General features: G+C 38.6%; 60 protein-coding genes and 2 tRNA genes (1 of these 62 running past the window's edge). 29 read left to right on the top strand and 33 right to left on the bottom strand.

Going from position 1 to position 56,747, the window contains the following annotated elements:
• On the bottom strand, positions 1-591 hold a 591-nt coding region (locus tag KK060_RS11610), incomplete at its 3' end, for an NAD(P)/FAD-dependent oxidoreductase (RefSeq protein WP_254153901.1).
• 341 nt (positions 592-932) lie between these two features.
• Between KK060_RS11610 and KK060_RS11615 the strand changes: the two genes are divergently transcribed.
• From KK060_RS11615 to KK060_RS11635, 5 genes are all read left to right on the top strand, one after another.
• On the top strand, positions 933-1,796 hold the full coding sequence (locus KK060_RS11615; RefSeq protein WP_254153902.1) for a sigma-70 family RNA polymerase sigma factor: 864 nt from the start codon (positions 933-935) through the stop codon (positions 1,794-1,796).
• Positions 1,797-1,995: 199 nt separating this feature from the next.
• Complete coding sequence (locus KK060_RS11620) at positions 1,996-4,395, top strand: PAS domain S-box protein (RefSeq protein ID WP_254153903.1); 2,400 nt, start codon at positions 1,996-1,998, stop codon at positions 4,393-4,395.
• Complete coding sequence (locus KK060_RS11625; RefSeq protein ID WP_254153904.1) at positions 4,388-4,762, top strand: response regulator; 375 nt, start codon at positions 4,388-4,390, stop codon at positions 4,760-4,762. Before KK060_RS11620 ends, KK060_RS11625 begins: the two co-directional genes overlap by 8 nt.
• Positions 4,763-4,770: 8 nt before the next feature.
• Positions 4,771-5,424, top strand: a complete 654-nt coding sequence (locus KK060_RS11630; RefSeq protein WP_254153905.1) for a response regulator — start codon at positions 4,771-4,773, stop codon at positions 5,422-5,424.
• 105 nt (positions 5,425-5,529) lie between these two features.
• The gene (locus tag KK060_RS11635) at positions 5,530-6,537 is read left to right on the top strand and encodes a bile acid:sodium symporter family protein (RefSeq protein ID WP_254153906.1); all 1,008 of its coding nucleotides are present in this window, start codon (positions 5,530-5,532) and stop codon (positions 6,535-6,537) included.
• A gap of 37 nt (positions 6,538-6,574) precedes the next feature.
• On the opposite strand, the gene KK060_RS11640 is transcribed toward KK060_RS11635, so the two are convergent.
• The 3 genes from KK060_RS11640 to KK060_RS11650 form a co-directional block, all read right to left on the bottom strand.
• A complete protein-coding gene (locus KK060_RS11640) occupies positions 6,575-7,843 on the bottom strand; it encodes an acetyl-CoA C-acetyltransferase (protein ID WP_254153907.1) in 1,269 nt (422 codons plus the stop codon).
• A gap of 69 nt (positions 7,844-7,912) precedes the next feature.
• Positions 7,913-8,623: a pirin family protein gene (locus KK060_RS11645; protein ID WP_254153908.1), complete on the bottom strand. Its 711-nt coding sequence runs from the start codon at positions 8,621-8,623 to the stop codon at positions 7,913-7,915.
• Between the two features lie 77 nt (positions 8,624-8,700).
• Positions 8,701-9,237, bottom strand: a complete 537-nt coding sequence (locus KK060_RS11650) for a YceI family protein (protein WP_254153973.1) — start codon at positions 9,235-9,237, stop codon at positions 8,701-8,703.
• A gap of 178 nt (positions 9,238-9,415) precedes the next feature.
• Here KK060_RS11650 and KK060_RS11655 point away from each other — a divergent pair, with 178 nt between their 5' ends.
• From KK060_RS11655 to KK060_RS11670, 4 genes are all read left to right on the top strand, one after another.
• A complete protein-coding gene (locus KK060_RS11655) occupies positions 9,416-10,003 on the top strand; it encodes a Crp/Fnr family transcriptional regulator (protein ID WP_254153909.1) in 588 nt (195 codons plus the stop codon).
• Between the two features lie 105 nt (positions 10,004-10,108).
• Positions 10,109-11,041: a ring-cleaving dioxygenase gene (locus KK060_RS11660; protein ID WP_254153910.1), complete on the top strand. Its 933-nt coding sequence runs from the start codon at positions 10,109-10,111 to the stop codon at positions 11,039-11,041.
• A 271-nt stretch (positions 11,042-11,312) separates the two neighbouring features.
• The gene (locus KK060_RS11665; RefSeq protein WP_254153911.1) at positions 11,313-12,263 is read left to right on the top strand and encodes a ring-cleaving dioxygenase; all 951 of its coding nucleotides are present in this window, start codon (positions 11,313-11,315) and stop codon (positions 12,261-12,263) included.
• A 2-nt stretch (positions 12,264-12,265) separates the two neighbouring features.
• Positions 12,266-12,883: an alpha/beta hydrolase gene (locus tag KK060_RS11670; protein ID WP_254153912.1), complete on the top strand. Its 618-nt coding sequence runs from the start codon at positions 12,266-12,268 to the stop codon at positions 12,881-12,883.
• A gap of 40 nt (positions 12,884-12,923) precedes the next feature.
• Here the strand turns inward: KK060_RS11670 and KK060_RS11675 are convergent, their stop codons facing one another.
• From KK060_RS11675 to KK060_RS11685, 3 genes are all read right to left on the bottom strand, one after another.
• Positions 12,924-14,339 (bottom strand): HTTM domain-containing protein, encoded by a 1,416-nt coding sequence (locus KK060_RS11675; RefSeq protein WP_254153913.1) that lies wholly within the window; start codon positions 14,337-14,339, stop codon positions 12,924-12,926.
• Positions 14,340-14,387: 48 nt separating this feature from the next.
• Positions 14,388-15,452: a UbiA family prenyltransferase gene (locus KK060_RS11680; RefSeq protein WP_254153914.1), complete on the bottom strand. Its 1,065-nt coding sequence runs from the start codon at positions 15,450-15,452 to the stop codon at positions 14,388-14,390.
• A gap of 139 nt (positions 15,453-15,591) precedes the next feature.
• Positions 15,592-17,100, bottom strand: coding sequence for a hypothetical protein (locus tag KK060_RS11685; RefSeq protein WP_254153915.1), 1,509 nt, complete (start codon positions 17,098-17,100; stop codon positions 15,592-15,594).
• Between the two features lie 277 nt (positions 17,101-17,377).
• Between KK060_RS11685 and KK060_RS11690 the strand changes: the two genes are divergently transcribed.
• From KK060_RS11690 to KK060_RS11705, 4 genes are read left to right on the top strand one after another with little or no spacing between them, the layout of a single operon-like run.
• The gene (locus tag KK060_RS11690; RefSeq protein WP_254153916.1) at positions 17,378-19,840 is read left to right on the top strand and encodes an aminotransferase class I/II-fold pyridoxal phosphate-dependent enzyme; all 2,463 of its coding nucleotides are present in this window, start codon (positions 17,378-17,380) and stop codon (positions 19,838-19,840) included.
• A complete protein-coding gene (locus KK060_RS11695; RefSeq protein ID WP_254153917.1) occupies positions 19,840-20,256 on the top strand; it encodes a DUF7793 family protein in 417 nt (138 codons plus the stop codon). The genes KK060_RS11690 and KK060_RS11695 overlap by 1 nt, the downstream gene beginning before the upstream one ends.
• Positions 20,257-20,260: 4 nt before the next feature.
• A complete protein-coding gene (locus tag KK060_RS11700; protein ID WP_254153918.1) occupies positions 20,261-20,665 on the top strand; it encodes a DUF7793 family protein in 405 nt (134 codons plus the stop codon).
• On the top strand, positions 20,646-22,220 hold the full coding sequence (locus tag KK060_RS11705; RefSeq protein WP_254153919.1) for a response regulator: 1,575 nt from the start codon (positions 20,646-20,648) through the stop codon (positions 22,218-22,220). Before KK060_RS11700 ends, KK060_RS11705 begins: the two co-directional genes overlap by 20 nt.
• A 36-nt stretch (positions 22,221-22,256) precedes the next feature.
• Here KK060_RS11705 and KK060_RS11710 read toward each other — a convergent pair whose 3' ends face one another.
• From KK060_RS11710 to KK060_RS11725, 4 genes are read right to left on the bottom strand one after another with little or no spacing between them, the layout of a single operon-like run.
• A complete protein-coding gene (locus KK060_RS11710) occupies positions 22,257-23,186 on the bottom strand; it encodes a DUF4340 domain-containing protein (RefSeq protein WP_254153920.1) in 930 nt (309 codons plus the stop codon).
• An 11-nt stretch (positions 23,187-23,197) separates the two neighbouring features.
• Positions 23,198-24,775 carry a GldG family protein gene (locus KK060_RS11715; protein WP_254153921.1) on the bottom strand — a complete coding sequence of 526 codons (1,578 nt, stop codon included), beginning with the start codon at positions 24,773-24,775 and terminating at the stop codon, positions 23,198-23,200.
• An 11-nt stretch (positions 24,776-24,786) separates the two neighbouring features.
• Positions 24,787-25,509 carry an ABC transporter permease subunit gene (locus KK060_RS11720; protein ID WP_254153922.1) on the bottom strand — a complete coding sequence of 241 codons (723 nt, stop codon included), beginning with the start codon at positions 25,507-25,509 and terminating at the stop codon, positions 24,787-24,789.
• Between the two features lie 2 nt (positions 25,510-25,511).
• Positions 25,512-26,441: an ATP-binding cassette domain-containing protein gene (locus tag KK060_RS11725; RefSeq protein ID WP_254153923.1), complete on the bottom strand. Its 930-nt coding sequence runs from the start codon at positions 26,439-26,441 to the stop codon at positions 25,512-25,514.
• Positions 26,442-26,921: 480 nt separating this feature from the next.
• Between KK060_RS11725 and KK060_RS11730 the strand changes: the two genes are divergently transcribed.
• Complete coding sequence (locus KK060_RS11730; RefSeq protein ID WP_254153924.1) at positions 26,922-27,392, top strand: RrF2 family transcriptional regulator; 471 nt, start codon at positions 26,922-26,924, stop codon at positions 27,390-27,392.
• Positions 27,393-27,469: 77 nt separating this feature from the next.
• On the opposite strand, the gene msrB is transcribed toward KK060_RS11730, so the two are convergent.
• Both msrB and KK060_RS11740 read right to left on the bottom strand, forming a co-directional pair.
• Positions 27,470-28,006: a peptide-methionine (R)-S-oxide reductase MsrB gene (gene msrB, locus KK060_RS11735; RefSeq protein ID WP_254153925.1), complete on the bottom strand. Its 537-nt coding sequence runs from the start codon at positions 28,004-28,006 to the stop codon at positions 27,470-27,472.
• 92 nt (positions 28,007-28,098) lie between these two features.
• Positions 28,099-29,019 (bottom strand): S1C family serine protease, encoded by a 921-nt coding sequence (locus KK060_RS11740; RefSeq protein ID WP_254153926.1) that lies wholly within the window; start codon positions 29,017-29,019, stop codon positions 28,099-28,101.
• Between the two features lie 392 nt (positions 29,020-29,411).
• Here KK060_RS11740 and KK060_RS11745 point away from each other — a divergent pair, with 392 nt between their 5' ends.
• Positions 29,412-30,704, top strand: coding sequence for a L,D-transpeptidase family protein (locus tag KK060_RS11745; RefSeq protein WP_254153927.1), 1,293 nt, complete (start codon positions 29,412-29,414; stop codon positions 30,702-30,704).
• Positions 30,705-30,718: 14 nt separating this feature from the next.
• Here KK060_RS11745 and KK060_RS11750 read toward each other — a convergent pair whose 3' ends face one another.
• The gene (locus KK060_RS11750; RefSeq protein ID WP_254153928.1) at positions 30,719-31,084 is read right to left on the bottom strand and encodes a response regulator transcription factor; all 366 of its coding nucleotides are present in this window, start codon (positions 31,082-31,084) and stop codon (positions 30,719-30,721) included.
• 194 nt (positions 31,085-31,278) lie between these two features.
• On the opposite strand from KK060_RS11750, the gene KK060_RS11755 reads away from it, so the two are divergent.
• Positions 31,279-31,518, top strand: coding sequence for a helix-turn-helix domain-containing protein (locus tag KK060_RS11755; protein ID WP_254153929.1), 240 nt, complete (start codon positions 31,279-31,281; stop codon positions 31,516-31,518).
• Between the two features lie 204 nt (positions 31,519-31,722).
• Here KK060_RS11755 and KK060_RS11760 read toward each other — a convergent pair whose 3' ends face one another.
• A complete protein-coding gene (locus KK060_RS11760) occupies positions 31,723-32,025 on the bottom strand; it encodes a winged helix-turn-helix transcriptional regulator (RefSeq protein WP_254153930.1) in 303 nt (100 codons plus the stop codon).
• A 162-nt stretch (positions 32,026-32,187) separates the two neighbouring features.
• On the opposite strand from KK060_RS11760, the gene KK060_RS11765 reads away from it, so the two are divergent.
• Positions 32,188-33,195: a zinc-dependent alcohol dehydrogenase family protein gene (locus tag KK060_RS11765; protein WP_254153931.1), complete on the top strand. Its 1,008-nt coding sequence runs from the start codon at positions 32,188-32,190 to the stop codon at positions 33,193-33,195.
• A 97-nt stretch (positions 33,196-33,292) separates the two neighbouring features.
• Here the strand turns inward: KK060_RS11765 and KK060_RS11770 are convergent.
• Positions 33,293-33,367, bottom strand: a tRNA-Pro gene (locus KK060_RS11770).
• 250 nt (positions 33,368-33,617) lie between these two features.
• Here KK060_RS11770 and KK060_RS11775 point away from each other — a divergent pair.
• Complete coding sequence (locus tag KK060_RS11775) at positions 33,618-34,043, top strand: response regulator (protein WP_254153932.1); 426 nt, start codon at positions 33,618-33,620, stop codon at positions 34,041-34,043.
• An 8-nt stretch (positions 34,044-34,051) separates the two neighbouring features.
• Here the strand turns inward: KK060_RS11775 and KK060_RS11780 are convergent, their stop codons facing one another.
• The 3 genes from KK060_RS11780 to KK060_RS11790 form a co-directional block, all read right to left on the bottom strand.
• On the bottom strand, positions 34,052-34,501 hold the full coding sequence (locus tag KK060_RS11780) for a response regulator (protein WP_254153933.1): 450 nt from the start codon (positions 34,499-34,501) through the stop codon (positions 34,052-34,054).
• Positions 34,502-34,713: 212 nt separating this feature from the next.
• On the bottom strand, positions 34,714-35,028 hold the full coding sequence (locus KK060_RS11785; RefSeq protein WP_254153934.1) for a hypothetical protein: 315 nt from the start codon (positions 35,026-35,028) through the stop codon (positions 34,714-34,716).
• Positions 35,029-35,161: 133 nt separating this feature from the next.
• On the bottom strand, positions 35,162-35,797 hold the full coding sequence (locus KK060_RS11790; protein WP_254153935.1) for a carboxypeptidase-like regulatory domain-containing protein: 636 nt from the start codon (positions 35,795-35,797) through the stop codon (positions 35,162-35,164).
• Between the two features lie 93 nt (positions 35,798-35,890).
• On the opposite strand from KK060_RS11790, the gene KK060_RS11795 reads away from it, so the two are divergent.
• From KK060_RS11795 to pruA, 3 genes are read left to right on the top strand one after another with little or no spacing between them, the layout of a single operon-like run.
• Positions 35,891-36,316, top strand: a complete 426-nt coding sequence (locus KK060_RS11795; protein WP_254153936.1) for an ArsR/SmtB family transcription factor — start codon at positions 35,891-35,893, stop codon at positions 36,314-36,316.
• Positions 36,282-36,998, top strand: coding sequence for a YjjG family noncanonical pyrimidine nucleotidase (locus tag KK060_RS11800; RefSeq protein ID WP_254153937.1), 717 nt, complete (start codon positions 36,282-36,284; stop codon positions 36,996-36,998). Before KK060_RS11795 ends, KK060_RS11800 begins: the two co-directional genes overlap by 35 nt.
• Positions 36,999-37,058: 60 nt before the next feature.
• Complete coding sequence (gene pruA, locus KK060_RS11805) at positions 37,059-38,690, top strand: L-glutamate gamma-semialdehyde dehydrogenase (RefSeq protein ID WP_254153938.1); 1,632 nt, start codon at positions 37,059-37,061, stop codon at positions 38,688-38,690.
• A 423-nt stretch (positions 38,691-39,113) separates the two neighbouring features.
• Here the strand turns inward: pruA and creD are convergent, their stop codons facing one another.
• The 8 genes from creD to KK060_RS11845 all read right to left on the bottom strand — a co-directional run bounded on the left by creD (position 39,114) and on the right by KK060_RS11845 (position 44,364).
• Positions 39,114-40,544 (bottom strand): cell envelope integrity protein CreD, encoded by a 1,431-nt coding sequence (gene creD / locus KK060_RS11810; RefSeq protein ID WP_254153939.1) that lies wholly within the window; start codon positions 40,542-40,544, stop codon positions 39,114-39,116.
• A 20-nt stretch (positions 40,545-40,564) separates the two neighbouring features.
• A complete protein-coding gene (locus KK060_RS11815) occupies positions 40,565-40,993 on the bottom strand; it encodes a hypothetical protein (RefSeq protein ID WP_254153940.1) in 429 nt (142 codons plus the stop codon).
• Positions 40,994-41,039: 46 nt separating this feature from the next.
• Complete coding sequence (locus KK060_RS11820; RefSeq protein WP_254153941.1) at positions 41,040-41,342, bottom strand: winged helix-turn-helix domain-containing protein; 303 nt, start codon at positions 41,340-41,342, stop codon at positions 41,040-41,042.
• Entirely contained in the window at positions 41,339-41,962 is a 624-nt protein-coding gene (locus tag KK060_RS11825) for a hypothetical protein (protein WP_254153942.1), read from the bottom strand. Before KK060_RS11825 ends, KK060_RS11820 begins: the two co-directional genes overlap by 4 nt.
• 137 nt (positions 41,963-42,099) lie before the next feature.
• Positions 42,100-42,783: an HAD family hydrolase gene (locus KK060_RS11830; protein ID WP_254153943.1), complete on the bottom strand. Its 684-nt coding sequence runs from the start codon at positions 42,781-42,783 to the stop codon at positions 42,100-42,102.
• Between the two features lie 86 nt (positions 42,784-42,869).
• Positions 42,870-43,757, bottom strand: coding sequence for an alpha/beta hydrolase (locus KK060_RS11835; protein ID WP_254153944.1), 888 nt, complete (start codon positions 43,755-43,757; stop codon positions 42,870-42,872).
• Positions 43,758-43,832: 75 nt separating this feature from the next.
• Positions 43,833-43,906, bottom strand: a tRNA-Asn gene (locus KK060_RS11840).
• A gap of 95 nt (positions 43,907-44,001) precedes the next feature.
• Positions 44,002-44,364: a hypothetical protein gene (locus KK060_RS11845; protein WP_254153945.1), complete on the bottom strand. Its 363-nt coding sequence runs from the start codon at positions 44,362-44,364 to the stop codon at positions 44,002-44,004.
• 216 nt (positions 44,365-44,580) lie between these two features.
• Between KK060_RS11845 and KK060_RS11850 the strand changes: the two genes are divergently transcribed.
• The 3 genes from KK060_RS11850 to KK060_RS11860 all read left to right on the top strand — a co-directional run bounded on the left by KK060_RS11850 (position 44,581) and on the right by KK060_RS11860 (position 48,023).
• Entirely contained in the window at positions 44,581-45,018 is a 438-nt protein-coding gene (locus KK060_RS11850; protein WP_254153946.1) for an Hsp20/alpha crystallin family protein, read from the top strand.
• A 131-nt stretch (positions 45,019-45,149) separates the two neighbouring features.
• Positions 45,150-46,583 carry a trypsin-like peptidase domain-containing protein gene (locus KK060_RS11855; protein ID WP_254153947.1) on the top strand — a complete coding sequence of 478 codons (1,434 nt, stop codon included), beginning with the start codon at positions 45,150-45,152 and terminating at the stop codon, positions 46,581-46,583.
• Positions 46,584-46,652: 69 nt separating this feature from the next.
• Entirely contained in the window at positions 46,653-48,023 is a 1,371-nt protein-coding gene (locus KK060_RS11860) for a neutral/alkaline non-lysosomal ceramidase N-terminal domain-containing protein (protein WP_254153948.1), read from the top strand.
• Here KK060_RS11860 and KK060_RS11865 read toward each other — a convergent pair.
• The 3 genes from KK060_RS11865 to KK060_RS11875 form a co-directional block, all read right to left on the bottom strand.
• Positions 47,988-48,422, bottom strand: a complete 435-nt coding sequence (locus KK060_RS11865) for a hypothetical protein (RefSeq protein WP_254153949.1) — start codon at positions 48,420-48,422, stop codon at positions 47,988-47,990. The two genes, KK060_RS11860 and KK060_RS11865, sit on opposite strands and share 36 nt — an antisense overlap.
• A gap of 123 nt (positions 48,423-48,545) precedes the next feature.
• Positions 48,546-48,821 carry a SemiSWEET family sugar transporter gene (locus KK060_RS11870; protein WP_254153950.1) on the bottom strand — a complete coding sequence of 92 codons (276 nt, stop codon included), beginning with the start codon at positions 48,819-48,821 and terminating at the stop codon, positions 48,546-48,548.
• Positions 48,822-49,078: 257 nt separating this feature from the next.
• The gene (locus KK060_RS11875; protein WP_254153951.1) at positions 49,079-49,612 is read right to left on the bottom strand and encodes a DNA-formamidopyrimidine glycosylase family protein; all 534 of its coding nucleotides are present in this window, start codon (positions 49,610-49,612) and stop codon (positions 49,079-49,081) included.
• A gap of 47 nt (positions 49,613-49,659) precedes the next feature.
• Between KK060_RS11875 and KK060_RS11880 the strand changes: the two genes are divergently transcribed.
• Positions 49,660-49,953, top strand: coding sequence for a DUF952 domain-containing protein (locus KK060_RS11880; protein ID WP_254153952.1), 294 nt, complete (start codon positions 49,660-49,662; stop codon positions 49,951-49,953).
• Between the two features lie 83 nt (positions 49,954-50,036).
• On the opposite strand, the gene KK060_RS11885 is transcribed toward KK060_RS11880, so the two are convergent.
• The 3 genes from KK060_RS11885 to KK060_RS11895 form a co-directional block, all read right to left on the bottom strand.
• A complete protein-coding gene (locus tag KK060_RS11885; protein ID WP_254153953.1) occupies positions 50,037-50,246 on the bottom strand; it encodes a hypothetical protein in 210 nt (69 codons plus the stop codon).
• Positions 50,247-50,683: 437 nt separating this feature from the next.
• On the bottom strand, positions 50,684-51,091 hold the full coding sequence (locus tag KK060_RS11890) for a response regulator (RefSeq protein WP_254153954.1): 408 nt from the start codon (positions 51,089-51,091) through the stop codon (positions 50,684-50,686).
• 168 nt (positions 51,092-51,259) lie between these two features.
• On the bottom strand, positions 51,260-51,481 hold the full coding sequence (locus KK060_RS11895; RefSeq protein ID WP_254153955.1) for a hypothetical protein: 222 nt from the start codon (positions 51,479-51,481) through the stop codon (positions 51,260-51,262).
• A gap of 194 nt (positions 51,482-51,675) precedes the next feature.
• On the opposite strand from KK060_RS11895, the gene KK060_RS11900 reads away from it, so the two are divergent.
• The 4 genes from KK060_RS11900 to KK060_RS11915 form a co-directional block, all read left to right on the top strand.
• Positions 51,676-52,305, top strand: coding sequence for a DUF4890 domain-containing protein (locus KK060_RS11900; RefSeq protein ID WP_254153956.1), 630 nt, complete (start codon positions 51,676-51,678; stop codon positions 52,303-52,305).
• 349 nt (positions 52,306-52,654) lie between these two features.
• Complete coding sequence (locus KK060_RS11905) at positions 52,655-55,606, top strand: ligand-binding sensor domain-containing protein (protein WP_254153957.1); 2,952 nt, start codon at positions 52,655-52,657, stop codon at positions 55,604-55,606.
• Entirely contained in the window at positions 55,590-56,222 is a 633-nt protein-coding gene (locus tag KK060_RS11910; protein WP_254153958.1) for a response regulator transcription factor, read from the top strand. Before KK060_RS11905 ends, KK060_RS11910 begins: the two co-directional genes overlap by 17 nt.
• A gap of 375 nt (positions 56,223-56,597) precedes the next feature.
• Positions 56,598-56,747, top strand: partial view of a tetratricopeptide repeat-containing sensor histidine kinase gene (locus KK060_RS11915; protein WP_254153959.1) — the beginning only. It continues 1,779 nt past the right edge of the window; 150 of the gene's 1,929 nt are visible here — the first part of the coding sequence; it begins with the start codon at positions 56,598-56,600; its stop codon lies beyond the right edge, outside the window.

Raw genomic sequence — 56,747 nt, forward strand, 5'->3', positions numbered from 1 at the left:
GAAGGTGCCTGGTGTAATTTCCGGGTATTCTTTAGGGCCAATTTTCTGGATCAGCTCAGCCATCATACCTGCAATTTCTACACCTGTAGGGCCACCACCTGCTATGACTACATTCAGCAGCTTTTTCTTTTCTTCAACATCTTTTGTTCGTATGGCCTTTTCTATGTTAAGTAATAAATGATTTCGCAGGTTAGTTGCATCATTAATCGTCTTTAACGGCCACGCATTTTTCTTCACGTTTTCCATTCCGAAGTAATTCGGTTCTGTACCAACCGCCAGCACCAAGTAGTCATAAAAGAGCACACTGGTTTCCGTTTCCACCGAGTTGTTTTCCGGATTTACTTTTACGAAGCATCCCAGGTGAAAACGAATGTTACTTTTCTTCTGAAAAAGCCTGCGGTAAGGGTATGTAATGTTTGAAGGTTCAATGAAAGCCATCCCAACCTGGTAGAGAAGGGGAGGAAAGAAGTGATAGTTATTGCTATCTACAAGCGTAATCTGAAAGCGATTGTCATTAGCAAGGCGTTTAACAAAATTGAGCCCTGCAAATCCGCCACCAACTACAACTATTTTTTTTGCCTGATCATCCATAAAAAGATTTTAAAAGGAATAATTCCGTTTATGAATAGCCCATAAATCTCGTTCCCACAAACTTATAATCTTACAAAAGGATGAATTTTAGAGGTTTCAGGCATACTAACACCTGTTGGCTGGCATTTTTAAACTTTTTTAAATAATAAAGACGCCTTTTAGGAACAAATACTACAACAGACCCGTTTGAAAACCTAAGAATCAATTTTTTATTGTATCTTTAACGGCTTTTGTCAGTGATGCCCATTATACTACCTGAAATGGCCATAAAAAATAAGTCAGATCGAAAGATTGGCTATTATCAGCATTATAGAATTTAAAACTCCAATTATAAATACAACATGAGACAACTTAAGATTAGTAAGCAAATTACCAACAGGGAGAGCCAGTCACTCGACAAGTATTTACAGGAAATAGGAAAGGTAGATTTGATTACGTCTGAAGACGAAGTAGAGCTGGCAAAGCGTATAAGAGAAGGAGACCAGGTTGCTCTTGAAAAACTGACAAAGGCTAATTTGCGATTTGTTGTATCGGTGGCAAAACAATATCAGAACAATGGCCTTACCCTTGGAGACCTTATCAACGAAGGTAACCTTGGATTGATTAAGGCAGCTAAGCGTTTTGATGAAACAAGGGGATTTAAATTCATTTCTTATGCGGTATGGTGGATTCGTCAATCCATTATGCAAAGTCTTGCAGAACAATCGCGTATTGTGAGATTGCCTTTGAACCGCGTAGGTTCTTTGAATAAAATATCTAAAACTTTCTCTGATCTCGAGCAGAAATTCCAACGCGAGCCCTCTCATGAAGAACTTGCAGAAGTTGTGGGTTTAACGCCTGAGGAAGTACTTGAAAACCTCAGAGTATCAGGCCGTCACGTATCTATGGATGCACCTTTTGCACAGGGAGAAGAGAACAGTTTGCTCGATGTATTGAGAGACGAAAATGAAGAAACGCCAGATTCTGATCTGATTGCAGATTCTTTGAAACGTGAAATTCAAAGAGCGCTTTCGACATTAACAGTAAGAGAAGCAGAAGTTCTTGCCTTCTATTTTGGGCTTGATGGTAATGCGCCAATGACACTTGAAGAAATAGGTGAGCGCTTTAATTTAACAAGAGAGCGTGTAAGACAAATTAAAGAAAAAGCAACACGCAGGTTAAGACATACCTCGAGAAGCAAAACTTTGAAAGCATATCTAGGCTAAGTATTCGTATACAAATAAGATATCTGATAATCCCTGGCGCTAAAACGCCAGGGATTTTTATTTCTACCTGTTATGGAGGTTTTCAGTTTTCCTGACTTAAGTATTAATCATAAATGAAAATAAGATTTTTTAGGATGCGGATTAGCGAATTTGCGAGGCTGTAATGACCAACCACCTGGTTGGTAGTTTCATTACGTCTATGAAAAACCGCCTCAAAATACTTCACCTGGAGTACAACCAGAACGATTCAAAAAACCTGTCGCTAGAATTGGAGAACGCGGGGTTTCAGTTTGATATTTTTTTGGCAAGTAACAGGAGCGAGTACTTGAACGCGATTTCCTTTTTTAATCCTGATATTATTCTGGCGAATCATGCTGTGCCAGACCTTCATTCACGTGAGGCGTTAGCGCTTGTAAAGGCTAATGGCCTTAAAATTCCTTTTGTTCTTGTTACGTCTTCTGTATCTGAAGAGTTTGCGGTAGAAATAATGAAACTAGGAGCAAAAGATTATGTTCTGAAAACTGCGATGCAGCGCTTGCCTGAAATTATAGCGGAATCAATCCAGGCGGCAGGTGAGGATGATTTCGGTATTATTCGTAAAGGAAGGTTAAAGGGAGAGGACAAAGGATTTAGCAGGTTAGAAAATAGTAAAGCGGTTGAAGTACTGAGGGCAAGGACGAATCCCTTACAAGTCAGAAGTGGTTGTGAGGTTGCGGACTACAGCAGTACTTATGAAAGATACGAGTTATTGTCAAGAGCTACTAATGATACAGTATATGACTGGGATTTGAAGACTGATACGATTATCTGGAATCATGGATTGTATACAGTTTTTAAATACGACGGCAATATTGGATTTAATACCGAATGGTGGAAGGAGAGAATTCATCCTGAAGATGTTGATAGGATCAGTGAACAGATAAGTAACTCCTTTGCTTTAAAAGATCATAAGTGCGACGGGGTTTATCGTTTCCGTTTGGAAGATGGAAGCTATAAATATGTGTATGATCGCGCCTATATCATTTATGATAACAATGGTGCACCTGAGCGCATGGTAGGTGTAATGCAAGATATAACTGACCGCATGCGTGCTGTCGAAGAAATCCAAAAATTGTCATTGGTTGCCAGTAAGACAGATAACGCTGTGATAATTATGGATGATGCTGGCAGAATTGAATGGGTTAATGAAAGCTTTGTTCGTATCACGGGTTATCAGCTGAATGAGATTAAAAACCAAACTTTAAACTTTCTTTACGGCTCTAATACCGATAGCATTAAGGTAGAGTGGATGCATAGGAAAGCGGCACAGGGAGAAGGCGTGTCGGCTGAGTTAGTAAATTATGCAAAGGAGGGTAAGGAGTTTTGGGCTAAAGTTGAAATGACATCCGTGTATAATAACCGCGCCGAGCTGAAGAATATTATTGCAATAATCTCTGACATTACCCAACAAAAGGAATTTGAAACAAGGATAACCTCAATAGCGAGAGAGTTATCTAGTCTTATTGAAAATGCTAACGTGCCTATCTTTGGCATTGATAGGAATGGCTATATCAATGAGTGGAATAAAGTATCAGCACAGTTAACAGGTATTTCTAAGTCTGATATTTTGGGTAGACGTTGGATTGATGAATTGGTTGGAACAGATAGCAGATATGACTGCGAAGCGATGATTACAGAGGTACTCGATGGTAACCCGGTAAGCAACTTTGAACTTTCCATAAACACAAAAAATAATAAGACATTAGTCTTGTTGTTGAGTGCATCAGCACGAAGAGATATAGAAAGATGTATAAACGGCGCCATTATAGTAGCGCAGGATATTTCAGAATTAATTGACTACAGAAAAAACCTTGAAAGGATGGTGCAGGCAAGAACGCGGGAACTGAATAAGGCCATTCAAAAAGAAAAGGAACTGGTTAACATGAAGAGCAGGTTTGTATCCATTGCTTCTCATGAGTTCAGAACACCATTATCTACTATTGTTCTTGCCTCTGGTTTTATTAAAAAATTTAAGGATAAACTCAGTTCAAAAGAAATTGATGACAAGCTAAATAACATAGAGAAGCAGGTTGCTTATATGACACATCTTCTTGATGATGTTCTAACTATTGGCAAGGTTGAATCAGGAAAGATACCGGTAAGATTAGGAAATGTTAATTTGCCAGAATTTATAAGCAGGCTTTGCCGGGAGGTAGAACAAACTACAGGTAAGACACATCACATTCAACTAATAAATACTCTTGAAATAGAAACAATTACTTCCGACGAGAAATTGTTAAGAAACATTATCATTAATACCCTTACAAATGCAATTAAGTTTTCACCCGAAGCATCTTGTGTAGATTTGAGCTTGTCGAATAACAAGAATAGCATTTATTTCAAAGTTAGGGATTATGGCATTGGCATTCCTGTAGAAGATATGAAGAAACTTTTTGAGCCTTTTCAACGGGGAAGTAATGTAAATACGATACAGGGAACAGGATTAGGGTTATCTATCTTGAAAAAGGCCGTTGACCTTTTACAAGGAGACATCGCTGTAGAAAGCGAAGTAGGCAAGGGTACAGAGGTCATAATTACACTTCCTTTAGCACATGAATAAGACAATACTTATAGTAGATGATACGCCTGACCTGCTACAGAACCTAAGCGATTATTTATCGATGGAAGGATTTCGTGTTATAGCGTGCCTTAACCCGGAGGCTGCCATATTAAACCTCGATCGGGGAGTAGTACCTGATCTTATCATTACTGACCTTGCGATGCCACGTATTGATGGACTTCAATTTATAGCGCAGGTAAGGACCATTGACGCATTTAAACATATACCTATAGTGATCTTCTCAGCAAAGCCTTTGCATGAAACGCAGGTTACTACTTCCGCTTTAGAAGTATCAAAATACATCAAAAAGCCATGTCCTCCAGATGAAATCTTGTTATACATTAATCAAATTTTTCAACAGCAATAACGAAGTAAATGCAAAGCAAAGTTAAGGTAGTAATTGTTGATGACCATGGTTTACTTAGACAAGGCTTAGTCTCCCTGTTAAGTAACTCGCCGGCAGTAGAGGTCTTAACTTCTGTTAGTAGTGGTGAAGAAGCTATTAGTCTTTCTCAAGAGATGCAACCCGATGTGTTTTTGATGGACATTATGCTCCAGGGAATGAGTGGTATAGAAGCAACCAGGTGGCTTAAGGAACAAATGCCGTCAACAAAAGTTATATTAGTATCAAGCGAGGTAAATAAAGCCTTTGTTGTAGAAGGTATAAAGGCTGGCATTGATGGATACTTGCCCAAGCATGGCGAGAAAGAACAACTGCTGCAGGCAATACAGGTAGTGGCCGCAGGACAAAGATTTTTTAGTCCTGAAGTAACCACCTTGGTCTTTGAAGACTTCTACCTTGAGAAAAAGGAAGGCAGATCAGGGGGATCTAAGTCCGAAAGACTTACCAAACGCGAGGAGGAGATTCTGGTTTCAATCGCTAATGGAAAGGCATTGAAGCAAATTGCAGAAGAGTTCTTCATCAGTACAAAAACAGTTGAAACCCATAAGCTTAATATCCAGGAGAAGCTCGGTGTTGCAAATACAGCACAACTCGTTAAATACGCAATAGAGAAGAAGTACGTATAGAAGACCAGCAATGATGAAGCCTCTAAGGGTTATCTTGTCGATCTGTTAACTGAATTTAATTGTTTGTTTGTCTGTTAGTTTTTCTTTCTTTGTGCAGTAACAGCAATGAATAAGAAACTAATAGCACAGTTGGAAAAAGCGGGTTTCAATGGTTTTTTCCTCGCACTTATTTTAATGGTAGTGTTGGGCTGGCTTTTTCCTTTTTACGGTACAGAGCACAGTCCTATTCCGTTTTCTTCCATCACAACTTATGGAGTATCCCTCATCTTCTTTTTCTATGGCGTAAAGTTAAGCCCTGCTCAATTGAAGGAAGGGTTGAGTAACTGGAAACTTCACATGTTAATTCAGTCAACCACTTTTGTTTTCTTTCCGCTTGTTGTTCTTGCATTTTCCTTTCTGCTGGATGGCGAGTACGAGTTGTTGTGGTTGGGTACTTTTTACCTTGCAGCTTTGCCATCGACAGTTTCGTCATCCGTAGTTATGGTTTCAATAGCAGGAGGTAACTTACCCGCAGCAATATTTAATGCAAGCATATCCAGTATCATAGGTGTTTTCATAACGCCTTTGTGGATGAGTTCCTTTATTGACGAGACAGGCGGCGCTGCTGATTTAAATGATGTGGTGATCAAACTTTGCCTGCAAGTTCTTGTTCCCGTTATACTAGGGTTCTCATTACATAAATGGTTGGGTAATTGGGCATCGAGGTTTAAAAATGAGCTTCGGTATTTCGATCAGTTCATTATTTTGTTAATCGTATATACTGCTTTCGCTGAATCATTTTACGGAAATATGTTTAGGAACCACTCGCTCATAGAAATTATTCTGTTGGGTATGTTAATGCTGGGCTTTTTTCTGGTGATGGTGGCCTTCATGAACTTGTTATCTAACCTGTTAAAGTTTTCAAGAGAGGATAGGATTACGATAATATTTTGCGGTTCTAAAAAGTCGCTGGTGCAGGGTGCTGTAATGGGAAAAGTTCTTTTCCCGGATCCGCGCGCGCTAGGTGTTATTCTCTTGCCGTTAATGCTCTACCATGCACTTCAGTTATTAGCAGGAAGTGCAATTGCTCAACGCTTGGCAGCGCAAGATAAAGCAATTAGGGAACGCGTATAAAGAATTTCGTTTCTACTACCTTAAACGTATGAACGCATTACTTTTCCATAATCATGGTAATGCCTTGTCCTCCGGCAGCACACACCGAGATAAATCCCTTTCCAGATCCTTTTTCATGAAGTAGTTTGGCCATGGTGGCAATTATTCTGCCACCGGTAGCAGCGAAAGGATGTGCCGCAGCAAGACTACTCCCTTTAACATTAATTTTGCTTCGATCGATAGGGCCAAGTGCATAGTTGAATCCAAATGGCTTCATAAGTTCTTCGCTTTCCCAGATTTTTAAGGTAGCAAGCACCTGCGCAGCAAAGGCTTCATGAATTTCGTAAAAGTCAAAATCCTGTAACTTAAGCCCTGCCTTTTGCAGCATCCTGGCAGAAGCATAGACAGGAGCTAATAAAAGGTTCTGCTTCTGTTTTACATATTCTATCGCTGCAACTTCTGCGTACGTAATATAGGCAAGTACAGGCAGGTTATGTTCCTTTGCCCATTCCTCACTGGCAAGTAAAACACAGGAAGCGCCATCTGTAAAAGGAGTTGAATTTCCCGCAGTAAGCGTTCCATGTTCTTTGTCAAACGCAGGTTTTAATTTTGAAAGCTTTTCGATGCTTGTATCCTTTCTAACGTTATTATCTCTGTCAAGACCGAGATAGGGTGTTACCATATCTTTAAAAAATCCTTCTTCATACGCCTTCGCCATTTTCTGGTGGCTTTCCAGGGCAAACGCATCCTGGTCTTCCCTGGAAATACCATAATGCTTTGCGGTGATTTCTGTATGACCTCCCATGGAGAGCTTTGTACGGGGATCATCAATACCAGGAGCAACCGGAGCAAGATCTTTAAGCCGGATTTTTAGGAATTTCTTAATCTTGCCCGTAACAGTCTTTTCCCTGCGTGCCTCTAATAGTATTTTTCTTAAAGATTCGGTAATTACAACGGGCACATTACTTGTTGAATCAACACCACCTGCAATACCTACTTCAATTTGGCCTAGTGCTATTTTATTTCCTATGTAGATTGCTGCTTCCAGCCCGGTATCGCATGCTTGCTGAATGTCGCAGGCCGGAGTTGCCGGATCTAAAGAAGTTCCCATCACGCTTTCCCGCATCAGGTTAAATTCACGTGTATGTTTTATTACGGCGCCACCTGCCACCTCACCCAGCAACTTGCCCTGAAGGTTGTATTTTTCTACAAGGCCTTGCAATGTGGCAGTCATCATATCTTTGTTGCTTGCATTTGCATAGGCTGTGTTGTGTTTTGCAAAGGGAATTCTGTTGTAACCAATGACAGCTACTTTTCTTGCTTGCATGTGCGTGAGGTTTGCTATTTAATCTATACACAAAAGTAACAAATGCTAAGCAGCAAATGTTCAAAGATATCAATGATTTATAGGACTTTCTATAATGAGAAATCGACTTTCAGTGACGGTTTTAATTTCAATATTTTCAGTATCCCAAATACCAATGGCATCGCGCTCTTTTAGTTCTTTGCCCTCAACGCGTATCAACCCTGAGATGTTAAAAATAAACACGCTTTTATTTATGTGATTCCAGGAGTAAGATAGGCCATTATCCGCTTGGAAATATCCTAGCGATAACTTTGCATTCTGGTTAATCCAGCAATGTGATTGCCCCTCTTCATTACTTACTATCGTGACTAACTTATTTAATCTATTCTCTTCAGGAAAATATCTTCGCTGATATCTAGGAGTTATATTTTGAATTTTTGGCTCTATCCAGATCTGAAGAAAGTTTACTTCCTCATCTCCTACATTGTGCTCTTCATGACGAAGCCCACTCCCCGCACTCATAATCTGAACCCAGTCTTTTTTAACAACTTCCTTGAAACCCATTGAGTCAATGTGATTCATTGAGCCTGCAAGCATAATGGAAATAATCTCCATATTCATGTGCGCATGAAGTCCAAAACCATTATTAGGTTTTACGAAGTCATCATTTAGCGCTTTCAATAGCCCAAATCCATTTTTTAATGGATCGTAGTAGTTAGAGAAGCTAAATGAAAAGTTGCTTTTAAGCCAACCAAGGTCTTTAACGCCTCGTTCGTTTGATTTGTACAGATGGAATCTCATCAGCTGATATATTTAAAAGAACAAAAGAAAAAGCCCACCCATTGCAGTGCAAATATGGCTGGGCCTGAAAAGGATTATTAGCTAGCTTGCTTAACCAGCTGTATTTCTGCGTAAAGCTTTACGTCCTCGCTAACAAGTACACCGCCAGTCTCTAGTGCCGCATTCCAGTTAAGGCCAAATTCAGTCCTGTTTATTTTTCCGGATAAAGTAAACCCAGCTTTTTCATTACCCCAAGGGTCTTTGCCAATACCACCAAACTCAACGTCCAGTTTAACTGGTTTTGTTACATCTTTTACGGTAAGATTACCATGTACTACGAAGTTATCATCACCTTTTTTCTCTACTTTGGTAGATGTAAACTTAAGTTGAGGATACTTGTCTGCATTAAAGAAATCGCCTGATTTTAGGTGATTATCTCTATCAGGGTTATTAGTATTAATTGAACTTACATCTGCAGTAAATTCTATTTTGGCTGTTGTAAAATCATTGCCATTGGTGGAAGCTTGTACATTAAATGATTGAAATGATCCAGATACGTTGGTGATCATCATGTGTCTTACTCTGAATCCAATTTCGCTATGTGTTGGGTCTAAAGCCCATTTTGTTGTGGTTATTGTTGATGTTTCCATATATGTTGTTTGTTATTACGTACTACAAAATAACACTGCTTGAAAGGATAAATTCCTTGAACTAGATTAAGAAATGAAAAACTTAAAAGCCGGTAAACGGCAGTTTATCTGAAAGAATTCCTTATTAATATTGTAAAGTCTTATTTTCGACTCAATCTTATACATGAACACCGAGCTCATCCTTAAAAATGTATCAAAGCATATTACCCTTAATGATGCTGAAAGACAATTCTTTTTGTCCATGCTTGAGTCTCGGTTTATCAAACGAAAGGAACTGCATTTGAAAGAAGGTGAAGTATGCAAACATTCAACATTTATAGTTAGTGGAGCGCTTAAAGGATTTACAATCGACAAGCAGGGTATTGAGCACGTTATAAACTTTGCCATCAAAGATTGGTGGATTGGAGATATGTATAGCCTGATATCGCAACAGCCAGGTATCCTTAACATCGAAGCTCTTGCTGATTCTGAAGTACTCATGTTGTCGCGGGAAAATCAGCACTTACTCTATGAAAAGGTCCCTAAGTTCGAGCGGTTTTTCAGAATCATAGTAGAGAATTCACTAGTGGCGAGCCAGCAAAGACTTATTAATAACCTGAGCCTTACTGCTGAAGAACGCTACCTCGAATTTATGAAAAAATATTCCTCCATACTTGAATATGCCCCACTTCATACCATAGCATCTTATTTAGGAATAACGCCTGAATTTTTAAGTAAGATAAGAGGCCGCATGGCGCGTAAGCCCGCGTAGAAGTACTTTTCGTGCCAGTTGTTTTCTTAACCTAGTTCAAGGTTTTAGGTTAGCCCTTGTGTGTAGTTTTACGTTATCATTATTAGAAAACAAAAAACAATGGCTATGGAAAACAAGATATTAGGTATACATCATATTACGGCTATTGCAGGCAATGCAAAACGTAATCACGACTTTTATACAAAAGTGTTAGGGCTTAGGCTTGTTAAGAAGACAGTAAACTTTGACGATCCGGGTACCTATCATTTTTACTTCGGTGATGAAGTAGGAACACCAGGGACGATACTTACATTTTTTCCATGGGAAGGAATAACAAAAGGTAGAACCGGAACAGGCATGGCAACGGAAATTGGATATTCCGTTCCTGATAAGAGTTTGGATTTCTGGATTGAGCACTTCAAAAAACATAATGTAAGTGTACTTCAACAGGGAAAGCGCTTTGGTGAAGATTATATTTCTATAACAGATCCTGATGGCTTACACTTGAATTTAATTATCCCTTCCAAAACAGATACACGTAAACCGTGGGAAACAAATGAAGTAAATGGTGCAGTTGCCACAAGAGGTTTCCATAGCATAGCACTAACGTTAAAAGACATTAAACGCACAGCAGAAATTCTTACTGATATTTTTGATTATAAACTTGTAGCTGAAGAAGGTAACAGATTCAGATTTCAAACGGAAGCGATAGCAAATGCATCTATCGTTGATCTGATTCACGCACCACACGAACTGCCAGCGGTAAATGCAGGAGGTACGATACACCACATTGCCTTTAGGGTTAAAGATGAAAACACGCTGATGGCCTTTCGCGAAAAAATAGTAGGCAAGGGTTTGGGCATAACACCAAAGATAGACCGTAACTATTTCTTCTCGCTGTATTTCAGAGAGCCAGGAGGGGTACTATTTGAGCTTGCAACAGATAACCCTGGTTTCGATATCGATGAGCGGGTGAGTGAACTTGGCACCAACTTGAAGCTGCCCGCACAATACGAGCAACACCGCGCTGAGATAGAGAAAGTCCTCCCGGTTCTGTAAGGGGACAGGGAGCGGTAAACATCGGTCTGGTTTCGGTGAAAGAACCATGTGTATATGGTGGTGATTCAGTGGTGGTAGGGTATTGATACGGAAGTGCTAGGGAAAAAGCGCCATTTTTCGAAGAAACACCGCATCTACAGCCTAATTTCGCCGAATTTGCACTGATTATCCATAGAATCTACTCCGTAGCGGCTCTATAGCTATACATGTCTAAAAATGTCTTGCTTTTAGATTATTTAACGAAAAAAGGAATATAAATAGGATAACCGATATGAAACTAATAACAGGAATTCACCACGTTACAGCAATTGCCTCTGATGCCCAACGCAATATCGACTTCTATACAGGTATACTCGGGGTACGGCTTGTAAAGAAAACAGTAAACTTCGATGCGCAGGATGTCTATCATTTTTATTATGGGGATGAGCTTGGCCATCCAGGAAGTATTCTAACATTTTTTCCCTATAGTGGTTTAATTAAAGGGAGACATGGTAATGGGTATTTAAATACGACAACGTTCTCTGTTCCTCTTGCTTCTTTGGACTATTGGATGGAACGTTTAAAGAAATTCAGAATTAACTTTAAAGAACCGCAAGAGCGATTCGAAAACGAGATTGTCATTTATTTTGAAGATACTGATGGACTTGGTCTTGAACTGGTTTTTAACGACCGAGACTCAAGACCAGGATTTACCTATGGTCACATTCCATTAGCACACTCTATAAAAGGCTTTTATAGTGTTGAGATATGGGAAGAAGGCTATGAACGCACTGCGGCAATTCTTACCGAACAACTTGACCATAAGCTGGTACTTGAAAAGGGAAATAGATTCAGGTTTGCAGCGAATAACGCTCCTGGGAACTATGTTGATATACTTTGTGCTCCTGATAGTTTAAAAGGTAGAAATGGAAGTGGCACAGTTCATCACATTGCTTTTAGTACACCAAATGTTGAAACACAAACTGCAGTAATGGAGAAGATAAAAAACAGGATGTTAAATCCTACACCTATTCTTGACAGGCAATATTTCAAGTCAATATACTTCCGTGAACCCGGTGGAGTTCTTTTTGAAATTGCAACAGCAGATGGTGGTTTTACCATAGATGAGGAAAAAGATAAGTTAGGAGAGGCCTTAAAACTGCCAGCATGGTTTGAAAAGGATAGAGAGAAAATTCAGAAGAGCTTAAAACCAGTAAAACTTGATTTAGAAAAGTATAAATAGTTATGCATAAGAAAGAAATTGTAATAGCAGGAAAGTCAATCAATAATGCAAAGAAGGCTCTGATTATGCTTCATGGAAGAGGCGCAACAGCAGAGGATATAATCGGGTTGTCTTCACATTTAAACATTAAAGACTATGCTATCATAGCCCCTCAAGCTACTAATTATACATGGTATCCATATTCATTTCTTGCACCGCCTTCACAAAACGAACCATGGCTCTCGGGAGCAATAACGTTGTTAAGTGAAATTGTTAGTGATATTAACGCCTCCGGTATTGCTTCTGAGAATATCTATTTTGCTGGATTTTCTCAAGGAGCTTGTCTTACGCTTGAGTTTGTAACGCGCAATGCACGTAAGTGGGGAGGAGCTGTTGCATTTACCGGTGGGCTTATAGGCGATAAGATTTACACGGAGAATTATAAGGGAGACTTTGAAGGGACGCCCGTGTTTATTGGTACCAGTGATCCGGATATGCACGTACCCGTCGAGAGGGTTTATGCGAGTACTAACATTCTAAAGTCAATGAACGCTTCTGTAACAGAGAAGGTATATGCTAACATGGGACATACTATTATTCCTGACGAAATTGAGAATGCGAACAAGCTTGTTTTTAGTTAGCTGTATGCTTTTTGCTGGTACTCGCTCCTAACAAACATAGTTAGTGAGTACATGGCTGAGGTTCATTTTTGGTAAATGCCCTGAAGCGCATAAGCTTATATAAGATATAAGGATTTTTGGAGAGAAGACCTGTAGTATCAGCACCTCGCTTATAGTGATATAGCTTCCCCTGGTACAAGAAAGTAACTTCTTTTATCTTACGTTCGTGTACATAATTCTTTAACTCAAACAATACGATTTGTTTTCCTTCTTCTGCCAATTGCTGTAGGTCATCACTGCTTGAAGAAATTATCTCTACCGTTTCTCTTTGAAAGTTAAAGATTTGAAAAGAGGCAGGTATAATGTAATGATTACTTATGCCGCCTTCTGTACGCAGGTTTGAATACATGGCAAATGAGATCTCTGTTTTTAGTCCGAGGTATGGGCACATACCATTGAGAAAAACCAGAAAAGGGAATACTGATAGGAAAGTATTTTGTATTTTAAGGATAGCGCTGTTCGTTGCAGGGACGATTGCCTTAGCGTGTGAAAACACAAAGCCGAGAAATGTGCCTAAAATAATAAGTGTATAAAGCGTCCAGAAAAAGTGAAGATAGAATTCTTTATAGGTAGGAAATTTCTTGTTTAGAAAGTAAATGATAACAACGCCGAAAAAGAAAAGGGATAATATCAGGATAAACTTAAATACATTGTATGTTACGAAGTAATTTTTAATTGCTTGCTTCACAGCGATAAACTTTTCTATTATCCATTGTGCTGCTTGCGAATTCATGAAAAGAAAATAGGTAGCCACAACTGTAGAAGAGAAGTCATAAAATGCATTGTATGAGCTATACGATAGAAAGCAATGAAAGACGATACCGATAAATATTCCGAGGTGTCTTGTTTTTCTTATGATTAAAAGAATAGGAATAAGTGATTCAATAACAATAACGAAAAACGCATTTGCCTTTAACGCATTCTCATTTAGTGGAATAAACCTATCAATATGTTGTGCTTGAAGTAGAGTTGTAGCACAGCTTGTATCTATAGCAAAGAATCCACTATTGAGTTTATGGAATACTGCAAAGAAATAAAGAATGATTACTTCCCATCTTACAATGGGTGCAAATGTATCGAAGAAGTGCTCATCACTAATTTTAAATGATCTTCGTTTAATGATCGTATAGAGTAGCGCTTGAACAATCGAAAGATTTACAAAAGCAGTAAATATCCAATGGTTGGTAAAGTTTGGTGTTCGAAGGAATATATCGCTAAGCTGAACAATAACCAGAATTAGCAAAGCATTAAATGACGGTTTGAGAACAGCACCAACTGCAGCCAGGGTTAAGAATACATAAACCAATTGTGTTGTGAATAAATTGGAATGGGCCATGTGAAATAATGTGGCGATAGCCCAAACCACAGTAAATATTTTAAGCCTCGCACTTTGCGTTGAAGCACTGTCTACAAGCATTTGGTGACTTTTATGAAGTTGTTCAGTTTTTAGAAAGTTCAGATTTTCTTAATTTCTTGTTTTAATTAAAAACCACCTTAACCACGGGATGTCTACGAACATCAACACACAGATCAGTACTGTAAATATAAAGAGGTATAGCATGAACCATTTGCGTGTATACAGTTTTTCATAACCTTGCACGGGTGAATCCTTTAAGAGACCTATTTTAAGATACCAGGCAAACAGAAGTGCAAAAAATGGGAAACTTAAAAGCATTTCAATCCTGTTTTTAACGAGGAATATTCCCATAAAAAACGCGCAGCTAATTGCATAGAAGAACATTGAAATAAGCAGCTTGTTTTCTGTATAGTAGATGAAAGATTTCCGATATAGACCTGCAACAACAGGGTTGTTTATTACCCGATACTCAGCGAATCTTTTTGTGGCCATTAAAAACGCTCCACCCATCCAATAAGCGATGATGATACTAAGCGGAGGTATTGTGTCCCAAAATTCAAGATCCCACTTATTGTCGAGGTATAAACCAACAGAAGGTATTACCATAAACCATCCAAGGGCGAAACGAATTGGGTTATTAACTGATTCAGAGATAACATCGAGAAAGACACGTTCTTTGGTCCTGAAAGGTCTTACATTATACATGATACCCATGAACAACAAAAACATGGCAGTGTACAGGAATTTAACTGAGATTAAATATGCGAGTGAGAGGCCAATTGAAGCGAAGATGAAATATTCAATACCTACTAAAAACGGATTAGCTACTTTAACCACAAGCGACCTTTTTTTCTTAATTGGATGATGCTTATCAAAGTCTGCATCAAGATATTCGTTAATAACATAATTTGCAGAGGCAACTAGGCAGGTACTGGCAAGTCCGGTAATAATTTTTAGGAGAAGTGAAAAATCTATTGGAGTTTTGTAGTACGCCAGGGCGAACAGCATTCCGGGTAATACAAAGATATTCTTGATCCATTCATCAGGTCGTGCTATGGCAAGGTAATCCCTCAGTCCTGCATTTACTTTTTTTTCTTCTTCTATAGTTGTTGTAGTACTCATCCGGGTACCCCCGGCCATGTCAGGGGATGAGCGTTTAACTAATTCTCTCATATACAGGTTTGGTTATCGCGACAGCGTAGTTCTTATCCTGATAAATTTTATACCAGTAGTAAAGTACACCGATGTGTCATTCCTTTGATGCTTTAGTGGGCAGATAATGAAGTCAAGACAATGAGGACTGAGAAAGTAATCACTCAATCAGGACGTGTTTCTCACCCTTATTTCTGTATAGTTTCCAAGATCCTTGCTCCTTGGTGAGTTCGAAGTTGTTTAAGTTTACATCTCGTTGTACTGGTCCTTGACCTCTTACCAAAACATACTCAAGGTGAGAATACTGGGGCACAGGTGTGGCGCCCCAGGGCTCCCCAATATATTCGTAATAAAAAGGAATTGTAGTTTCATTTGCTGCCCGTCTTACAACTCCAAAACGATAATCAATTATTTTCGAAGCAGCTATACCCTGGTTCCATACAATGTAGTAGTTAGGGAAATGAAGATATGCTCTTCTACCCCTGAAACTGTTTTCATAGATAAGTCCAGCAAGTCTATTCTTGTTGTCAATGCCTTCAAAGAAATCTGGACTAATATCTTTAGCAGTCTGATTAAAAGAGTAAATGTATTCGAACCACAAAACCGAGTAAATTGAAATAGCAGTCAGAATAAATATCCGTAGTCCTTTTAAAGTTACTTTGTTTAAAAAAAGACTGCCAAGGATAATAGCACTAAGGATAACGATCGTGCAGAAGCGTTGAAATAATGGTGATTGCCCAGGTAGTCCATCTGGCAATATGAAATAGCAACCTGCACCTGCAAGAAAGAAGATCAGTGAATAAATCAAATTGTTGCTATCTGATAACTTTTCTTTTGCCGGTCTCCAGGATTTAAAAAAGAGAAATGGTATTAAGAGACAGCTAAATATTAAAATGGCAATTATTAAACCGGCAAGTCCTTCCTGCAATTGAAAATTGTCAAGCGTTATCAAGCGTATACGGCCATGAAGTTTTGGAAAGTATTGGGTAGTATAGTAGTTAAACAGAAAATCTATTGTGCTTTCTTCTTTTGTTTCTGATGTTCTCTTAAACCACCAGGTTAGTATAAGCGCGACCATGGGAAGGGGAATGAGAGCAGCATGAATCAATAATTTCGAAGGTTTTTTAAAGTATTTATATAACATTAACACGCCGTATATCACCATGGCAAATAGGGCGTTTTGTGCGTGCATCAAAAAAAGTAAAACAAGAAGAAATGCAATGCTGATCTTGAGAGATAGTTTATCTTCATCAATATCACGCAATGTGAAATAGAACAATATAATGATAACAGGAATGGAAATAGCAAAGCCTACAAATCCATAAGTAACATTATAATTGAATATAAATAATACGCTGAGTAATCCATACCACACGTTTCCCCCTAGCTGTTTTATTACCAGGTAAATTGAATATAAAAGTAATGCTATGTAAAGGATATGAAAGATCTTATTGCCAACTTCTACTGATGGGAAGAGGCTACAAAACACGGTATGAAAAGTATTCGGATAATACCATGGAGTTGGTTGATAGTACTGTGAAAGTACATTTCCAGGCTCGTTGTAAAACTTGTAGATAGTAGCTTCCGCTAAATGATTTGGTAAATCTATAAAAGGAAGAAAAGGTACCCATAGTAGAAATAGGGCATATACAACGAGGATTACGACCATTGACATTTTAACTTGCTGGTCTTCCGATTTACTTAAGGTATACATGAATATAGTCGGTGGGAGTTATAGCTCGTTATGAGGCGCTAAAATTGTATGCCAGCTGCTTCTAATTATATCTTCACACGAGTCTGTTGAACATTAATTACTGGCGTTATTGGTACCTAAGTATATATACTTAAGGATGAATTTTAAAAATCCAGTATAACCATTGGTGTTTTTTTAATTGAATAGGAGTGACCTTTGATAGAAGTAGGGACAGAATTTACAATAGAAAATAATGACGAAGGCAAGAAGCAGTGATAAGTTTATAAATACAATTGATGAATGCTTATCAAATGGTGTAAAGAATGGAATATTTCAGGTTACCCTGGAAGATGATGTTTTAAACGGAAGACAAGTAACCATAGAAGGGAGACAGGTTGTTAACTTTGGATCATGTAGCTATTTAGGGCTCGAAGTAGACGATAGATTAAAGAATGGCGCAATTGATGCGGCAGTTAGATATGGTACGCAATATTCGTCATCTCGCTTGTTCTCTTCCTGTAATTTATACGAAGAGATAGAAGATCTGTTTTTTAAGATTTTTGATAACAATCCTTCCATACTTGCCGCTACTACTACGCTTGCCCACCTTGGTTCTTTGCCAATTCTTGTTCATGAAGAAGATCTGATAATTCTTGATCACCAGGTGCATGGTAGTGTGCAGCTTGCAGTACAGGTACTTAAAGCAAGAGGCACAAAGGTGGAGATGATCAAGCATAACCGGATGGACATGTTGGAAGACATCATTAAACAAAACCCAAACAAATACAATAAGATCTGGTATATGGCCGATGGCCTATACTCAATGTATGGCGATTTTGCTCCGCTCCAGGATATTACTTTTTTAATGGAGAAGTATCCGAACTTTTATGTTTACATGGATGATGCACATGGAATGAGCTGGACAGGTAAACACGGAAGTGGTTATGTGCTCAGTCAGATGAAGTTGCATCCTAAAATGGTGTTATCTACATCTCTTGCAAAAGGCTTTGGCACAGGTGGTGGTATAACGGTAGTAACAGATCCTGAATTAAGAAGAAAAATTGTTACCTGTGGTAGTTCATATACGTACTCAGGTCCTGTACAGCCGCCAATGCTTGGCGCTTCAATTGCCAGTGCTAAGATTCACCTTTCTGATGAAATATATGAATTGCAGAATAAACTGGCAGCGAAGATAGCGCTAACACGCAATTTAATAGAGCAATATGAATTGCCGCTTGTATTGCCTTCTAACTCTCCTATTTTCTACATTGGACTAGGACTACCACGTGTAGGATACAATATGGTAAAGCGGCTTTTAAAAGAAGGCTTTTATACAAACATAGGAATCTTTCCAGGTGTACCTGTTAAATGTTGCGGACTAAGATTAGCTGTTACCAACGGGCAGACTGATGAAGACATCAAGAGTGTTCTTGAAGCATTTAAATATCATTTTCAAAGCACGCTAGAGGAAGAAGGGCAAACTGTAGAAGATATTAGTACCAATTTCAATTTGCCCTTTGAGAAAACTGCCAAAAGATATCCAATAAGTGCTAATGGAACTTTAATAAACAAGTTTGACATACAGCATGAAACTTCCATCACTGGCATTGATAAAGTAACGTGGGATAACCTGATGGGAGAAAGTACATACGATTGGGAAGGATGTAAATTTATGGAGGATACTTTTCAGGGCAATAAAGAACCTGAAAACAACTGGCAGATGCATTACCTGATCATTCGCGATCATAACAAGAAGCCTGTAGTAGCAACGTTATTCAGCGAGCTGATCTGTAAGGATGACATGATCGCATCCTCTGCAGTTTCGGAGCAGATAGAAGAAATTAGAAAAAAGGACAGGTACTATCTCAGCTCAAAAGTGATTATGATGGGTTCACTCATAACTGAGGGTAACCACATCTTTATAGATAGAACACATTCAGGATGGAGAGAAGCAATGCTGGAGATGATTCGCATTATGAATGACGTCAAACAAAAGTGTGGTGCTAGCATGCTTCAATTAAGAGACCTGCCAAGTCTTGATACTGAAATACAAGACTTTCTCATTAAAGAAGGTTTTATAAAAATAGAAATGCCTGAAACGCATATACTGTTGAATGCAGATAAGTGGAGTTCCGAGGAGGAGTACATGCAGAACTTAACAAGTAGCTATCGATGGGGATTTAGAAGAAAGGTTTTGGCTAATAAACATTTCTTTAATGTCAATGTTTTAACAGGTACCCAAAAGGCTGATAAGAGTCGGGTGGATTTATGGTACAGTTTGTACTTAAATGTAAAGGGCAAGAGCTTTAACATTAATACCTACGAGTTGCCAAGGAAGTACTTTGAAAACATCGTAAGTAATCCTTCATGGGAGGTTATAGAGCTGAGACTAAAGCCGGAGCATGCTCCGGCAGGAGGAGAAGCCGAACGCCTTGTCGCACTTGGGTTTTGTTATAAATCTGCTCAGAATAATTACGGCATAGCCTTGGTGGGATTAGATTATACCTATGTTGTAAGCCATGGTTGTTATAGACAAACACTGTATCAGTCAATAGTAAGAGCAAACAAGCTTAAATGTCACAAGCATTATATGGGCATGGATGCGGCTATTGAAAAGCAAAGATTTGGCGTACAAGTAATACCTAAAAGTGTATACGTTCAGGCTAATGATAATTTTAACATGGAATTAATTGGTACTGTATATAATAAGAAATAATGACAAGACGGGATTATCAGCAATTTGAAACAACATCTTTTTGGAAAGAGGATGATGATGATATTGTGTTCTGGAATTACAAACCAGGTCTTGAAATTGATATTGCAATAGCAAAAGAGTTGGTAAGGCATCGCCTTGAATATACACAAGGGCAGTCGGTATATACTCTTATAGATTTCACGCATGTGAAATCAGTTACGAAAGAAGCAAGAGATTACATGAATAGCGAAGAAGGCGGACTAAAGGGTGTGTTAGGCGGTGCATTCCTGTCAAATAGTATCGTATCAACTTTGTTTATTAACCTTTATATTAAAATAAGTAGCCCTACCGTGCCTGCTAAATTTTTTACTGATAGGGGAGAGGCAATTAGCTGGTTAAAGAAAATCAAAGCCAAACAAGAGCTACATATGCAGTAGTAGTATGATTACAAAGAAAACGCCATACATTACGCTCAGTAAACTCAATGCAAGTGGAGACATTATTTATGCTGCCTATGCCCAAAATTTAAAGGTAGACATTGCTGTAGCAAGGGAGATTGTAAGGCAAAGACTTGATTTTACCCAAAACATGAAGCACTATTTTGTTGCTGATCTATCCAACATTATTGAAGTGACAGCAGAAGCAAAGGAGTTTTTGCAACGGCCTGATGGAGGCTTAAAGAATATAATTGGGGCGGCCTTAATAGGGCATAACCCGTTAACTGAATTAATTGCAAATGTGTACGTTAAAACGGAAAAAACCTTTCCGGCTAATTTTTTCTCCAACAAGGAGATGGCAATAGAATGGATCATGAGTCAAAAGCAAAATGGAAATAATAAGGACTGAGGCGGAGGTGATTGAAGTAAAGGATGAAAGTATGACACAAGCAGTTATTCTTGAGCGGTTATTGGAATTCACGGAGGCTATTCTTAAAGGAGATTATAATAAAAGGATTATTATCGACTATAATGACGACGTGTTGACGAAAATAGTTAACAACTTAAACAAGTATGCTGACAGGATGCAACTTCTTCCTCTGAACGGCAATCGTGACCAGGAAAAAAACATACAGCAGTTCATTGATGTTATAAGTTCATACACAAATCTTGATTTTAAACAAAGATTGCCGATTACTTCAGAAGGAACGTTGTGGGACGCAATCGCCACTGGTATCAACATGCTCGGCGATGAACTCGAATTAAGTACGGCATCCAGAGATGAATTAGAACGCGAGCGCAATCAGTTAAAGATAGCCAAAGAGCAGGCAGAGGAAGCGAATAAAGCTAAGAGCAGATTCCTCGCTAATATGAGTCATGAAATTCGTACTCCGCTTAACGGAATTCTTGGTCTTACTCAAATTATGCAGGCTGAGGTGTCTAATGCGGAGCACCGCCAATACCTGGAGATGATACAAAATTCTGGTTTGCATCTCACGCACCTTGTTAATGATATACTAGATCTAAGTAAAATAGAAAGCGGAAAGCTTGAACTTGAGAATGCTAAATTCGATTTTAACAAGTTAGTATCAACTGAAATAGAAAGGTTCAAGCATTTAACAGATTATAAACGCCTCAAATTAACTTATCACATTGATTCTTTAATTCCTGATGAGGTTATAGGTGATTCAGTAAGGTTTCTCCAAATAGTCACAAACCTCATTGGCAATGCAATTAAATTTACAAATGACGGAGAGATAAAAATTGACTTCTCTGTTTTAGAGTTGAAGAACGACTATGTAGTGATACAGGGAAGCGTAGCAGATACAGGTATAGGAATTACAAAAGAAGCGCAACAGAAAATTTTTCAAAGTTTTACGCAAGCTGATAATTCTATTTCGCGCAAATATGGCGGAACAGGCTTAGGATTAAACATTGTACAAAGCCTGGTTGAGATGATGCAAGGACAGATTAAAGTTGAGAGCCCGGTGGATGTTATTAAAGGTCGCGGATCTGTTTTCACGTTTACAGCACGTTTTGAATTACCTGCGAGAAAGATGAATAGCAATATTGTTAGTGTTAGGCAAGAGAAACGTTTCTTTGAAAAGAAGTTAAATGTTCTGATTGTTGATGATAATGCAGTGAATCTTCTTGTGGCCAAAAAAATGATGCAAAAGTTTGGAGCAGAAGTGACAACAGCAGAGCGTGGATTAGAAGCAATTGGTTATGTTAAACAGAATCAGTATGATTTAGTACTCATGGATATCCAAATGCCTGAAGTTGATGGTTATGAAACAACGCGACGATTGAGAGCCCTAGATTTTAGCCAGCCTATAATAGCACTATCAGCAAATGCCTACGCAGAAGATATAGAAAATAGTTTTAAGGCTGGTATGAATGATCACTTGCAAAAACCATTTACAGAGAGAGAGCTATTTCAGGTGGTAAATAAAATATGTTTTTGAATACCTCTCTCTTTGTTTTGCTGCAAGTACACCCTATCATTTATTGATATTTGATGTGCTTTTTAAAAAGTATTGTTTAGGAACAAAAATATCTGCATAAGCAATTTTGCCTTTGTCAAGAAAGTATACGTTTGGACGCGCACTTGAATTAAGAACCCATTCGTAAAAGGAGTGATGCCAGGCTTTTAATTCTATGGTGGCATCCCCTTCCAGACTGATTTTTATATCAGCATCTTTTGTTGGTTTAAAGTCATCAGCGAATTCAGCGAGATCTTTTGCGTGTGCTTTGTTGAGATACTCCTGTACTTTGATTGAGTCCGCTATTTCATTGCCGATAAACCATGTTTTGTTCTTCCTTTCTAAAAAAAATGCACTATCAGCAGGATATTTAAAACTTATTTTTGTAACGGCTTTTTTATCCAATCTTAAAAATGTTCTTTCTCGCCAATCAGTGAATTTCTTATTGACAACATCAAGAATATTGCCGGCTACCGCATATACTTCTTTTTCATCGCCAATACGCATGTAAGTACTTCCCATTGTCTCCTTTCCAACGTGAAATTCTTTTATTTCTCCTTCCTTGGTTTTTATAATTAACGCAGCATCTGCTGTGTCTGATACATTATATTCTCCCCACTTCTCTTTCTTGCGACTGACAATTCTTTCAGGATTTAGATGACCTATGGTATTTAACAAGTTATTTAAAGGATAGCGTTCTACTTCAGAGGTTATGGTGTTCTGTTTTACTTTCCAATTTTTATCATTGTCCCTTACCAGGCTTATTTCTTTAAACTGATCTGCTTTAGATTTCAATGAGATTTCTGAAATGTTTGATGTGTCTATCGCAAACAACTTTTTGTCCAGGTTTCCCTCACGTACGGGAGAATGAAATATTCTTGTAGAGATAAAGACTATTGCTAAAAGTACTAACACCAGAAATAAAGTCTTGTTGTTCACCTTCTTCATAATCACTTTAATTATTTCTCTGAAAGAACAGTATTTTGAGTATTGGCAACAGAATTAAAGTTGTATGTTACAGATGATGTTTCGTAAGCCTCACTCATCCGTTTTAATCTTATCATTCTGTTTCGTTGTGCTCTGTAAAGTCCATAACCTACTACAAGAACCAGCGGCATTAGAAAATTAGTATATTTTAAAATTAGTTTAGTGGTTTCGTCAAGCTCGTGAATAGGGCGGCTAACAGCACCTTTGGTGCGTAAAGCAATTAGCCCGGTGTCATCCGAAAGCCAGTCAATTGCATTTGACAGCAAGTTTACATTATCAGGTTGAAGCCTTCTTGGCTGTCTGCCTGCGCCATTTACAGGAAAGTCACCATCACCGATAACTACGATCTTTGCCTCAGCGTTACCTTCAATGTTACCTTCAAGCGCTGCGGCTACGGTAATGTTCTTTCGGGCCAGGTCCTCTTCTTTCCATTCTTTGTTGATGTCGAAATATTGAGGCGCATTTAATGTATTGGATAACGCTGAAGAAAAAGCAAGAGGTGTATATCGGGTAGTTGAATCACCGGTAAACCGAACCTCACTTGCAAATTCCAGCATCACACTTTCTAGCCCGCTGGTAATGGCATGATCAGAGAACGTACTCACGATTGGAACAAATGGAAAAGAAACATCTGCTTGCACTGTAAAAAATCCAAGTTGTTGAGGAACGGATACCGAACCACACTGGGCATCTACCACAAAATTATCCGCGATTTCAATTCCTTTTTTCTTTAGCCATGCTTCTAATCCTGTGTGATTCGCAGTCCCATATAAAGTGCGAAGGTCTCCAGATACACCATTAGCAGCCACCAGCAAGCGTCCTCCTTTAGCAAGAAATTTATCCAGTTGTGCAAGATGAGCGGAAGGAATGCTATCGGTAGGTCTTACAATGGCTAGCGTTTTTAAATCTTCTGGAATGCCAGTTGAATCTGTAATGCTTATCGCTTTTGTTTCATACATAACGCTTAGCTGTTCATTCGCCTGTGTCATCTCTGCCAATGATGCTTCTCCGTGGCCGGTGAGGAAACCAATGAGAGGTTTATTTTCAATGGAAATTTTTTTGATAGCGCTGGAAAGCGCATATTCCATCGCAGCGCCGGGCTGAACAAAGGGAATCACTTCTTTCTTTTCACCAAGGTGAACAGTTGCGCCAAGGAAGGCTTTCCGTTGTTGTACCTGATCTTTTTCGCGAACGTTTATTAACACAGGTCGAATTCCGTTCTGCACCGCTTCCTGCTCATAGGAGTCCTTTTCATTTGGATTAATAAACTCAAAGACAATTCCTCCATCTGAAATATTTGCATACTCAATCAAAATATCCTGAAAATCCTGGCGTGTCTTAAGTACATTTGGAGGCAGATCTTTTGAAAAGTAAGCCTTAATAGTAACCGGTTCTTCGAGTTCATTCAGAATATCTTTTGTCGCTTTGCTTAAAGTATATTGTTTGTCCTCTGTTAGGTCTAGCCTCAAATGAAACTCATTGGCTATTAGGTTCAGCAGGATAATGATACCTATTATTAAGGCAGTTGTTGTATAAACTTTCGCTTTCATATCGTGATAACTTATACAGTATGTCTTTTTGTGAGTGAAAGTTCTGATAGGAGGAGACCAACTAATGTGATAGAGATAAAGTAAATCACATCTCTCGTATCAAGAACACCGCGGATTATGGATTCAAAATGATTGGTTAAGCTTAGTCCGTGAAGTAACGCCCCTGCCCACCCTGAAAGTTGTTGTGCGAGGGTTCCAAAGATGATATGAAAAAATAACTCGATAAGCAGCGCACATAGAAACGCCACGATTTGGTTACTTGTAATGCTGCTGGCATATAGTCCTATGCTTATATACATGGCACTCATAAACAGGAGCCCGACATAACCACACACTACTTCACCTGTATCAATATCACCTATACTTGAAATTGTTATAACGTATGAAAAGGTGAAAAGCAGGGCAATAAGTATGAGAAGAAATGTCGAAAGAAATTTTCCGACTACAAGTTGACGATCTGTTACTGCTTTTGTTAATAGAAGTTCGATAGTTCCTGTTTTTTTCTCTTCTGCCAACAACCGCATTGTTAGTGCGGGAATGAAGAAGAAAAGTGTCCAGTAAGAAACATTAAAAAAAGACTCTAGGCTTGCCTGGCCCACAAAGAAAACATCGGAGCCTAAAAGCCAGGTGAAAAATCCACTGAACCCTAGAAACAAGACCAACATGATGTATGCGATTAATGAATCAAAAAATGAACCTAGTTCACGTTTTGCAATAATCCAGATTGGATGCATTGTTAGTTTAGCGTTAGGTTTCGGAAAATATCTTCAAGGCGTGTTTCCACTGGTGTAAGCTCACCCAATACCCACCCCTTTTCAACACACAGTTGAAAGAGATCTCTTTTTGATGACATTCCAAGTTTGCTATGTATTTCAAACCGGTTAGTTTCAGTATCAACAGGTAAAGCTTTTTCTATTGAAGGCAGTAACTCAAGTGCGCTGAGTATTTGTTGATGGACACCATCTTCAATTTGCACTTTTACCAATTCATTTCCTGTAGCCTGCTTTCTTAAAGTTTCAGCAGTACCATTAGCAACAATTTTACCTTTATTAATAATAAGTATACGATCGCAGGTAGCTTCTACCTCTGGCAGGATATGGGTACTTAGAATTACAGTCTTCTCTTTGCCAATCTCCCTGATCAGTTTTCGGATCTCAACGATTTGGTTTGGATCAAGTCCTGTGGTAGGCTCATCCAGAATAAGAATGGCAGGATCATGTATCATAGCCTGCGCAAGTCCTACGCGCTGGCGGTACCCTTTCGAGAGTTCACCAATTTTCTTGTGCTTTTCAGCCTGAAGGCCGCAAATGTTTACCATTAGCCGGACTCGCGATTGTATCTTATCTTTGGCTACGCCCTGAAGTGAGGCGCAGAATGTAAGATAATCCATTATTGGCATATCAAGATATAATGGATTGTTCTCGGGTAAGTACCCGATGTGTCTCTTTAAATCGTCTCCGTGTTCTCTGACGGATCGTCCTCCAATCAATATATCACCTTCACCAATTCCAATGTAGCCAGTGATCATTTTCATAGAGGTACTTTTGCCAGCACCATTAGGTCCGAGAAAGCCTAGAATCTCGCCAGTCCTGACTTCGAAAGAAATTTTGTCTACTGCAGTTTGTAAACCATACCGCTTAGACAGGTTTTCAATCTGAATATTCATAATTCAAGTTTTGGTTGCGCTACCTGAATTTTCTTACAAATAAGTTTTTGTATAGCGGGTAAAAGATAGATTACCTGTTTTCTTTTATGACAGCCGCAAAAATAAAATTTCTCTTGAAAAAAATAAATAGGAACATATTTTCTAATGATCAGATCTAGAATGCACATCGCAAGGGACAAATAGATCATAACCTTAGGTGTCGTTGATGACAATTACACATTAACCACAGCACCTTATATACCTCATAACAATGTTAAATTTTAAATTAAGATATTGCCGGCTCGTTTATTATTGTATACTTTTATGGCTAAGTCAAAGGTTAAAGTTTTTAGAGAGGGTCTTTTCTTTAACCGTCCTAACCCTGGGTTTTGCCCGGGGTTTTTTATGGTTTTCAGGAACGCTTTAAGTCGAAATTCTCGTTAACTGAATGAATATTTCTTAAATTGTTTGGATTAATATCTTTTCACCGGTAGGGAAATTATGCTCTCGAAAAAATGTCAATATGCGCTTCATGCGTTAGTTTATCTGGCCAAGCAGGACAATACCAATGTATCCACAATTCAGGGGATAGCGGAGAAGAAGAACATCCCTAAGAAATTTCTGGAGATAATTTTAGCAGAACTTAAGCAAGCCGGTGTTTTAGCCAGTCGTAAGGGTAAGATGGGAGGTTACTACCTTCGTAGAAATCCGGGAGAAATAAGTGTGTTAGAAATCATAAGACTTGTTGATGGAGCCGTAGCCATGCTACCTTGTGTATCCCTTAACTTCTATCAGTCGTGCGGAAGGTGTGAAGATGAAGCCACTTGCAGTATTAATAAACTATTCAGTAAGGTTCGGGATGAGACGTTAAAGGTACTATCGAGTAATTCCTTAGCTGATTTGGTGAAGCTGTCAGAAGATAAAAAACCGATTATCCCCGTTAATCCGCTAGGTGCAATTAACAATCAATAGCCAGAGGCTAGAGCCTTAAAAACAAAGTAATTGAAGCGCAACTGCAATACACTTCAATTACTATATAACCTACCAAACTAGTTCCCTTCTTTTTTGGGAGATGATGGCTTGAAATCGAGGGATGTGGAATTGACGCAGTAACGTAATCCTGTTTCTGTCGGACCGTCATCAAATAAGTGACCTAAATGAGAGCCGCATTTGGCGCATAAAATTTCAGTACGCACCATTCCATAACTCCGGTCTGTTTTTGTAACTATTTTCCCTCCTTCAATTTCACGATCGAAGCTTGGCCAACCACAGTGCGAGTCGAATTTCATGTCAGACGAAAACAACTCATTGCCACAGGCAGCACAATAGTACATTCCTGCGTCTTTGTTGTAAGTAAGCTTTCCTGTAAATGGAGCATCAGTACCCTTCTCTCTAAGTACATGAAATTGCTCTGGAGTTAAGATCTTTTTCCATTCTTCCTCTGTGCGATGAATCTTTTCAGTTGTTTCCATTGCTGTTACTTTGGTTTTTGTCACTTTGGTTTGCTGTGCGTGCGCCTGATTGTCTTGTTGTCTGCAACTGCAGTACAACAAAATACAAATAAGAACTATGGTATATCGTATCATCCGGTTTTAACTTGTTTGTATAACAATTCTCTGGCGTCTTTAGTTTATCTAACCAACTATACTTTACAAACTGGTTTCTAGAGGCAATTTCCTTATGAGGTAGTAGGGAATACGGTAAAGTTAATTAATTGAGCATGCCGTATAACAGAAATATCAACAGCAGTAAGTATTTCTTTATGCATTAGTTCTTTAAACAGTTCATGCATGGTGTTCATAGGTTTCCCGTTAAAGGAAACAATAATGTCACCCTCCTGAAGCTGAGACCGTGAGGCTGGTGTATCTTTTTCGATCGCCACCACAAACAAACCAGTTTTATTAGGCAAATGATAGTGTCTTAGTATTTTTTGATTTATAGGTACTTCCTGCAACGCTGTGCCCAGGTAAGCTTTAAAAACTTTTCCATTCCTCAAAAGCTGATCAGCAATCTCTTTTGCCGTATTGATGTCTACAGAAAAGCTGAGGCCCTGTGCCCCGTTTATAATTGCAGTATTAACGCCTATTACTTCTCCATCTGCATTTATCATCGGCCCGCCCGAATTGCCCGGATTTAACGCGGCATCCGATTGAATTACATTGTCTACCATTCTTCCTGATTGTGTTCTTAACGTTCTGCCCAAGGCGCTTACAACGCCAGCAGTAACAGTATGTTGGTAGCCGTAAGGGTTTCCGATAGCAATTACAAGTTGGCCAATCAGTAACTGAGATGCATCACCTAATTTGGCTACTGAATACCCATCTGTATATATTTTAAGGATGGCGATATCTGTATCCGGATCCTGACCTATAAGCTCTGCTTCAATTTCATTCTCATTAAGAAGACTTACCATTATCTTCTCTGCCTTATTTACTACATGGCTATTGGTGAAGATTAGTCCGTCAGATGAAAAGATAAACCCAGAACCGGAACCAGCTTGCTGAAATTTTCCATTCACCTTTTTAAAGACATCAATCTTAACTACAGCATTTTTTATTTTATTAACGGCTTCTACAACCGTAAGCGAAAAACTATCCATAGTATTATACTTTATGATCTATGCTTTTTCAAAAAGCTGTCCAACTGAGTTTATGGACTAATTGGCTTAAACGGTGAAGACAAATTGGCGTGTATGGATTTAGAATAAACTTGAAATAATTTCGTCTGGTGCTGTCAATTTTTTCATCACGTTAGATGTGTTACGCTACACATACTGCATTTTTGTCACTCAAATCGTTAATCAGGTAATTGCTGCTTCGCTCCTTGTCCTGTAGGTTTTATAAAAGGATGTGATTTTTTACCAAATAATAATTTGTCTTCTTTGTTTTCGTGAAATGGTTTACCCTTCTAGTAATTCTTTTTATATGCGCAGGTTGTTACCACTTTAATGAGCGCACAGCCCATGGTAACGCCTCTATAAAGATTTTGTCTTTGGATACTGCCCTCCTGAGAAACGAGTCACTGTTAATGGAAGCTTCCGTTCGTGAACTTTACAGGTTGCGCAATTATTCCCTCCAATGGTATGATACCGGAACGCTTAATTCTTCCGGAGATTCATTACTTGGTTTTATTAAGCTGGCAGGTGAATTTGGGCTCATGTCCGATCACTACCACCTACAAAGAATTTCAGGTCTGGTTGAGGTGAAAAAAACAGAACAGGAAATTGTTGAATCGGATATGCTTCTCACCGACTCCTTTTTTGCAATGCGCGCGCATCTCAAAAATGGAAGAGTAGACCCATTAACTTTTGTAAGAAAAAGCTATACTGATAGCCTTGACTCTGCAGGCATTAAAATCCTTATCAGTAATATTACCAGGCCATCTATTAAGCACTCATTAGAGTCTCAGGAGCCTACACATATTCAATATAGGATACTCAAGGATTCTCTTAAAGCATTTTTAGCAATTCACAACAAAGACTCAGCAGCACATCATAAGATTATGCAGCTTCAGATAACTATGGAGCGGTGGCGACATACCAAAGCATATCCAGACAGGTACATCCAGGTTAATATCCCTTCTTACAATCTATTTGTAATGGAGAAAGGAGATACGGTTCTTCGATCCAATGTTATTGTAGGCAAACCGTTTTCCAGAACACCAGAACTGGAAAGTGTAATTACATCTTTTGTGATATATCCGTATTGGCACGTGCCAAGAAGTATTGCCACCAAAGAAATCTTGCCTTCCATACAAAGAGATTCGATGTATCTAACTAATCATAACTATGAGGTGCTAGATGCGCAAGGCAATGTTGTGGATGCTGCTACAATTAACTGGGCCAGTTTAAAAGAAGATTATTTTCCTTACCAGTTAAGGCAGCGTGAAGGTCGCGAAAACAGCCTTGGCATTATAAAGTTTCTTTTCAAGAATCCTTATGGCGTTTATTTGCATGATACCAATAGCAGAAGGTTATTTTCAAGAGAAAACAGGGCGCTTAGCCATGGATGTGTTAGGGTAGAGCAGCGAAGAGATCTGGCTAGATATCTCGTACGCGACGATAATGTTTATGTTACACCAGACGACGTAGATCAATACTTTAGCTTGCAACAACGAGTTGATGTAAGGGTACGCAAGCCAATACCTATTTTTATTCAATACTTCACGTGTGAGTATATTAATGGATCACTTAAGTTCTATAAAGATGTTTATCAGAATGACCAGGAGATACTTAATGTGTTGGATTCAACCAATAAAATGGATGAAAGACTAGCAATGAATTAAAGTTGAAATTCCTATTATCTGTTCAGTAAAAGGTCTACTCTACTAATCAGCTCTTTTTGAGTTACAGGTTTTAATATCCAGGAGTCTGCCCCCGCATCGGTTGCCAATTGTTGTATCTCAGGATTGGCCGAAATAAGTAGCACCAAAGGTTTAACTTCTTTATTCGTTGACTTAAGTACTTTACAAATCTCGGTGCCGCTTATTCCCCCAAGGTTAATATCTATAATATAAAGATCTGTGCTGCCACTTGGTGATTGAGATTGAAAGAATTCATCTCCGTTAGAAAATGCCTCAACGTCAAATCCTTCTGTTTTAAGCGCAATTTGAAGCAAACTTCTTAAGTCAAAGTCGTCATCAATCACAGTAATTCGCTGCTTCATCTCTGTTGCTTGAGGAATTAAATCTACAGTATCTAGCTGTTATTATACCTGTTTCACCGATCAACCTGACAAAATGTTAGTTTAAAGAAACGAGCTAGTACTGTGTAATATGGCAATAATTTTTCTTCGAATATCCGGAAAATAAGAATTATCACAAAGGATAAATAAGAACTATGGTGTAAAACGTAATTGTTATGAAAACGAGACCTTTAAAGAACGTTCTTGAGCAGATAGGATTAAAGCTTCAAGGACTAAGAGAAAAAAAGGGATATGATAGTATTAAAGATTTTGCTTTAGATCACGATCTACCATTAATTCAATATTGGAGAATCGAGAAGGGAAAAGCGAACATCACAATCAAAAGTTTGAATAAACTTCTCTCCATACACAGTATGTCAGTAGAGGATTTCTTTTGTTCAACTTTCAGGAATTAATAAATTCCTGGATCCCTTATATCAATCTGATAAAACGAATTAATTTTATTGAATATAAGCAAAGGCTACTTAAAAGTAGCCTTTGTCATTTTTAATACCTGTATGTGAAATGGGGTCCCTTAACAGATGCGATTAGATCGAATTATCCTAATTGAAGATTTTCAGGGCAGAAGAAGAATAGCAAATAGTCATCACTAGGCTAGCCTATCGTATGGGTGCATTGAGCTCACGATGTCTTGTCCCCCAATCGCTCAATTGCAGGCAAATCGGTACCAACTCTTTTCCGATATCGGTTAGCTCATATTCTACCCGCACCGGTACCTCGGCAAATACAGTGCGCTTCACAATTCCATCGTCCTCTAACTCGCGCAGCTGTAAGGTTAACATCCGCTCAGATATCTGCTCTAAATTCTTTTTCAGTTCTCCGTAGCGAAGCGGTTTCTTTTCAAGGCCCGTCATAATCAACATTTTCCAGCGGCCGCCGATAAGCTGTACCGCATATGTCATATCGCAGTTGGTTAAAAATTTACGATTACGATTATTTGTCGAGTTCTCCTTGATTTTAGCCATACGAACATTTTTGTCTGTACCGGACAATAGGTTGTGTTATACCCAACAATGGCCGTTACGAAATAGTTTTGGCTCCTGATTTAAAAAGAACATCTAATCATGAATGTAACAAAACAAGCAAGGGGAGTACGTTTCCGGGAGACGGGCGGTCCTGAAGTATTAAAAGTTGAAAATGTAGAGGTCCTATCACCAGGACCGGGAGAGGTACGCATGCAGGTCAAGGCGGTCGGGCTGAACCGAGTGGACACGGTGTTCCGAAGTAGCGGTGTTTTTCCCGAGGCTGCGCTGTTTCCCTCGCAGATCGGATATGAGGCCTCGGGTGTTATCGAATCTGTAGGTGACAACGTAGTTGACTTCAAGGTTGGCGACCGTGTTAGCGTGCTTCCCGCATTCTCCAATCGTCAATACGGCACTTACGGAGATTTGATTCTAGTACCAGCCTACGCACTTGTGCCCTTTCCTAAAAACTTATCTTTTGAAGAAGCTGCTTCTATCTGGACAACTTTTATTGTCGCCTATGGTATGCTGGTCGATTCTTCGAACATTCAGCCCGGTCAAATGGTACTAATTAACGCGGCTTCCAGTAGTGTAGGACTATCGGCTATCCAAATTGCTAAAATGCAAGGTGCCATTCCTATAGCCCTAACAACGTCAGCTTTTAAAAAAGAAGCTTTAATAGAAGCAGGTGCAAAGCATGTTGTTGTGACTAAAGAAGAAGATGTAGTATCCCGCATTCAACAGATCACAGCGGGAAAAGGAGCAGATGTCATTCTCGATGCGGTTGGGGGCCAACAGTTTCATTTACTCGTGAAGTCTGCCGCCACCCATGGAAAAATATATGCTTATGGTATGTTGGAAGACCTGGGAACCTATCCTACGGCCGACGTGGTCGTAAAGAAGCTTACAATAGCCGGCTATGATATGATAGATCAAATATTAATGAACCAAGATAAAATCCAGGCGGCCACTAAGTTTATAATCGCAGGTCTGGAATCAAAAAAACTGAGACCGGTTGTAGCTAAAGCATTTGCGTTCAATGATGTTGCAGATGCGCACCGGTACTTGGAAAGGAATCAACAGATAGGAAAAGTAGTGCTTACTGTTTAGTTAATGTAACTAGCTTAATAAGCCAAATCAAATTCAATGATCATCGATAAAACGAAAAATGCTTGCGAACCGATCGCAAGCATTTTAATCTTAAAAGTCGGGGTGAGATGATTCGAACATCCGACCCCCACGTCCCTAACGTGGTGCGCTAACCGGGCTGCGCTACACCCCGAAGAATAGTTTCAGAAAAACTCTGAAAAAGTATCCGATTCCTGGACCGAAAGTTCAGTGCCTTAAAAACGGGCTGCAATAATACAAATTATCCTTTACTTGCCCAATATATCGACTTTAGGTTAAGTCTTTAAACTTAACAAGATTATAATCCATTAATACCAGCTATTATCCAACTATCGATTTAGTTAAGTAATTTCCATTATAATATCTTTACCTTAAAAAATTTATACTTAAATAAACTTTCTCACATGGCAAAATCAGGCCCTATTATAATTATTGAAGATGATCCTGATGACCACGAAATGATTGAACGGATTCTGCTTAAGCTGAATGTTGAAAACCCGATAAAGAAATTTATGGATGGCGAATCTGCTCTTCAGTATCTGCAATCTACTTCCGATGATCCCTTTGTTATCATTTGTGATATCAATATGCCTATCATGAATGGACTTCAACTCAAAGAGAGTATCGATACAGACAAGCGACTAAGGGTCAAAAGTATTCCATTCGTCTTTCTTTCAACAACAGCTAATCCGCAGCAGGTAAAGCAAGCTTATCATTACAGTGTTCAGGGATTCTTTTTAAAGGGTCAGAGTTACGAAGCATTAAAGAATTCTTTACACCAAATAGTTTCTTACTGGCAACATTGTGTCCATCCCAATAATCTTACTTGAGAAGAAGTTTATTGTGGGTTTACTACAAACTCAGATAAAGTTGGGTAATACATCATCTTCTTCCATTCTAATGAAATTATCTTTTTTAGAATAGCCTTTAACTCATTAAATGAGGTGGGCTTTATCATATAAAAGTTCGATCCCTCCCTATAACAAAATTCGATTTGCTCCAACTCTTTAACAGAAGTATAAATAATGATGGGTAGCGAGTCGTATTTTCTGTTAGCACGAATTTCTCTTAAACATTCTCGGCCGGTTTTATAAGGAAGAAATATATCCATAAAAAGTATATCAGGTATATTCTGGTCAAGCAACTGTAATAAAATATCTCCGTTTTCTGCCCGTTTAAGTATTACTGTAAGGGAAGTTTCATCAATAGCCATTGAAAAGAAATCAAAGTCATCATCATCATCTTCAGCCAGCAGTACATGTTTGGGAACCTCTTCTAACGCTTTCATGCTTTCTATAAAAATGTAAAGTATTTGCAAAGATAAGCCGAAAATAACTAAATATCTTATAAGATAATCTTTGATTTAACTTGTTGTAACCTTTAAACCCGGTTTAAAGCCTCTCTTACAAACAAATAATGTTAGTGTGGGTTTTAGCACATTTTGCTTTTGCCAATAGCAGGAAGGTTAGATCTTCGATCTTCTAATCACACATAACACGCTTACGCGGAAGGTATGGCTTTGTAATCGAGCAACGGATGTACTTCGTAATGATAGTAGGGCTGATATCCCTGGAAGGGCTCATCAATTTCAAACTGCATGATATGCGATAAATCGCCTATAGAAATTAACCTGTGCGTAATATCATCATTCAGCAAAACGCCGTTCTCAGTAATGTAAAAAACAGACACAAAATGGTTAACCCACATCTCGCCCAGCAGCCTGTAGCGAATGCAGATGTCAGGTCGTTTCTCTCTTAAGTCTTTTAACAACCTTTTGAAATCAATAACCGAGATAAGGGTCTGTGCTCTCTCCATTTTTGCCCGAAAGGTGATATTATGAATTTCGCGCAATTGTAAAAAAGCGTGCCTTTCGAAATTATTTTTCCGAATGGAAAGAAAAGGTATTTACCTGCCTCCGCGGGTATTTTGCGACACCAATAGAATTGAATTATTTCTTCTTGTTGTTCTTTAACCCATTGAAGAATTTAACCCAGTTAAACGGATTCAAGAATGGGTTCGTAACAGGCATGAACTTATCGTTCTGGCTTGCTGCCCATTGGTTAAGATAGTACTTCTGGTTCTGCGGCCCATCCATAGGCGTTGTCTTGAGTATGAGTGCCAGTAATTCCTGATTCATACTTTTAGCATCTATCCCATTGTCCTGTGGTAAATTTAATGCGAGTACGGCCTCTTTAAAAACCTCCTCTGTTGGATATGGTACAATTTCAACTTCTCTTAAATAAGTAACGTCCTGAACCATCGGAACTATAATGGTCAGGTATTCTGCCGTTCCGGCAGGAACAATATAATGCTGGCGTTGGTAGCCTACTGAACTTATTACAATGCTATCGCCCGCTAATACAGGCATAGAAAAGAAACCAACAGAGTTTGTTGTTACGCCGCGGCCTGCTTTAGGGACATATACATGAACGCCCGGAAGCGGTCCTTCAACGGTATCCATCACCACGCCAGATAACTGTATAATACGCTTCTGCTGTTGAGCCGACGCATTGGAAAAAAACAATACTGAGCCCAGAACAGCTACGATTGCTATAAAAAGCGGTTTAGATATAAAAAACTTCACTTCCGGCAACTTTAGTTAATATTCAAATATAAAAAATAAGGGCTTAGAACGCCAATTAATTAATTTTAAGCCATTAATATATATAGATGCAAAATGCGTCTTAAAAGTTTCAATCTTACACTTGGTTCTCAGATTTTCAAAGCTTGTGCGGATGAATCCCGCATTCGCATACTACACCTTATTTTCGAGAACGGCGAAATGTGCATTTCGGACTTAGAAAAAATCCTTGATTTTACCCAAACCAAAACTTCCCGCCACCTCATTTATCTTAAGAATGCAGGCATATTGTCGTATCGCCGATATAATCACTGGGTATTTTATCAGATAAAAGATGAGGTTTATGAAATTCTTAAGCAGATTATTCAGTTTTTAAGAAAAGACAAGCAGTTACAGAAAGATCAGCAGGTATACCAAACCATGCACTCCAACAGAGAACTGGCGGTTAACAAGGTGCAGATTGAAGAATGGCAGAAGAAAACAATAAATGATGGACGAACTTTCAACGGGAAAAAAATATAAGTGCGTTTTCTTTGATCTCGATCATACCCTGTGGGATTACGAAACCAACTGCCGCGAAACATTATATGACTTATACAGCGCCTATCAATTAGATAAACGGAATATCCCCGATGGCCAAAGCTTATATGAGCAATTCAAAAAAGTGAACACTACCTTATGGGATTTGTACGACAGGCAGCTGATAACACAAGACGTTATCCGTAAGGAAAGATTCAAACAGGTACTCGACCATTTTGGTGCTTACGAAGAAACATTAAGTAATCAATTATCTGATGATTACCTGGAGGCGTGTCCTAAAAAACCAAACTTAATGCCTTATGCTGAAGATGTACTTCATTACCTCTCAAAAAAATATCAGCTTACAATAATTACCAACGGGTTTGAGAAGATACAACACGTAAAACTAGCTTCAGGTAAAATCAGTAGTTACTTTAAGCATATCATTACTTCGCAAAAGGCAGGACATAGAAAGCCATCTCCGCATATTTTTGAGTATGCTGTTCATGCGCATAATATACAATGTTGCGATGCTATTATGATTGGTGATAATCTACTTACTGATATTCAAGGCGCACGCGGCTGTACCATCGATACTGTATTTTATAATCCTGAAAGAATTCCCCATCAATCAAAAACTACCTATGAAATAGGATGTCTTTCAGAACTTCTTAACATTTTATGATTTCCATTACATTTGCAACCTTACTTTAAGAAAAACATTAACCTAATAACCATATAAATTATGCCCAATGGATTCTTTAATGTTCCTCTTCCTAAGAACGAACCCGTTCTGAGCTACGGAAAAGGCACACGTGAACGCCAGCTTCTTAAAAAGGCACTTGAAGAAGCAAGAGCCAGACAGGTTGATATACCCATGTATATCGGTGCAGAAGAAGTGAGAACGCAAAACAAGAAGAAGCTTTCTCCTCCGCATGATCACCAACACATTCTTGGGTATTACCATGAAGGTGATAGACAACATGTAGAGCAGGCAGTTCAGGCAGCATTAAATGCAAAAGAACTTTGGGCAAATATGAGTTGGGAACATCGCGCAAGCATATTTCTTAAAGCTGCAGATCTTATTGCCGGGCCTTACCGCTATATTTTAAACGCAGCTACCATGCTGGGCCAATCGAAGAATGCTTTTCAGGCAGAAATTGATTCAGCTTGTGAGCTGATCGACTTTCTTCGTTTCAATGTTTATTTTATGTCCCAGATCTATCACGATCAACCGGAATCTTCTCCCGGTGTTTGGAATAGAATGGAGTATCGCCCGCTTGAAGGATTTACACTTGCAATAACACCATTCAACTTTACTGCCATTGCCGGAAACCTTCCTACAAGCATGGCCATGATGGGTAACACCGTTGTATGGAAACCTGCTTACACGCAAATCTACGCAGCTAACGTAATTATGCAGGTATTGAAAAAGGCCGGACTTCCTGATGGCGTAATTAACCTTATTTATGTTGATGGCCCCGTAGTTGGCGATGTTGTTTTCAGCCATCCTGATTTCGCTGGCTTACATTTCACAGGAAGTACCAAAGTATTCCAAAGCATGTGGAAGGCTATTGGCGAAAATATTCAGAAGTATAGAGGTTATCCGCGCATAGTAGGGGAGACAGGCGGTAAGGATTTCATTATGGTACACCCGAGTGCCGACGCTAAAGAAGTGGCTACAGCTATTGTCAGAGGAGCTTTTGAATACCAGGGACAAAAATGTTCAGCTGCCTCTCGTTGCTATATCCCTAAGAACCTCTGGGAAGAAGTACGCAAATACGTTGTTGAAGATCTCAAAACCCTCAAGATTGGGGTTACCGAAGACTTCAGTAATTTCATCAATGCGGTTATCGATGAACGTTCGTTCAACTCCATTGCCAACTATATTGATAATGCCAAGGTAAGTCAGATGAACGAGATTATTGCCGGAGGAAATTACGATAAGAGCAAAGGGTACTTTGTAGAGCCTACGGTCATACTGACCAAAGATCCGTCGTCGACTACAATGTGTGAAGAGATCTTTGGTCCGGTGTTAACAGTTTATGTTTATGATCCCGCCAACTTTGAAGAAACGCTTGATCTGGTAGACAGAACCTCTCCTTATGCACTAACAGGTTCTATATTCGCGCGCGATCGTTATGCCATTGAGTTAGCTACTAAAAAGCTGACCAATGCTGCAGGTAATTTTTATATTAACGATAAGCCAACCGGAGCGGTAGTAGGCCAACAACCTTTCGGTGGAGCAAGAGGTTCCGGTACTAACGATAAAGCAGGAGCAAAGGCTAACCTCATGCGGTGGGTTTCCATGCGAACCATCAAAGAAACGTTGGTACCCCCAACTGATTACAGATATCCGTTCCTCGAACAGGATTAGGCCAAAAGGAACAAGTAATACTAAACCCCGCCCAACAGCGGGGTTTTTCTTTTTCTACTCCATTTCCAAACAGAATAACGAACTTCGGGAGCCTCCCGGTTCGCATACATGAGCTCGTTTCCACCCGTATACTTGACGGATCAGTGTGGGTTTCATGGAGGATCGGTGCAGATGCTGTGAAATTACTCTGATAATTCACTCATTCTTCATAAAAAGGGCCTTTTCATGATAGTTGACACAAGGATCATAGAAGAATGACAGAAGCATTACTAATGCCACACCGATGCTACTTTGCTTCTTGCCTACACTTCCGGAGAGGTAAAGCTTCTTTTCCTTTATGCAAACCTGTATCCGTAATAAAAAAGCAAGGCGTTGCGCTGCCTTGCTTTCTGTGGTAATGAAAATATCGGGTAATTATTCCGTTTAAGCTTTTAATTCGTTCTGTACCGGAGCTTGGTACCAGTTGATTTTGCGTGAGAAATACATCAGTATGCTGATGATAAAGAATAAACCTATGCTACCGATCAATAATGAGAAATCTTGTTGTTGGATGATAACATAGATAAAGGTGTAGAACACAACAAGAACCGAAGTGAAGATCATCACCAGCTTACTGCTTCTCAAAAATGAAGATGAGTAGGCGGAGATAAGAATAACCGTAGCAATAGAGGCGATGAGATAAGAAACGTTGTATCCAAAATGTTCTGAAAAGCTGAGCAGTAACGTATAGTAAATAGTTAATGCAGCTCCAATTAATATATACTGAAAGGGATGAATCCTGATCTTCTGGGTAATCTCTACCATAAAAAGAGCAATGAATGTAAGTAGGATAATCAGTGCACCGTATTTAGAAGTACGCATACTCATCTGATACTGATCAACAGGGATAAGAAGTTTAACACCAAATTCAGATCCACCAAGGTATTGATCTTGCTCTACCCATTGTTGGGAGAAGGGCCTGTTAAAGTGCAGTACCTTCCAGGTTGCAGTAAAACCATTGTCTGTAATCTTTCTTGCTTCAGGCAAAAACTCTCCATTAAAACTAGGATCATGCCACGCTCCTGATAATTCCGCAGTTGTTGTTTTACCTGCAGGAACAAAGTTCAGTTGTTTACTTCCTTTAAGGGAAAGATTCAGTGAAATATCTCCGTTAAAACTGTCTTTGTTTTGCCAGTTAAGTTTGGCAATAATACCACTGCTTGAGAAGTTTGAATAGTGCGCTTCAGTTTCAGTAGTATATGTGGCTTTATCTTCATTTCGTGAGTAGGATATACCAAGGTTATTTGCTGGCTCTGCAGTAAGGGCATTGCCTCCGGCATTAAACACAGGGTTTTCGCTTATACCCCTCAAATCAGTTATGCCGAAAGTAAGAAAGGCATCTGACCAAAGAACCTGATCTTCAGCAATATTTAAGGATTTAAAATCAGGTTGTATAAAGCTCGATTGGATGTTTAATGTTGATCCATATACAACGGCATCGAAAATCCCCCGATGCAAAACCGTTGGTTTTACCTCACCCTTTATATTAAGTTCATTAGGAAGAAAGTAAGCTCTCTCAATACGTTCTTTAATCTCCTTTCCATCTTTGCCACGGTCTATTATTTCCTGTTTCCTAAAAGGAATAACAAGAACAGGACCAGATACCGTTTGGCTACCCGACCATTTTGATGCTACTTCTGTCATCGCCTCATCAGCGCGCTGTTGCCTTTCCATAATCAGGTCTTGTATCCATGCTGAAGGTATAAGGAGGATGATAACAAGAAACCCGATGCTCACAAGCTTAATCATAATCGACTCCTGAATCCAGGCGTTGACACGCTCAAAAATGTTATTAGTGATAGGTGTTGAATCCATATATGTTAGTTTAATAATTTCTAAAAGTTTAGTATGTCGCGAAGTGTGGTGATCTTCTCGCCGGTAACAACCTGTGTTCTTGCAAACAGGATGAGTGATAGCTGGGCAGCAATTATAAACGGTATAAACGATGGAAGAAACTCGCTTACATCTTCTGAGGAAAGTTGCAGTATGCCAAAGAATAAGACAACAATACCCATGCTTAGTATAAGCACAGAGAGCACAGTAAAGAATAATCGCTTCTTTAGAACTTCTATTTTTGGAATGATGTGAAGGAGGGGTACAAGCAGTAGATTAACAGGCGAAGAGAAAATAAGAGATGCAAGAAAAATATCACTGAAGCTAAATCCCCTCGCATTGATGAAGTAAACACTGAGCGAGCCAAGCGCATTGGTGGTGATCCATATCAAACCAGATTGACACACGGAAAGTAGAAGGTGCTTGTTCATAGATAATTGAAAGTACTTTTAATTTAAAAGGATATAAGTAAAAAAATTATTTCCCTTGTTGCTTAATCAAAAGCTCAAGTGCATCGATATGCTTTTTAAAAGCAGTTCGTCCTTTTTCAGTTACTTTATATTTGGTTTTCGGTTTCCTGTCCACAAACGATTTGCTCACAGAGATATACTTTTCTTTTTCAAGCGCTTTGATATGCGTAGCAAGATTCCCGTCCGTCACGTTCATTAATTCCTTTAGGGAATTGAAGTCGTACGAATCGTTAGCCACCAGCACAGACATGATCTGCAACCGGAGCCGGTGTTCAAGCACTCTATCAAGTAAATCAAAGGGATTTTTCACTTGTCGTAACGATAATGCATTACACTGCCGTAAATAACATGAAGCACTCCGAAGCCAAGAGCCCAGAAGATCAATCCAAAGCCAGGCAGCGCTGCAGCGATTAACCCAATAACAATTTCACAAAAGCCAAGGTAGCGGATTTCGTCATAAGTGTATTGGCCCGCCTGAATTAAAGCAAGCCCGTAAAATATAAGACTTGCCGGAGCTGCCACTCCGTAATGCCCATTTGCTAATAGAATGATGATAAGTAACCCACCTGTTACCAGGGGTGTGATAACGCTTTGCAGAAGTCTTTTACTCGTTGTATTCCATAAGCTTACCTTGTGTTTTTTTGCTTTACGCTGACTGAACCATAATGCTGTGCCGATGGAAGCGGTAAGTACGATAATAGCAATGATGCTGAGCTTAATAAGAATAGTACGCTCATTAACGGAATAAGTCCTGTAATTAAGAGGTGAAACAGGATAATGAATAGTAAAATAAGCAGTGGTGGCACCGATTAACGCATAAATGCCAGCCATAACACCTGATATCCCGCTAAGGGAGATAAATTTAACGGACCGTTCCATCATATTTCTGATGGACGATAAGTCCTTTTCGTACTCCGTAATATCCTTCATGAGAAAGTACTTTGTGATTCAAAGTTAGATAACGGAATTGAATAAGCAAGTGTTACAGGAAGAATATAAACATTTTTTCTCCTCCTGGTTTCCTATAGCTGATAAATGCGTCTTCGCCAAAGCCTTGGCTATAGCTTCTAGAGATACTGAGTAACTTCTCGAATTGAGCTCACTTGCCTGAAGTTGGGATGATCGATATTCACTTCTATCTTTTCATGCGCCCACGTAGTATGATAAGGGATATGGATTCCATGGCCACCAATATGCAATACCGGCAATACATCAGACTTCAATGAGTTGCCAATCATCACAAATTCTTCGGCCTTAATATCCAGGCGTTTGATCAGCTTTTTATAGTCCTCTTCGCCCTTCTCGGTCATAATCTCGATATGATGGAAGTAGTGTCCTAAGCCGGATTTGTGAAGTTTTCGGTGCTGATCGAGCAGATCTCCTTTTGTAGCCATCACTAGCCTGTAACGATTTTTAAGTTCGCTTAAAACTTGTTCAACGCCATCGATAATGGTAACAGGTTTTGCAAGAAGCTCTTTCCCAAATTGAAGGATCTTTTCAATGGCTTCCGGTGGTATAGTCTTATCCGTTACACGAAGTGCCGTCTCTATCATAGAAAGCATGAAGCCCTTGATGCCATAACCATAGAGAGAAAGGTTAGTGACTTCTGTTTGTAACAGCTCACGCGATAAGGTATGAATAGGGAGATAGTCTTCAAGTAGTTGACAGAATTTCTGTTCTGTCTCCTGGAAGTAGGCTTCGTTATCCCACAGGGTATCGTCTGCGTCAAACGCAACTATTTTTATAGCCATATAAAACTAAAATGTAAGAAGAATAGAATAACGGGAATCAATTTGAAAAAGTTGATGCCTGAATTGAAATGATTAGAGGCTATGTATTACTTACTTGCTTTATATCCAAGTTGCTCCAGCCATTTTACAGTAAGTAAAGGCCACGTATTAAGCATCTCATCCTTGGGTGCCATTCCATAGCCATGTCCTCCATGGTTATAGATATGAAGTTCAGCAGGAATATCAAATTTTCGGAGAGCTTCGTGGAATAGCAATGAATTATCAAGAGGCACTGCCTTGTCATCTCTTGAGTGAATCAGAAATACCGGAGGCGTTTGCTTGTCAACTCTGTTCTGCGTAGACAACGAATCAATCATTAAAGGTTCAGGATTTTTTCCTAACAACATTTCACGGCTATACTGATGTGCGAAAGGATCACTGAGTGTGATTACAGGGTAAACTAGTATTGAAAACGCAGGCCTCGAATTGAACTGTTCAAGAATATCTTTAGCATCTTTATTTTCTTTAAGGTGCATGGTGGTGGCCATAGAAGCAAGATGACCGCCAGCGGAGAAACCAAGTATACCCACCTTTTCAGGATTTATATTCCATTGCTGCGCCCTGCTTTTTATAATTCGAATCGCAGTTGTTACATCGTTGTATTGATCTGGAAATCTCGCTCCGGACTGGTCACTAACATTTAACCTGTAACGTAAAACAAAAGCATGAAAACCAAAGCTGTTGTAGTATTTTGCTACGTCTATGCCCTCATGCTGGTCTGCGAGTGCAGTGTAAGCACCACCAGGGCAAATAAGAATCGTAACATCACGCGCAGTAGCCCCTTTGGCAGGAGAGAAGTACTCCATGTAGGGTGCTTCTGCGATTTTATTCACCCCGCCTACCCTTAGATTTTTGTTGGGATGAAGATTAATCTTTTGCTGCGCGCGAGAAGGGATTGTCATTGCAATCAAAATTATGAAGTAAAGGCTTTTCATGGTATGAGGTAAAGAAAGAGCAGGTAATATAAAAGAAAGAAATAAAAAAGCCGTCCTGTTGTCGGGACGGCTTTGCTCCTCCTCTAGGGCTTGAACCTAGGACCCCCTGATTAACAGTCAGGTGCTCTAACCAGCTGAGCTAAGGAGGAATTTGGAGGTGCAATATTAAGTGCGCGTAACTTAATTGCCAAAACTTACGCAGTTTTATTTGCTGTTTTTTTCAAAAAAAAATTCAGCAGCACACTTACCAAACATTCTCTAAATCCTTCTTTTTATAAGAATGGTTTCTGGAAACAAATAATGAATCTGAGTTTTTGCTCTTCAAGAAAAGTGAATCTCTCGTAAAGACCCTGGAAACGAACGCAATAGGCATTAAGAATCCAAAATAAATTACACTCAGCAAAATTCTTGAGTTCGTCCATCCCAATACTAAGGCGAGTTTTATCCACAACCATTCAATTGCTTTTGCAGCTAAAGGTATTAGAACAGAAAGCACTCCTATTACTAAAGCTATCTTTCCAAGTAAGTCAATCTTGAAAATCAGGGATAAGGCTAGAAATCCTGTAACAATTACAAGGATTGTTTTAAAACGTTCTTGTGGTTGCATAGTCAAGTTGATGGTGATAGATTATCTAAAAATTCTGTGCCTCAACCAGCACTTTTGTCTGTCTTAATCGCATTAGATATAGTCCTCGTAAGACAATTTGGCTTGTTTAGTTTCATAACCATTCATTTTTAAGTCATTTTGTCTTTCTTTTTCACCCGGCATACTTTTCCCTTATAAGCCACTAAAATTGATGTTAAACCTTAAAAAATATTAGTTATGAGCTTAGTTCGTTATTCAACCTTAAATGATTTCGTTCCTACAACATTCAACAATTTAATTGACCGTTTCTTTAACGAGTCACTTTCTCGCTCTGGTGGTTCAGCTTACTCTTTCGTACCAAGAGTAGATATTGTTGAAAATGCTACTGCGTATGAAATACATGTTGCTGTTCCGGGAATGAACAAAGAAGACTTTAAACTTGATCTTAATGATAACTATCTAACCGTGAGCGGTGAGCGCAAGTTTAAAAAAGAGCAATCTGATAAGAACTTCCATGCAATAGAAACACAGTATGGTACTTTCAGCCGTTCTTTTGCCTTACCGGAACATGTAGATGCTTCTAAGATTACCGCAAAATATGAAAATGGCATTCTGGAAGTAGTTATTCCAAAAGATGAAAAGAAAACTTTGAAGACAACAATTAAAGTTAACTAATCAGGTTAACAGTTAAAGATAGGTTTAGGTTAGGGACAAGCGTGCCGGCAATGCCGGTGCGCTTTTTTTATATACTTGGGATAGATCATTTATCCAAAATATCGGTTAACTTTCTGTTATAACTTTCTTTTATGAGGCGTTCTGTTCTTCTTATTCTGCTGGTTGCTGTAGTTGCTTCTATCGGAGGAATTGTTGGCTCTATTATCACACTACGTTTTCTTAACAACGATACAGGTAACTACAACTCTATATCAGAACGTCAACAACTAGTGCTTACTGCAAATAGAATTGATAGTTCTTTTAGAGTACCAAAAGGTCTTGACTTTCTAAATGCCGCGAAGGAAGTTACTTCAGGTGTAGTTCATATTAGAACTGCTTATGGAGCAGGAGAGTTTAGCCTTAATCCCTTGCAAACCTTTGAGCATCCTGTTCATTCATCAGGTTCTGGAGTTATTATTTCAGATGATGGTTATATAGCTACTAACAACCACGTAATTGAAGATGCAACAAATATTGAAGTTGTAATGAATAACAACCTTCGTTTCTATGCTAAGGTAGTAGGTACAGACCCCAGCACAGATCTTGCTCTTCTAAAAATAAAATCCAGGAATCTCCCTTTTGTTCGCTATGGCGATTCAGACAGAGTAGTTCCAGGGGAGTGGGTGCTTGCGATCGGAAATCCGTTTGACTTAAACTCAACAGTAACTGCAGGTATTGTAAGCGCCAAGGCAAGAAACATAGGTATTCTTCGGGATAGAAATAATTATCAGATAGAATCATTTATTCAAACTGACGCTGCAGTTAACCCAGGAAATAGTGGTGGCGCATTGGTGAATCTCAAAGGAGAGTTGGTTGGTATCAACACAGCTATTGCTACTTCAACTGGAAGCTATCAAGGCTACTCTTTTGCAATCCCGGTAAGTATCGTAAAAAAAGTTATGGACGATCTCTTGGAGTTTGGTAAAGTACAGCGCGGACTGTTAGGGATTGAGATTGCAGATGTAAATGCATTAATAGCTGAAAGTTTTAATCTTCCTGTTAACCAGGGTGTACTCGTCAATGGCGTTCGTGACGAAAGTGCAGCTGAAGAGGCAGGTCTAAAACCTGGAGATGTAATTATAGGTATTGATGAACACCCAGTAAGCTCTGTTTCTGAACTGCAGGAGTGGGTGGCTAGGAATCGACCTGGTGAACATATTAAAGTGACATTTATTCGAAACGGCAAGGAAGAGCAAGTAAATGCCAAATTAAAAAACAGTGAAGGCAAAGATGTGTTAGAGAAGAAGGAGATAAGTCACTCAATTGCAGGCGCAGATTTTGAAGATGTACCGTATCGTGAGCTTGCCAAACTTATGCTTGAGGGCGGTGTAAGAGTAAAAAACCTGGAAGAAGGAAAATGGCAAAAGTCGGGCATGAGAGAAGGATTTGTTATTTCTCATGTGGATAAAGTGCCCGTAGATAACGTTGAAGATCTTAATCGTATTCTTGAATATAAAAAAGGTGGCATCCTTATAGAAGGTGTTTATGCTAGTGGGCAAAAAGGCACATACGGCCTTGAGTGGTAAATGAGAGCTATAGAGTTACTTGCAAATTTTGCTTCATAAGAATCGCCTTAGAATTTTTATCTTGCAGAGATGAAGGTTCTTAAGAAGGTTTTTAAAGTACTATTGATCACACTGCTCTCAATACTTGTTGCGGTCATTTTACTCGCTGTGTTTTCTATTGCCCCTGTAAATCGTACGGAAGCCAATCAAGATCCCTCTTATGACTTGATGCTTCAACGACTTGATAGTCTTAAAAAAGAATTTCGTACAACTTCTGCCCGTCATCAACTTCATGTAGGATACAGCAAAGTGAACATCACGCCATCAACTCCAATGTCTACTGCGGGCTATGGTAAGCGAAAGCTCGCCAGGTTCAATGCAGTTCTTGATTCTATTTATATTCGTACATTGGTAATTGATAATGGTAGTCAGCGTGTTGCAATTGTAAGTGCTGACTTGCTCATACTGCCTCCAACAGTAACAGCAATACTTCCGGCAAAGCTTAAACCTCTTGGATTTAGTTTGAACAATACGTACCTCGGCGCAATTCATTCACACAATAGTATTGGACATTGGGGTAAAGGAGCAACCCAATTTATTTACGGAAAGTATGATAATGATGTAGTAGAGATGTTAGCGGAGCAGATAGCTGAGAGTATAAGACGTGCATCGTCTAATATGCTTCCTTCCACATTTTATGTAAATAAAATAGCCATTCCGGAAGCAGTAGACAACAGGTTAATTAAAGATGGAAAGACAGATCCGTATTTACGCGCAGTAGAAATTCACAGAAGTGATAGTAGCAAGCTTTTGTTTTTGTCTTACACTGCGCATGCCACCTGTTTGTTTTCAAGAGACCTCGAGCTGTCACGAGACTATCCCGGGGCACTTGTCGATAAATTTGAAAGGAACGGTTATAAATTTACAATGTTCATGGCAGGCGCAGTAGCAAGTCATCGTGCTAACCCTCCTAAGTTTGGTGAAGTATGTATTGAATGGATGGCGGATCAGTTACAGGCTAAGTATATGGAGTCGAGAGACAAGCTAACTGAAGTTCATGATTCTACAATTGCAATGATTCATTTGCCTATTACTTTAGGAGAGCCTCAGGTTAAAATAACTCCAGAACTTAAAGTGAGAGCGTGGTTATTCAGAAGAGCTTTTGGGGAGTATCCTGCTTTTATAAATGTTCTCAAGTTAGGAGATCTTGTGTTGCTCGGCACGCCTTGCGATTATTCAGGTGAATTTAATCCAAGGCTGGATTCTCTCGGCCAACAACTTTCAAAAAACGTAATAGTAACAAGCTTCAATGGAGGTTACATTGGATATCTCACTCCGGAACAGTATTATGACGTCGATCATTACGAAACCCAACTCATGAACTGGTATCCCCCAGGAACAGGTGAATACCTTACTGAGTGTTTATCACGCCTGCTTTCTATTGTTAGTAACTCTAACTGATTTCCAATTTAGAAATTTCTCCTTCGGTACGGTGGGCTTCAAATCTTGTGATAATGATTTTACATAGTGATTGACGCAACGCACCCAGGCAAACGGCTTGCGCTTGTTGAGATAATTCACATCGTATTCATTATTAAATGCTTCAAGTTCAAAAGGATTGTAGCGATAAGCAATATAGTGACAATGTCCCTTCGCTCTGGCTACTAGGTAGAAGAATGCATAGAAGAGCCAATGGAAAATAAACAGCATTTCGACTTGCTGCCAGAAATGAATTTTCTCATGGCGCACCAATGTTACCTCGTCATCGTCTTGCCGACTGATCCATATAAAGATGAAAAAAGATAAACCTGTATAGTAGTTGAAGATCTTTTTGTTAGTGTAGATTTTATAGGGTAACATATCCACTAATTAACGCAAGAATCTCCGTTTTAAGTTCTTTCAGCATGTAAATTAACAACAGAACAATGGGATAAATATTACCTCAAATATTATTACTTAGGCGGGCTGTAAGAGGAGAATAATTTAACTTTTTAGATTCTTTTTATACTTAATTCCCAAAATTATCACTATGCCATTTAACAACGCAGAAAAACTGTTGGTAGCAATAATGGGAACATCATTTCTCAGCACACCGTACCATATCCATAACGATATCCCGACAAAAAGAATTAATAGATAAAATAGAGATAAGTCTTCAGCTTTTTTGTTTTTTATAAGCTTTATAAGCTGCGGTAGGAGTGAAATCGATGTGCAAATACCGGCAGCGAGACCAATAATTTCTGTATGATTATTAAACACTGTTTAAATTAGATGAAAGAAAAAAGCGTGCCTTTTCTATTGTTGTTTATCTGATTCTCTCAATGAGTATAACTTCTGGCAATTATTGCAGTAAAATGTTCTTCGCTGAGTCTTGCCGATATGCGTATTAAAAGCAGGAAGATTGCATCGCTTACACTTCTTTTTAGAATAAATAAGCCAGTGTTTTTTTAGTTGAAATAGTTTTTTCCATTCGAAAAAGTCAAAACTATAGTTTCTGGCCTCAGATATTAGTTCGGTTAATTTTCTTGGTGGTAAATCTTGTATTGTGTTCTCAGGGTGAACCCGATCCTGTAGAGCACCTCATTCTTGATAATATTGCCAACTCCTGAAAATATGTTTTGATCTAGCAGGGCATCACACACATTCAGCTCAGGATTGTTCTTCAGCTTTTTTCTGGCTTTGCGCTCGCTCCATTCGTCATTCATCACGTCTGCTGACCAATCGTAGACCTGATCCAGATCATCTTCTATCAGCCTAACTGCAGTTGAATAAAAATTTAATTCGTCCCCATTTTCAAGTTGGAGACATAGGCGGGGCGTTGCGTTTTTGCGCTCGTTGACGCGGTAGCTTCCAAACATTAAAAAATGGATTCGTATTGAAACATCTCTTAATTCTATGAGGAAATGTTTACCCCAACTACGAAAAGCCTTAATCTTTTTCCCTGAAATTTTACTAAAGTCAATTTTCGATGATCCGGAAGCAATTTCAATCCTTTTACCCTTATATGCATTTAATTCTTCCCGAAGAATAACCAAAGACGGACCTTCCATAAATAGTTTTAATATCTATAACAGCAATAAATTATATACCTTACTATATGATCTATCATGTTACAGAAGCATTTTCCTGGGAAGAATATTCACGAAAGGATCACTATAAGCCTGAGAATTTCGGAAAAGAAGGGTTTATTCATTGTTGCTATCGCGAACAATTAAATGGTGTACTTGACCGGTATTTCAAAAATAAAGTTAATCTGGTTGTTCTCTTTATCGATGAGAATTTACTGCAACCTGAAGTTAAGTTAGAAGAAGGACCGACTAAGGAGCTATTTCCTCATGTATACGGACTTATAAATAAAGAGGCAGTTGTAAAGGTAGAAAGGATTAGCTGATAATGAAAAAAGCCGCTCCAGAATCTGTAGCGGCTAATCTCCAACATAAAGTAAACCCAAAAAAATCTAACAAACAATCAACCTTAAAATCTTCCTAATTTTCGAACATTGCTTTTGCGAATTCGAAATTGTATATGATTAAAAACATCAATGGCAAGACCTATAGCAGTGCAGGCGCCGATAAAAGTAATGAACGGTGCATACGAGTAATTCTTCGTTAAACCATCAACACCGGCATATAACATAGTAACTACAGCAATAATAGCGAGGAGTAATACAGTTAAATTCTTCATGATAACCTGCAAATGACTATACAATATTAGTTAAAGCTTATTTAAGATTTTTTAAAGCTTAACGTTGAAACATGACATTGTAAGGTAATTATCTATTAAAAAATTACCGGACCAGCTATATCGCGCTGCATATTGTTAAAAGCAAATACGTTGGCCCAATCAATAGCTTAAAGGCCTTAAAATGTTTTGTTATAAATATTAAAAAGTAATTGATTTTTCTAATAGACATTTCGGCTGGTCGACTTAACTAGATAGCGACAGCAAGATCAACTTTAATCAATAGACATGTGAATAACTTCTAAGTTGGCAGGATACGCCAATAGGCATCGAATGAAGACTAGGCAATAGCATTCGCCGAGTAACATAAGGGTTGTAATAGGATGAGTTGCGTTGGATAGGAGATGTGCTGTAATTGCACATTAGTTTCCCAACTCCTATTAATTCATCTGTAAAGAGAACTCCTGACTAATAAGCCTTTTGATTTCATCCCGGCTCAGCGGCTTATTGAAGTAGTATTTAATGCCCATCTCTTTAGTTTTCTGGATATCCTTTGGATCTGCAGATGAAGTAAGAATCACAATAGTGATAAGATGCTTATTAGGAAGATCCATAGCTAGAAAAGCTTCGAAGAATTCATAACCGTTCATGATCGGCATATTCAAGTCAAGGAATATGATATCAGGCTTTTGCATTTCTCCTGTCTTACACTTTTCCAGCAGCTCCAATGCTTGTTTGCCATTTGATGCGAAATGAATTTCATTAGCAAGCCCCAATGAAGCAATGGTTTTCTCGCTTAAGAAATTAAAGATCTTGTCGTCATCAATCAACAGTATGTTTTTCTTCATAAAGCTCTCTCTGTTTTCACGATTAAAGATAAATTCTTTACCAGGAAATCAAACATAAATAATGCCTTAAGTTTGTACATATCCAAAGAATTTGGTGGCATAATTTTTTCTAACATTTTAGGCCAAATTCTTACTTGGTCGGGCAAATGTCTAATTGTAAATAGGAGACTAATAGCGGGCTTCGATTCCAAAAACTTCATCAAAAAATTGCTCTAACGAGCTTGCCCTCTGTTTTGGGAAACCTGGTTCCTCTAGTGCTACCCAATAATCATCAGAATCTTTAACTTTTGTAATGATATAGGTCATTTCATCGCTATAAGCACGAACTGATTTCGCTCCTTCCTGAAAGTGACTTAAAGTTTCATTAATTAGATCAAGATGTTCTTGCATTGCGTAAAATTAAGTGATTATGTTGAAATGGATACTAATTAAACTCATTTTTTGCAGTTGCTTAATGAATTAAAGCGTCTAAAGATTCCCTGATATTATCTAGTGATAAAAGGTGTCTATCGAGAAAATAAACCACTATTTAATCCTTTAGGCCTTTTGCCAATCTAAGAAGAAATTTTTAAACAGTAAATAAGATGAAGAAGAACGTAATGTTAGTAGTATTCATGGTTGTTGCAGTATTCGGTTTCGCGCAGCATGGGAGAAGAGATGCATCAAATCGTGTAGCAGGTGTTTCAGAAAGAATGCAAACAGTTATGACATTGAATGAGGAGCAATATGCTTCGGTAAAAAAGATAAACACCAAATATTTTGGTGAGACAAAGCAGCTACGTGCAGATTCAACCTTGAGCAGGGAAGAGAAGAAGAATCGGATGAAAAAGATTCAAAACGACAAGGAAGCAGAGTTAAAGGCTGTAGTTACTGACGAACAATTCAACAAGTGGGAAACATATAAAGAAAATAGTAAAAAACGTAGAGCAACAAAGTCAGGAAGAAAGGGTGAAGAACTACGCAGATTTGACCTTGATGAGCTGTCACTCTCCGATGATCAGCAGAAAAAGTTTGAGGAGGCAAATAAGGAATTCTTTGCTAAGCATAAAGCAATAAGGGAAGACGTTAAGTTAACGGATGAACAAAAGAAAACGGCAAGGCGTGAATTGAAAACGCAGCACGATGCTAAAATTAAATCCATATTGACAGATGCTCAATACCAAAAGTGGCTCGAAAGTAAAGCAGATCGCAAAAAACATAGAAGAAAGAAATAGTGAAGATGAAGAAAGGTTTTCTCGACAAGAAAACCTTTTTTATATCTGCTTCATGAAGGTAGTTACCCGGTTCCATTAATTACGTTCTCCGGGCAGAGTATGTAACACTTGCGGAGAAAGGAATCTTTAGAGCAACGTTCTCTTTTTCTAAATAAGCAGGAGTATAATGTCTAAAAATACTTTACGCAGCAGTCCTGTAAATAAACATTCATTAATTCTAATTGTATAATTAAACTTTTTCTGTGAGTTTAACGTCGTTTAATTACCACTGAATTATTATGTAACCGCTAATCACGCAAGAAGTGGTATTAAATATCATTGGTAATTGTATTAATTTGCCCTGCTTCTTATGCGCAAAATTGTATTTATAGGGATTCTATTATCGGTCGCGCACGTCTGTTTTAGTCAACATCACAATTATACCATTAGGAATTACAAGGCAATTGATGGGTTGCCACAGTCGCAGGTAAATGTAATGCTTGAAGATAAGAACGGATACTTGTGGATTGGAACAGAAGGAGGAGGTTTGGCGCGGTTTGATGGCCGCGAGTTTAAGGTATATACTACGTTAGATGGCCTTTTAAGTAACATTGTAAGTTCTCTTACACTGGACAGACATGAAAATTTATGGATTGTCCACCCAAGAGGTATCACGAAATTTAATGGAATTCAATTCAAAACTTTTGAGCAACCTGGGTCCGCTTCAAACGCTAAATGGATAAGGCGGGCTTTTGAAATAAAGGATTCCTTATTTTTTATTTCCGCTCCAGGTTTTCTAGGCAAAATTTATGATGACTCTGCCTATTATTGGTCCAAACCATTTAAGTCTGATATTTTAATTGGCTACAGCCATCTTACTCCTGAAAACGAGATTTTACTTTACCTGAGTGATAGTACGTTTGTAACTAAACCAAACAATAGTCTTCCTTTTGGATATAATAACAAGTTTAAAAAGATATTCAACCTCTTTAACTACAAGAACGACGTTTGCATAAAAACTGATAGTGGTTACTTCACCGTAGATGTAAAGAAAGGAAGTTATAATAAGGTTCAGCTCGGCATTAAGCATTTCATACTATTTTATGACAGTATAAACGATGTTTTCTATACCAGAAACGGTGATCTTTTACTGAAAGAAAAACTGACAGATGATGGGATAGACATAGACACTATTTTACAAGACGTTAGTGTAAGGCAAGTACTTGTAGATTCAGAAAACAATACATGGTTTGCCTCAGATGGAGAGGGACTTTTTAAATACTTTGTCCAGGACTTTGATAAATGCAGTTCTAAAAATATCACTGGTGTTTCAGCAGTATTTAAAGATTCTGATGGAGCTAAGTGGATCGGGACCAGGAACCGAGGGCTTTGGAAGATCAAGAAGGGAAAAGTCTCATCTTTTATAGATAAGCATAATGACCATAGAAATGCAATATGGAGTATTACTGAATCACCGGAAGGACAGATATGGGTCGCTACCACTGCAGGACTGGGGAAGTACAACAAACAAGAGAATAAATTTACATGGCTCACAACAACACATGGACTTTCAAATGCTACCATTTTTGCGCTTGACATAGATGAAAGAGGAGGCCTTTGGATAGGTACCAATAGCGGTGGCGTTAATTATTTGTATAATAATAGATTTACTACTTATACCATTAAACAGGGATTAAGTACAAATACTGTAAACTGTATATATTACTCGCAGCGTTACAAAAAACTATTTATTGGAAATGAGTTTGGCGTAAATTCTATTGGCAATGGAACAGTTGAAAATTTACAGCTAAGAGGTTTAGACAACACCTCCATACTTTCAATCAATTCATATCGAGACTCCTTGCTGCTGATAGGATCTGGTGGCGCTGGTATAGCCATTTATAATCCAGCTACAAAATCCAATACAGTAATAACAACGCATCACGGTCTGATTTCGGACTTTGTCTATTTTGTTGTGTCTGATGAAAACGACAACCTATGGATAGGTACAGAGAAAGGAATCACTCAATTGAAGCTCAACAATGAACTTGAGATAACTAACAATCTTCATTATGACTACGAAAACGGGTTAACAGGTGTTGAAACCAATCAAAATGCATTCTATATCAGTCCTAATGAAAAATACTTTGGGTTGATAGACGGATTGTATAAGTATAATAATTTTCAAAACGATCATAAACTATACGATTTACATTTAACAGACATACAAATCCAATACGGACAATACTCAGCAAGAGATTATGCTGATAATCTGGTAGGCTTTTTTAAGATTCCTCAGAATCTCCAATTGCCTCCTGATAAAAATCATATTACATTCTCCTTCAATAGAGTCGATAAACGTTACCCTAAATCTATTAAGTTCAGGTATCTACTCCAGAATTTCGATAAAACGTGGTCACAGCCCTCATGGAATAATCGCGTCACTTACAGTAACCTTCCTCCAGGAGACTATGTTTTGCATGTTCAGTCAACCGATAATAGGGGAAGATGGGACGCCAATCCGCTCACCTATGCTTTTACCATAAAGGCACCATTTTATCAGACTGCTTCGTTTATAGTTGGATCAATTATTTTCCTCGGTGGGTTAATAACCTTAGCACTGTATTTAAGAGTGAAGCAGCGCGTAAACAAAGTTATGATGCTGGAACGGATTCGCGCTAAGGAACAGGAAACACTTCGAAAAGAAATTGCGAGAGACTTCCATGACGAAATGGGCAATCAGCTAACAAGAATAATAAACTATGTAAGTCTTTTGAAACTCAATGGACTTGAAAATGGAGTTGATGTTCATAATGATCTTTATACAAAAGTGGAAGACTCTGCTAAATACCTGTATACTGGCACTAGGGATTTCATTTGGTCAATAGACCCGGGTAACGATGAGCTATCAAAACTCTTTATTCATATAAGAGATTTTGGTGAAAAATTATTTGAAGAAAAGAGTATTCAGTTCAGGGCTTTTAACGAAGTAAAAGAAAAGGTAAAACTGCCGTATGGTTTCAGCAGAGAGGCTAATCTTATCTTTAAAGAGGCCATGACCAATGCCTTTAAATATTCAAACGCAGCCAATGTTGCGCTTTACCTAAGAAGGACCGACAGTGAGTTCGAGATGATTTTCGAAGACGATGGGATAGGTTTTTATACCGGTGATATACCAAAATTGAACGGTCTTAAAAATATTCGCGAAAGAGCCAACAGAATCAATGCGGTTTTACGTATACAAAGTGAAAGAAATAAAGGAACTAGAATAATACTCGGTTTTAAGCTTAATAAAACATTAAAATATGGCCTTGCCCTTTAAAAAAAGAGTCTTGATTGTTGAGGACGATCAGGAGATTCGTAATAGCTTCAGCTTGATTGTAAACAGTTCGCAAAAATTTATGGTAGTGAACAGTTATGGGAATTGTGAAGATGCTATAGAGAACATTAATAAAGATAAGCCGGAAATCATTTTAATGGACATTGAACTTCCGGGAATGAATGGCATACAGGGAACTAAAATAATTAAGGAGAAGAGCCCTCATACGGACATTATTATGGTTACTGTTTATGAAGACAGTGAGCTTGTTTTTGAAGCTCTAAAAGCTGGTGCTTCAGGTTATATTACAAAGAGCGCTAACTACATGGAGTTGCTTTCTGCCCTTGATGAAATTGTAAAAGGCGGAGCACCTATGAGCAGCAGAATAGCAAGAATGGTTATAGACAATTTCCATGTTAATCCTAACTCACCATTAACAAAGAGAGAAACAGAAATTCTTCAGTTAATTTCAGAGGGTAAAACATATACGCAGATATCTGAAGAGCTTTTTATATCAAAAGAAACGGCGAAAACACACATTAAGAATATCTATTCAAAACTTCAGGTCAATTCTAAATCTGAAGCAATCGCAAAAGCAAATTTGGAGAAGCTTATATAATATTTGAATGCGTAAAACTAAATGACAGGTAGCGTTGAGTGTATTAAAATCATTCAAAATGGGTGATAGAGAAATGAGTAACTTAACTAAAACTTTGTGATCTGTTCCTTCATCATACGAGTAGAAATTTCTTCATAAGTTTTAGGTTAAAATGAAAATTTCAAAGAAGGATTTAGCCCCTCAGACGGAGGGGCTTTTTTGTTAAAACATCATATTTAGCCATCCGCGACGGAATTCTCGATTGCAACATTAATTCATGTTATTCTGACTCATTTTTGCGTTATGTAGGTTTTGCCGGTTGTTTTAATGGAAAATTAGATCAAAACATCATTAGTTAGCAGATGTTTATAGCGGTTTCCCTTAGGAACCTTTAAAATGGCTTTTCGATCTATTTTTCTATCCTTATTGACAGTGGTGTCACTCATGCCACTGCGTTCGTTTACGCAGCAGAGGAAAATTGATAGCCTTGAATCTCTTGTTAAATCAGTACCAGTAGATACCAATAAAGTTTACCTCCTAAACACA

This window comes from Chryseosolibacter indicum, assembly GCF_018598585.1.
Classification (GTDB): Bacteria; Bacteroidota; Bacteroidia; order Cytophagales; family Cyclobacteriaceae; genus Chryseosolibacter; species Chryseosolibacter indicus.

Excerpts from the sequence above, each read along its gene's own strand:
- KK060_RS11615 (WP_254153902.1), top strand. The coding sequence starts at position 933 with ATGAGACAACTTAAGATTAGTAAGCAAATTACCAACAGGGAGAGCCAG.
- KK060_RS11620 (WP_254153903.1), top strand. The coding sequence starts at position 1,996 with ATGAAAAACCGCCTCAAAATACTTCACCTGGAGTACAACCAGAACGAT.
- KK060_RS11625 (WP_254153904.1), top strand. The coding sequence starts at position 4,388 with ATGAATAAGACAATACTTATAGTAGATGATACGCCTGACCTGCTACAG.
- KK060_RS11630 (WP_254153905.1), top strand. The coding sequence starts at position 4,771 with ATGCAAAGCAAAGTTAAGGTAGTAATTGTTGATGACCATGGTTTACTT.
- KK060_RS11635 (WP_254153906.1), top strand. The coding sequence starts at position 5,530 with ATGAATAAGAAACTAATAGCACAGTTGGAAAAAGCGGGTTTCAATGGT.
- KK060_RS11640 (WP_254153907.1), bottom strand. The coding sequence starts at position 7,843 with ATGCAAGCAAGAAAAGTAGCTGTCATTGGTTACAACAGAATTCCCTTT.
- KK060_RS11645 (WP_254153908.1), bottom strand. The coding sequence starts at position 8,623 with ATGAGATTCCATCTGTACAAATCAAACGAACGAGGCGTTAAAGACCTT.
- KK060_RS11655 (WP_254153909.1), top strand. The coding sequence starts at position 9,416 with ATGAACACCGAGCTCATCCTTAAAAATGTATCAAAGCATATTACCCTT.
- KK060_RS11660 (WP_254153910.1), top strand. The coding sequence starts at position 10,109 with ATGGAAAACAAGATATTAGGTATACATCATATTACGGCTATTGCAGGC.
- KK060_RS11665 (WP_254153911.1), top strand. The coding sequence starts at position 11,313 with ATGAAACTAATAACAGGAATTCACCACGTTACAGCAATTGCCTCTGAT.
- KK060_RS11670 (WP_254153912.1), top strand. The coding sequence starts at position 12,266 with ATGCATAAGAAAGAAATTGTAATAGCAGGAAAGTCAATCAATAATGCA.
- KK060_RS11675 (WP_254153913.1), bottom strand. The coding sequence starts at position 14,339 with ATGCTTGTAGACAGTGCTTCAACGCAAAGTGCGAGGCTTAAAATATTT.
- KK060_RS11680 (WP_254153914.1), bottom strand. The coding sequence starts at position 15,452 with ATGAGAGAATTAGTTAAACGCTCATCCCCTGACATGGCCGGGGGTACC.
- KK060_RS11685 (WP_254153915.1), bottom strand. The coding sequence starts at position 17,100 with ATGGTCGTAATCCTCGTTGTATATGCCCTATTTCTACTATGGGTACCT.
- KK060_RS11690 (WP_254153916.1), top strand. The coding sequence starts at position 17,378 with ATGACGAAGGCAAGAAGCAGTGATAAGTTTATAAATACAATTGATGAA.
- KK060_RS11695 (WP_254153917.1), top strand. The coding sequence starts at position 19,840 with ATGACAAGACGGGATTATCAGCAATTTGAAACAACATCTTTTTGGAAA.
- KK060_RS11700 (WP_254153918.1), top strand. The coding sequence starts at position 20,261 with ATGATTACAAAGAAAACGCCATACATTACGCTCAGTAAACTCAATGCA.
- KK060_RS11705 (WP_254153919.1), top strand. The coding sequence starts at position 20,646 with ATGGAAATAATAAGGACTGAGGCGGAGGTGATTGAAGTAAAGGATGAA.
- KK060_RS11710 (WP_254153920.1), bottom strand. The coding sequence starts at position 23,186 with ATGAAGAAGGTGAACAACAAGACTTTATTTCTGGTGTTAGTACTTTTA.
- KK060_RS11715 (WP_254153921.1), bottom strand. The coding sequence starts at position 24,775 with ATGAAAGCGAAAGTTTATACAACAACTGCCTTAATAATAGGTATCATT.
- KK060_RS11720 (WP_254153922.1), bottom strand. The coding sequence starts at position 25,509 with ATGCATCCAATCTGGATTATTGCAAAACGTGAACTAGGTTCATTTTTT.
- KK060_RS11725 (WP_254153923.1), bottom strand. The coding sequence starts at position 26,441 with ATGAATATTCAGATTGAAAACCTGTCTAAGCGGTATGGTTTACAAACT.
- KK060_RS11730 (WP_254153924.1), top strand. The coding sequence starts at position 26,922 with ATGCTCTCGAAAAAATGTCAATATGCGCTTCATGCGTTAGTTTATCTG.
- msrB (WP_254153925.1), bottom strand. The coding sequence starts at position 28,006 with ATGATACGATATACCATAGTTCTTATTTGTATTTTGTTGTACTGCAGT.
- KK060_RS11740 (WP_254153926.1), bottom strand. The coding sequence starts at position 29,019 with ATGGATAGTTTTTCGCTTACGGTTGTAGAAGCCGTTAATAAAATAAAA.
- KK060_RS11750 (WP_254153928.1), bottom strand. The coding sequence starts at position 31,084 with ATGAAGCAGCGAATTACTGTGATTGATGACGACTTTGACTTAAGAAGT.
- KK060_RS11755 (WP_254153929.1), top strand. The coding sequence starts at position 31,279 with ATGAAAACGAGACCTTTAAAGAACGTTCTTGAGCAGATAGGATTAAAG.
- KK060_RS11760 (WP_254153930.1), bottom strand. The coding sequence starts at position 32,025 with ATGACATATGCGGTACAGCTTATCGGCGGCCGCTGGAAAATGTTGATT.
- KK060_RS11765 (WP_254153931.1), top strand. The coding sequence starts at position 32,188 with ATGAATGTAACAAAACAAGCAAGGGGAGTACGTTTCCGGGAGACGGGC.
- KK060_RS11775 (WP_254153932.1), top strand. The coding sequence starts at position 33,618 with ATGGCAAAATCAGGCCCTATTATAATTATTGAAGATGATCCTGATGAC.
- KK060_RS11780 (WP_254153933.1), bottom strand. The coding sequence starts at position 34,501 with ATGAAAGCGTTAGAAGAGGTTCCCAAACATGTACTGCTGGCTGAAGAT.
- KK060_RS11785 (WP_254153934.1), bottom strand. The coding sequence starts at position 35,028 with ATGGAGAGAGCACAGACCCTTATCTCGGTTATTGATTTCAAAAGGTTG.
- KK060_RS11795 (WP_254153936.1), top strand. The coding sequence starts at position 35,891 with ATGCGTCTTAAAAGTTTCAATCTTACACTTGGTTCTCAGATTTTCAAA.
- KK060_RS11800 (WP_254153937.1), top strand. The coding sequence starts at position 36,282 with ATGATGGACGAACTTTCAACGGGAAAAAAATATAAGTGCGTTTTCTTT.
- pruA (WP_254153938.1), top strand. The coding sequence starts at position 37,059 with ATGCCCAATGGATTCTTTAATGTTCCTCTTCCTAAGAACGAACCCGTT.
- creD (WP_254153939.1), bottom strand. The coding sequence starts at position 40,544 with ATGGATTCAACACCTATCACTAATAACATTTTTGAGCGTGTCAACGCC.
- KK060_RS11815 (WP_254153940.1), bottom strand. The coding sequence starts at position 40,993 with ATGAACAAGCACCTTCTACTTTCCGTGTGTCAATCTGGTTTGATATGG.
- KK060_RS11825 (WP_254153942.1), bottom strand. The coding sequence starts at position 41,962 with ATGAAGGATATTACGGAGTACGAAAAGGACTTATCGTCCATCAGAAAT.
- KK060_RS11830 (WP_254153943.1), bottom strand. The coding sequence starts at position 42,783 with ATGGCTATAAAAATAGTTGCGTTTGACGCAGACGATACCCTGTGGGAT.
- KK060_RS11835 (WP_254153944.1), bottom strand. The coding sequence starts at position 43,757 with ATGAAAAGCCTTTACTTCATAATTTTGATTGCAATGACAATCCCTTCT.
- KK060_RS11845 (WP_254153945.1), bottom strand. The coding sequence starts at position 44,364 with ATGCAACCACAAGAACGTTTTAAAACAATCCTTGTAATTGTTACAGGA.
- KK060_RS11850 (WP_254153946.1), top strand. The coding sequence starts at position 44,581 with ATGAGCTTAGTTCGTTATTCAACCTTAAATGATTTCGTTCCTACAACA.
- KK060_RS11855 (WP_254153947.1), top strand. The coding sequence starts at position 45,150 with ATGAGGCGTTCTGTTCTTCTTATTCTGCTGGTTGCTGTAGTTGCTTCT.
- KK060_RS11860 (WP_254153948.1), top strand. The coding sequence starts at position 46,653 with ATGAAGGTTCTTAAGAAGGTTTTTAAAGTACTATTGATCACACTGCTC.
- KK060_RS11865 (WP_254153949.1), bottom strand. The coding sequence starts at position 48,422 with ATGTTACCCTATAAAATCTACACTAACAAAAAGATCTTCAACTACTAT.
- KK060_RS11875 (WP_254153951.1), bottom strand. The coding sequence starts at position 49,612 with ATGGAAGGTCCGTCTTTGGTTATTCTTCGGGAAGAATTAAATGCATAT.
- KK060_RS11880 (WP_254153952.1), top strand. The coding sequence starts at position 49,660 with ATGATCTATCATGTTACAGAAGCATTTTCCTGGGAAGAATATTCACGA.
- KK060_RS11885 (WP_254153953.1), bottom strand. The coding sequence starts at position 50,246 with ATGAAGAATTTAACTGTATTACTCCTCGCTATTATTGCTGTAGTTACT.
- KK060_RS11890 (WP_254153954.1), bottom strand. The coding sequence starts at position 51,091 with ATGAAGAAAAACATACTGTTGATTGATGACGACAAGATCTTTAATTTC.
- KK060_RS11895 (WP_254153955.1), bottom strand. The coding sequence starts at position 51,481 with ATGCAAGAACATCTTGATCTAATTAATGAAACTTTAAGTCACTTTCAG.
- KK060_RS11900 (WP_254153956.1), top strand. The coding sequence starts at position 51,676 with ATGAAGAAGAACGTAATGTTAGTAGTATTCATGGTTGTTGCAGTATTC.
- KK060_RS11905 (WP_254153957.1), top strand. The coding sequence starts at position 52,655 with ATGCGCAAAATTGTATTTATAGGGATTCTATTATCGGTCGCGCACGTC.
- KK060_RS11910 (WP_254153958.1), top strand. The coding sequence starts at position 55,590 with ATGGCCTTGCCCTTTAAAAAAAGAGTCTTGATTGTTGAGGACGATCAG.